Origin of the sequence: Mycobacterium sp. GA-1841 (assembly GCF_001954135.1) — a bacterium.
Taxonomy (GTDB): Bacteria; Actinomycetota; Actinomycetes; order Mycobacteriales; family Mycobacteriaceae; genus Mycobacterium.
The window spans coordinates 1-53,478 of sequence record NZ_MBEQ01000061.1 but is presented as its reverse complement, the minus strand read 5'-3'; the positions used below and the strand labels follow the sequence as shown (position 1 = coordinate 53,478).

At 66.7% G+C, this 53,478-nt stretch carries 57 protein-coding genes; 26 read left to right on the top strand and 31 right to left on the bottom strand.

Annotated elements, in window-relative coordinates; all coding sequences use genetic code 11:
* The first annotated feature begins 217 nt into the window (after positions 1 to 217).
* On the top strand, positions 218 to 1,297 hold the full coding sequence (locus tag A5740_RS14210; RefSeq protein WP_076194999.1) for a PucR family transcriptional regulator ligand-binding domain-containing protein: 1,080 nt from the start codon (positions 218 to 220) through the stop codon (positions 1,295 to 1,297).
* A gap of 25 nt (positions 1,298 to 1,322) precedes the next feature.
* On the opposite strand, the gene A5740_RS14205 is transcribed toward A5740_RS14210, so the two are convergent.
* Positions 1,323 to 2,279 (bottom strand): TauD/TfdA family dioxygenase, encoded by a 957-nt coding sequence (locus A5740_RS14205; protein WP_076194998.1) that lies wholly within the window; start codon positions 2,277 to 2,279, stop codon positions 1,323 to 1,325.
* A gap of 89 nt (positions 2,280 to 2,368) precedes the next feature.
* Between A5740_RS14205 and A5740_RS14200 the strand changes: the two genes are divergently transcribed.
* From A5740_RS14200 to A5740_RS14190, 3 genes are all read left to right on the top strand, one after another.
* On the top strand, positions 2,369 to 3,112 hold the full coding sequence (locus A5740_RS14200) for an IclR family transcriptional regulator (protein WP_076194996.1): 744 nt from the start codon (positions 2,369 to 2,371) through the stop codon (positions 3,110 to 3,112).
* A gap of 69 nt (positions 3,113 to 3,181) precedes the next feature.
* Entirely contained in the window at positions 3,182 to 3,514 is a 333-nt protein-coding gene (locus A5740_RS14195; protein WP_175616249.1) for a hypothetical protein, read from the top strand.
* On the top strand, positions 3,462 to 4,259 hold the full coding sequence (locus A5740_RS14190) for a hypothetical protein (RefSeq protein ID WP_076194994.1): 798 nt from the start codon (positions 3,462 to 3,464) through the stop codon (positions 4,257 to 4,259). The genes A5740_RS14195 and A5740_RS14190 overlap by 53 nt, the downstream gene beginning before the upstream one ends.
* 11 nt (positions 4,260 to 4,270) lie before the next feature.
* Here A5740_RS14190 and A5740_RS14185 read toward each other — a convergent pair whose 3' ends face one another.
* Entirely contained in the window at positions 4,271 to 4,543 is a 273-nt protein-coding gene (locus A5740_RS14185; RefSeq protein ID WP_076194992.1) for a hypothetical protein, read from the bottom strand.
* A gap of 247 nt (positions 4,544 to 4,790) precedes the next feature.
* On the opposite strand from A5740_RS14185, the gene A5740_RS14180 reads away from it, so the two are divergent.
* The gene (locus tag A5740_RS14180; RefSeq protein ID WP_076195015.1) at positions 4,791 to 5,705 is read left to right on the top strand and encodes an MBL fold metallo-hydrolase; all 915 of its coding nucleotides are present in this window, start codon (positions 4,791 to 4,793) and stop codon (positions 5,703 to 5,705) included.
* A gap of 71 nt (positions 5,706 to 5,776) precedes the next feature.
* On the top strand, positions 5,777 to 6,154 hold the full coding sequence (locus tag A5740_RS14175; RefSeq protein WP_076194990.1) for a DUF488 domain-containing protein: 378 nt from the start codon (positions 5,777 to 5,779) through the stop codon (positions 6,152 to 6,154).
* Between the two features lie 9 nt (positions 6,155 to 6,163).
* Here the strand turns inward: A5740_RS14175 and A5740_RS14170 are convergent, their stop codons facing one another.
* Together A5740_RS14170 and A5740_RS14165 are read right to left on the bottom strand one after the other, a co-directional pair.
* Entirely contained in the window at positions 6,164 to 7,402 is a 1,239-nt protein-coding gene (locus A5740_RS14170; protein ID WP_371454755.1) for a S1C family serine protease, read from the bottom strand.
* A gap of 366 nt (positions 7,403 to 7,768) precedes the next feature.
* Positions 7,769 to 8,179 (bottom strand): transglycosylase family protein, encoded by a 411-nt coding sequence (locus tag A5740_RS14165; protein ID WP_076194988.1) that lies wholly within the window; start codon positions 8,177 to 8,179, stop codon positions 7,769 to 7,771.
* 486 nt (positions 8,180 to 8,665) lie between these two features.
* Here A5740_RS14165 and A5740_RS14160 point away from each other — a divergent pair, with 486 nt between their 5' ends.
* Positions 8,666 to 9,682, top strand: a complete 1,017-nt coding sequence (locus tag A5740_RS14160; RefSeq protein WP_076194986.1) for a TIGR03617 family F420-dependent LLM class oxidoreductase — start codon at positions 8,666 to 8,668, stop codon at positions 9,680 to 9,682.
* Between the two features lie 45 nt (positions 9,683 to 9,727).
* Here the strand turns inward: A5740_RS14160 and katG are convergent, their stop codons facing one another.
* Positions 9,728 to 11,995, bottom strand: coding sequence for a catalase/peroxidase HPI (gene katG / locus A5740_RS14155; protein ID WP_076194984.1), 2,268 nt, complete (start codon positions 11,993 to 11,995; stop codon positions 9,728 to 9,730).
* A 10-nt stretch (positions 11,996 to 12,005) separates the two neighbouring features.
* Positions 12,006 to 12,461, bottom strand: a complete 456-nt coding sequence (locus tag A5740_RS14150; RefSeq protein WP_076194983.1) for a Fur family transcriptional regulator — start codon at positions 12,459 to 12,461, stop codon at positions 12,006 to 12,008.
* A gap of 65 nt (positions 12,462 to 12,526) precedes the next feature.
* Here A5740_RS14150 and A5740_RS14145 point away from each other — a divergent pair, with 65 nt between their 5' ends.
* Entirely contained in the window at positions 12,527 to 13,174 is a 648-nt protein-coding gene (locus A5740_RS14145; protein WP_371454753.1) for an FKBP-type peptidyl-prolyl cis-trans isomerase, read from the top strand.
* Between the two features lie 35 nt (positions 13,175 to 13,209).
* Positions 13,210 to 13,818: a bifunctional 2-polyprenyl-6-hydroxyphenol methylase/3-demethylubiquinol 3-O-methyltransferase UbiG gene (locus A5740_RS14140; protein WP_076194981.1), complete on the top strand. Its 609-nt coding sequence runs from the start codon at positions 13,210 to 13,212 to the stop codon at positions 13,816 to 13,818.
* On the opposite strand, the gene A5740_RS14135 is transcribed toward A5740_RS14140, so the two are convergent.
* Positions 13,769 to 14,590: a thioesterase family protein gene (locus tag A5740_RS14135; protein ID WP_139335125.1), complete on the bottom strand. Its 822-nt coding sequence runs from the start codon at positions 14,588 to 14,590 to the stop codon at positions 13,769 to 13,771. The genes A5740_RS14140 and A5740_RS14135 overlap by 50 nt on opposite strands.
* Positions 14,591 to 14,704: 114 nt before the next feature.
* On the opposite strand from A5740_RS14135, the gene A5740_RS14130 reads away from it, so the two are divergent.
* Positions 14,705 to 16,066, top strand: coding sequence for a TIGR01777 family oxidoreductase (locus A5740_RS14130; protein WP_076194979.1), 1,362 nt, complete (start codon positions 14,705 to 14,707; stop codon positions 16,064 to 16,066).
* Here A5740_RS14130 and A5740_RS28740 read toward each other — a convergent pair.
* Both A5740_RS28740 and A5740_RS14120 read right to left on the bottom strand, forming a co-directional pair.
* On the bottom strand, positions 16,056 to 16,574 hold the full coding sequence (locus A5740_RS28740; protein ID WP_076194977.1) for a hypothetical protein: 519 nt from the start codon (positions 16,572 to 16,574) through the stop codon (positions 16,056 to 16,058). The genes A5740_RS14130 and A5740_RS28740 overlap by 11 nt on opposite strands.
* A 120-nt stretch (positions 16,575 to 16,694) precedes the next feature.
* Positions 16,695 to 18,041 (bottom strand): NAD(P)/FAD-dependent oxidoreductase, encoded by a 1,347-nt coding sequence (locus A5740_RS14120; RefSeq protein WP_139335124.1) that lies wholly within the window; start codon positions 18,039 to 18,041, stop codon positions 16,695 to 16,697.
* A 212-nt stretch (positions 18,042 to 18,253) separates the two neighbouring features.
* Here A5740_RS14120 and A5740_RS14115 point away from each other — a divergent pair, with 212 nt between their 5' ends.
* Entirely contained in the window at positions 18,254 to 18,490 is a 237-nt protein-coding gene (locus tag A5740_RS14115) for a hypothetical protein (RefSeq protein ID WP_076194974.1), read from the top strand.
* A gap of 39 nt (positions 18,491 to 18,529) precedes the next feature.
* On the opposite strand, the gene A5740_RS14110 is transcribed toward A5740_RS14115, so the two are convergent.
* The 7 genes from A5740_RS14110 to A5740_RS14080 all read right to left on the bottom strand — a co-directional run bounded on the left by A5740_RS14110 (position 18,530) and on the right by A5740_RS14080 (position 25,815).
* Positions 18,530 to 20,098 (bottom strand): threonine/serine exporter family protein, encoded by a 1,569-nt coding sequence (locus A5740_RS14110; RefSeq protein ID WP_083654112.1) that lies wholly within the window; start codon positions 20,096 to 20,098, stop codon positions 18,530 to 18,532.
* 73 nt (positions 20,099 to 20,171) lie between these two features.
* Complete coding sequence (locus tag A5740_RS14105) at positions 20,172 to 20,840, bottom strand: class I SAM-dependent methyltransferase family protein (protein WP_254849188.1); 669 nt, start codon at positions 20,838 to 20,840, stop codon at positions 20,172 to 20,174.
* 200 nt (positions 20,841 to 21,040) lie between these two features.
* On the bottom strand, positions 21,041 to 21,976 hold the full coding sequence (locus A5740_RS14100; protein WP_076194971.1) for a PHB depolymerase family esterase: 936 nt from the start codon (positions 21,974 to 21,976) through the stop codon (positions 21,041 to 21,043).
* 114 nt (positions 21,977 to 22,090) lie between these two features.
* Entirely contained in the window at positions 22,091 to 23,104 is a 1,014-nt protein-coding gene (locus A5740_RS14095) for an alcohol dehydrogenase catalytic domain-containing protein (RefSeq protein ID WP_076194969.1), read from the bottom strand.
* Positions 23,105 to 23,158: 54 nt separating this feature from the next.
* Positions 23,159 to 25,033, bottom strand: a complete 1,875-nt coding sequence (locus tag A5740_RS14090; protein WP_076194968.1) for a fatty acyl-AMP ligase — start codon at positions 25,031 to 25,033, stop codon at positions 23,159 to 23,161.
* A gap of 9 nt (positions 25,034 to 25,042) precedes the next feature.
* Positions 25,043 to 25,486 (bottom strand): SRPBCC domain-containing protein, encoded by a 444-nt coding sequence (locus A5740_RS14085; RefSeq protein ID WP_076194966.1) that lies wholly within the window; start codon positions 25,484 to 25,486, stop codon positions 25,043 to 25,045.
* Complete coding sequence (locus A5740_RS14080; protein ID WP_076194964.1) at positions 25,483 to 25,815, bottom strand: helix-turn-helix transcriptional regulator; 333 nt, start codon at positions 25,813 to 25,815, stop codon at positions 25,483 to 25,485. The genes A5740_RS14085 and A5740_RS14080 overlap by 4 nt, the downstream gene beginning before the upstream one ends.
* An 84-nt stretch (positions 25,816 to 25,899) precedes the next feature.
* Here A5740_RS14080 and A5740_RS14075 point away from each other — a divergent pair, with 84 nt between their 5' ends.
* Positions 25,900 to 26,670 carry a DUF899 domain-containing protein gene (locus A5740_RS14075; RefSeq protein ID WP_076194963.1) on the top strand — a complete coding sequence of 257 codons (771 nt, stop codon included), beginning with the start codon at positions 25,900 to 25,902 and terminating at the stop codon, positions 26,668 to 26,670.
* Positions 26,671 to 26,716: 46 nt separating this feature from the next.
* Positions 26,717 to 28,264 (top strand): class I adenylate-forming enzyme family protein, encoded by a 1,548-nt coding sequence (locus A5740_RS14070; RefSeq protein WP_083654111.1) that lies wholly within the window; start codon positions 26,717 to 26,719, stop codon positions 28,262 to 28,264.
* A 10-nt stretch (positions 28,265 to 28,274) separates the two neighbouring features.
* Here A5740_RS14070 and A5740_RS14065 read toward each other — a convergent pair whose 3' ends face one another.
* Entirely contained in the window at positions 28,275 to 28,652 is a 378-nt protein-coding gene (locus A5740_RS14065) for an NYN domain-containing protein (RefSeq protein WP_076195005.1), read from the bottom strand.
* A gap of 81 nt (positions 28,653 to 28,733) precedes the next feature.
* Here A5740_RS14065 and A5740_RS14060 point away from each other — a divergent pair, with 81 nt between their 5' ends.
* The gene (locus tag A5740_RS14060) at positions 28,734 to 29,456 is read left to right on the top strand and encodes a CPBP family intramembrane glutamic endopeptidase (protein WP_076194960.1); all 723 of its coding nucleotides are present in this window, start codon (positions 28,734 to 28,736) and stop codon (positions 29,454 to 29,456) included.
* A gap of 11 nt (positions 29,457 to 29,467) precedes the next feature.
* Here A5740_RS14060 and A5740_RS14055 read toward each other — a convergent pair whose 3' ends face one another.
* On the bottom strand, positions 29,468 to 30,250 hold the full coding sequence (locus A5740_RS14055; RefSeq protein ID WP_076194959.1) for a hypothetical protein: 783 nt from the start codon (positions 30,248 to 30,250) through the stop codon (positions 29,468 to 29,470).
* A 67-nt stretch (positions 30,251 to 30,317) separates the two neighbouring features.
* Positions 30,318 to 30,929, bottom strand: coding sequence for an NlpC/P60 family peptidoglycan-binding protein RipD (ripD, locus tag A5740_RS14050; RefSeq protein WP_076194957.1), 612 nt, complete (start codon positions 30,927 to 30,929; stop codon positions 30,318 to 30,320).
* 181 nt (positions 30,930 to 31,110) lie between these two features.
* On the opposite strand from ripD, the gene tenA reads away from it, so the two are divergent.
* Positions 31,111 to 31,794 (top strand): thiaminase II, encoded by a 684-nt coding sequence (tenA, locus tag A5740_RS14045; RefSeq protein ID WP_076194956.1) that lies wholly within the window; start codon positions 31,111 to 31,113, stop codon positions 31,792 to 31,794.
* Between the two features lie 60 nt (positions 31,795 to 31,854).
* On the opposite strand, the gene tpx is transcribed toward tenA, so the two are convergent.
* Entirely contained in the window at positions 31,855 to 32,349 is a 495-nt protein-coding gene (tpx, locus tag A5740_RS14040; protein WP_076194954.1) for a thiol peroxidase, read from the bottom strand.
* 61 nt (positions 32,350 to 32,410) lie between these two features.
* Between tpx and A5740_RS14035 the strand changes: the two genes are divergently transcribed.
* Complete coding sequence (locus tag A5740_RS14035; RefSeq protein WP_076195003.1) at positions 32,411 to 33,304, top strand: aminoglycoside phosphotransferase family protein; 894 nt, start codon at positions 32,411 to 32,413, stop codon at positions 33,302 to 33,304.
* A gap of 13 nt (positions 33,305 to 33,317) precedes the next feature.
* Here the strand turns inward: A5740_RS14035 and A5740_RS14030 are convergent, their stop codons facing one another.
* Positions 33,318 to 34,283: an o-succinylbenzoate synthase gene (locus A5740_RS14030; protein ID WP_076194953.1), complete on the bottom strand. Its 966-nt coding sequence runs from the start codon at positions 34,281 to 34,283 to the stop codon at positions 33,318 to 33,320.
* Positions 34,284 to 34,418: 135 nt separating this feature from the next.
* On the opposite strand from A5740_RS14030, the gene A5740_RS14025 reads away from it, so the two are divergent.
* Both A5740_RS14025 and A5740_RS14020 read left to right on the top strand, forming a co-directional pair.
* Positions 34,419 to 34,670 (top strand): hypothetical protein, encoded by a 252-nt coding sequence (locus tag A5740_RS14025; protein ID WP_076194951.1) that lies wholly within the window; start codon positions 34,419 to 34,421, stop codon positions 34,668 to 34,670.
* 18 nt (positions 34,671 to 34,688) lie between these two features.
* Positions 34,689 to 35,351, top strand: a complete 663-nt coding sequence (locus A5740_RS14020; RefSeq protein WP_076194949.1) for an MOSC domain-containing protein — start codon at positions 34,689 to 34,691, stop codon at positions 35,349 to 35,351.
* 3 nt (positions 35,352 to 35,354) lie between these two features.
* Here the strand turns inward: A5740_RS14020 and A5740_RS14015 are convergent, their stop codons facing one another.
* A complete protein-coding gene (locus A5740_RS14015) occupies positions 35,355 to 36,008 on the bottom strand; it encodes an HD domain-containing protein (RefSeq protein WP_076195002.1) in 654 nt (217 codons plus the stop codon).
* 81 nt (positions 36,009 to 36,089) lie between these two features.
* Between A5740_RS14015 and A5740_RS14010 the strand changes: the two genes are divergently transcribed.
* Positions 36,090 to 37,061 (top strand): GlxA family transcriptional regulator, encoded by a 972-nt coding sequence (locus A5740_RS14010; protein ID WP_076194948.1) that lies wholly within the window; start codon positions 36,090 to 36,092, stop codon positions 37,059 to 37,061.
* Positions 37,062 to 37,071: 10 nt separating this feature from the next.
* Here A5740_RS14010 and A5740_RS14005 read toward each other — a convergent pair whose 3' ends face one another.
* The 3 genes from A5740_RS14005 to A5740_RS13995 all read right to left on the bottom strand — a co-directional run bounded on the left by A5740_RS14005 (position 37,072) and on the right by A5740_RS13995 (position 39,998).
* Positions 37,072 to 37,761 carry a GDSL lipase gene (locus tag A5740_RS14005; RefSeq protein ID WP_076194946.1) on the bottom strand — a complete coding sequence of 230 codons (690 nt, stop codon included), beginning with the start codon at positions 37,759 to 37,761 and terminating at the stop codon, positions 37,072 to 37,074.
* A gap of 155 nt (positions 37,762 to 37,916) precedes the next feature.
* Entirely contained in the window at positions 37,917 to 39,131 is a 1,215-nt protein-coding gene (locus A5740_RS14000; RefSeq protein WP_076194945.1) for an acyltransferase, read from the bottom strand.
* A gap of 267 nt (positions 39,132 to 39,398) precedes the next feature.
* Positions 39,399 to 39,998, bottom strand: coding sequence for a hypothetical protein (locus A5740_RS13995; protein ID WP_371454754.1), 600 nt, complete (start codon positions 39,996 to 39,998; stop codon positions 39,399 to 39,401).
* A gap of 83 nt (positions 39,999 to 40,081) precedes the next feature.
* Here A5740_RS13995 and A5740_RS13990 point away from each other — a divergent pair, with 83 nt between their 5' ends.
* From A5740_RS13990 to A5740_RS13970, 5 genes are all read left to right on the top strand, one after another.
* Positions 40,082 to 41,242, top strand: coding sequence for an alkaline phosphatase family protein (locus A5740_RS13990; RefSeq protein WP_076194942.1), 1,161 nt, complete (start codon positions 40,082 to 40,084; stop codon positions 41,240 to 41,242).
* A 46-nt stretch (positions 41,243 to 41,288) separates the two neighbouring features.
* Positions 41,289 to 41,639: a DUF732 domain-containing protein gene (locus A5740_RS13985; protein ID WP_076194941.1), complete on the top strand. Its 351-nt coding sequence runs from the start codon at positions 41,289 to 41,291 to the stop codon at positions 41,637 to 41,639.
* Positions 41,640 to 41,677: 38 nt separating this feature from the next.
* Entirely contained in the window at positions 41,678 to 42,145 is a 468-nt protein-coding gene (locus A5740_RS13980; RefSeq protein ID WP_076194939.1) for a DUF5078 domain-containing protein, read from the top strand.
* Between the two features lie 415 nt (positions 42,146 to 42,560).
* Complete coding sequence (locus A5740_RS13975; protein WP_076194937.1) at positions 42,561 to 43,034, top strand: MmpS family protein; 474 nt, start codon at positions 42,561 to 42,563, stop codon at positions 43,032 to 43,034.
* Positions 43,031 to 45,928, top strand: coding sequence for an RND family transporter (locus tag A5740_RS13970; RefSeq protein WP_076194936.1), 2,898 nt, complete (start codon positions 43,031 to 43,033; stop codon positions 45,926 to 45,928). Before A5740_RS13975 ends, A5740_RS13970 begins: the two co-directional genes overlap by 4 nt.
* Here the strand turns inward: A5740_RS13970 and A5740_RS13965 are convergent.
* Positions 45,925 to 46,695, bottom strand: coding sequence for a metalloregulator ArsR/SmtB family transcription factor (locus A5740_RS13965; RefSeq protein ID WP_076195001.1), 771 nt, complete (start codon positions 46,693 to 46,695; stop codon positions 45,925 to 45,927). The genes A5740_RS13970 and A5740_RS13965 overlap by 4 nt on opposite strands.
* Before the next feature lie 550 nt (positions 46,696 to 47,245).
* Here A5740_RS13965 and A5740_RS13960 point away from each other — a divergent pair.
* Positions 47,246 to 47,860: a glycoside hydrolase gene (locus A5740_RS13960; protein ID WP_076194934.1), complete on the top strand. Its 615-nt coding sequence runs from the start codon at positions 47,246 to 47,248 to the stop codon at positions 47,858 to 47,860.
* Positions 47,861 to 47,913: 53 nt separating this feature from the next.
* Positions 47,914 to 48,663 carry a peroxide stress protein YaaA gene (yaaA, locus tag A5740_RS13955; RefSeq protein ID WP_076194933.1) on the top strand — a complete coding sequence of 250 codons (750 nt, stop codon included), beginning with the start codon at positions 47,914 to 47,916 and terminating at the stop codon, positions 48,661 to 48,663.
* A gap of 7 nt (positions 48,664 to 48,670) precedes the next feature.
* On the opposite strand, the gene A5740_RS13950 is transcribed toward yaaA, so the two are convergent.
* The 5 genes from A5740_RS13950 to A5740_RS13930 are packed head-to-tail and all read right to left on the bottom strand — an operon-like array spanning position 48,671 to position 53,227.
* Positions 48,671 to 49,588, bottom strand: coding sequence for a TauD/TfdA family dioxygenase (locus tag A5740_RS13950; protein WP_076194931.1), 918 nt, complete (start codon positions 49,586 to 49,588; stop codon positions 48,671 to 48,673).
* A gap of 29 nt (positions 49,589 to 49,617) precedes the next feature.
* Positions 49,618 to 50,688 carry a PhnD/SsuA/transferrin family substrate-binding protein gene (locus tag A5740_RS13945; RefSeq protein ID WP_076194930.1) on the bottom strand — a complete coding sequence of 357 codons (1,071 nt, stop codon included), beginning with the start codon at positions 50,686 to 50,688 and terminating at the stop codon, positions 49,618 to 49,620.
* A 5-nt stretch (positions 50,689 to 50,693) separates the two neighbouring features.
* Entirely contained in the window at positions 50,694 to 51,437 is a 744-nt protein-coding gene (locus A5740_RS13940; RefSeq protein ID WP_076194928.1) for an ABC transporter ATP-binding protein, read from the bottom strand.
* Positions 51,424 to 52,287, bottom strand: a complete 864-nt coding sequence (locus A5740_RS13935) for an ABC transporter permease (RefSeq protein ID WP_076194927.1) — start codon at positions 52,285 to 52,287, stop codon at positions 51,424 to 51,426. Before A5740_RS13935 ends, A5740_RS13940 begins: the two co-directional genes overlap by 14 nt.
* A 1-nt stretch (position 52,288) precedes the next feature.
* The gene (locus A5740_RS13930; protein ID WP_217696697.1) at positions 52,289 to 53,227 is read right to left on the bottom strand and encodes a TauD/TfdA family dioxygenase; all 939 of its coding nucleotides are present in this window, start codon (positions 53,225 to 53,227) and stop codon (positions 52,289 to 52,291) included.
* Between the last annotated feature and the right edge of the window lie 251 nt (positions 53,228 to 53,478).

The following is a 53,478-nucleotide window of genomic DNA, read 5'->3' as shown; positions in this document are numbered from 1 at the left end:
CGTCCCCCCCCCCCCCTCCGCCCCCGGGGCCGTCCGGGTGCTTTTGCGGGGCGCCGGCGCGGCCGGCCCCCCCCCCCCGCCCCACCCCCCCGCCCCTCTCCGCGCCGCAGGAGCACCCGTCGACCACTGGTACCGTCATTCGCCGGGGGGCGGTGTGCCGCCGAGGTCTCGCCGACAGGAGCAACGGATAAGCGGGTAGATCAGGAGAAGGCGCGACATGTCCGAGGAATCGCCGCTGAGTGTGGCGGCAGCCTTGACCGTGGCGCCGTTGGACCGGGGATCGGTGATTGCCGGTCATCGCGGTTTGACCCGTGAAGTTGCCTGGGTGGACATCATCCATGCCCCCGCCGAGTCGTTCATCCGCACCGGAGACCTGGTGTTGTGTACCGGCGCCGACATCCGTCAGCCCGGCAACCGGGAATTCCTCACCTACCTGGTGTCCTCCCCGGCCGCCGGACTCGTCTTGAGCCCTCCCCCTGAAGTCAGTGTCCGCGAACTCCTGAAATCGCTGGTGCCGTTGGCCGATCGCCACGAGTTCCCGGTGGTGCTGCTGCCCTGGGAGATCGCCTTCGCCGATGTGCAGAAGAATCTGCTCCCGCTGGTGAGCCCGTCGATCCCGGGGGCACGGGTGGAGATGGCCATCGCGCGCCGCCAACACGACCACGACGCCTGGGGCGCGCTCGCGGGCGCCTTCACCGAAGCCCTGCACGACCTGGCGCTGGCCGCCGATCTCACGGTGAGTTCATCGGTCACCGACGACCTGGTGATGAGCCACTTCACGCCGGCCCCGCCGGCAGCCACCGTCTCCGTCTTGGTCGCCTCGGCTCAGCGGCTCAGTGCCCTGCCCGAGGATCTCGTCAGTTGGGCGTTGCTCCCACCGGTCCGCGACCAATCCGTCCCCATGACGGCAGCGGTACCGCCCACGCTGCCCGAACGGCCCGCCGGTTCACGGCAATTCGCCGAGGTCCTGCGGCAGCACCCACAGTCCATGGCGACGATCCTGCAGACCCTGCAGCCGCTACTGGACTACGACCGCACTCGCCGGGGTCAACTCGTTCACACCTTGGAGATCCTTCTGAACGAGGCCACCAACACCAGCGCAGCGGCCCGAGCGCTGTATTTGAACCGGCACTCCCTGATCTATCGGATCAAGCTCATCGAGGAGCTCACCGGCCTCTCCCTCAAGGACCCCGCGGACCGCTTCCAGCTGGAGGTCAGCGTTCGTGTCCACCAGCTCAACGAGGCGCGTACCGACAGCCATCGCGCCGGGCCGGAAACAACGGCCTGCTCATCCTGACATCGAGATCGCCGAAGGCCCTGGCTCAGACCGTCATCTCCAGGATCTTGTCGCCTTCGACGTTGCCCTCGAAGTACCCCAGACCGTAGTCGCCCTCGATCGTGGTGCGGTGCATGATGCGGGGTTCGTCCGGGTGGTGGCCGCTGACGGCGTGCAGCATCCGCAGGTTGTCCCAGATCACCATGTCGGTGGGGCGCCACTTGTGGAAGTAGGGCGTGATGCCGGCCAGCATCTCCTTGCACACCGCCTCGAGGAGTTCGTCACCGTCCGGCGACTCATCGCCTTCGATACCCTCCGCCATCCACGGTGAGATGTGGAGAACCTTCTCGCCGGTGGGGCGGGTCCACACCGCCGGATGAACGGCACGGGGCAGCTTCTTGCCGTAATCGATCGTCTTCTGCAGGGCCGCGTGCGGCTGGATCTCACGGAAGCCGTCGGCCAGGCCGAAGCGCATCTCGGCAAAGCGCAGGTTCAGGGTGTAGATGATGTTGCGATCCTCGATCTGCCGGCGCAGCTCCGGCGACAAGATCCGGTAAAGGTCGATGCCGTCGGCGAATCCGGTCTCGCCGCCCTCGCTGACACCGGTCACACAACGCAGCACGCCGGCAAGATTCAACTCGTTGTTGTAGCAGTGGTCGAAGTGCCAGGGCAGCCACGACGTCACCTCCTTGCCGTCGACCTCGACGATGTTGCCCTCACGCGGCGCCTGGCCGATCTCGATGACGCCCGGATGCAACGCTCCCCCGGCCCGCGGCACGGTCGGCACGGGATGGTCCTTCAGCGGGCCGAACACCTTGCTGATCTCGACCTGCAGCCGCCCATCGGGCTCGACCTCTTCGAACAGGATCATCCCGCGTTCCTGGAAAACCCGTCGGAGACGATCACGGACCTGCTGATCCGCCAACGTCGTCAGGCTGACACCGACGATTCGGGCGCCGAACGCGAGGTCATCCCGGAGAGGCCGAACGTGGATGGTTGACATGGCTTGGCTTCCTCCCGAATCGATGACGGCCGACCACGTATCAATATTTGATATAGTGGGTCACTATTCAACATTAGTGAGGTTCACGGATGGCAGTCAAGGGCAGTTCCACCGCCGCGCGCGTGCTCACGGTGTTCGAGGCCGTCGCCGCCAACCAGCCGGTCGGCGTCGCCGCGCTGTCTCGACTGCTGGGTATCGACAAGAGCGCCGTACAGCGTGCCCTCGTGACGCTCTCGGATCAGGGTTGGATCCAAGCGCGCGAGGAGCAGCTGACCCGGTGGGAAACCACGCCGCGCATCCTGAGCATCGCCCACAGCTCACGCGCCAAATCGGACCTGCGACACCGCATCCAGGCGGCACTCGAGCAACTCGCGGCACAGACCGGCGAAACCGCGATGTTCAACGAACCGGACGGTGCACAACTGGTGGTGTCACAAGTGGCGGAGAGCCGTCAGGCGCTGCGCATGGTGCCGCGCATCGGCGCCATGGTGCCGGCACGCGAAAGCGCCACGGGCCGTGTGCTTTTGCCGTTCCTGAGCCAGGATCGACAGATCGAACTGCTCGGCGAACCGCCCGATGCGGAGTTTCGGGCTCAACTCGACACCTACCGGGCCCGCGGTTACGCCGCCAGCAGCGAGGTGAACGCGCCGTCCATGACGATCGCAGCGCCGGTATTCGAGGTCGACGGACGCCCCATCGGCGCCGTGGCGATCAGCGGGCCGGCCGAGCGCATGCCACCCGAGGGCCACCCCCGATTGGCGGACTTGGTATGCCAGACCGCGAAACTGCTGTCGCGTCGCGCGCCGGATCAGGACGACCTGCCCTCACAATGATTGGCATTACCCCATTTGGGTATTACCCAAATGGTTCGTGGTGAGTAGTATTGCCTCAGGAGGTAGATGATGAGCAGCCCGCAGCGCGCCAGGCATTTCGTCACAGAGGTCGAGGTCGACCCGCGGCGTCGCGTTTCGCTGGGTAAGGCCGGCAAGCCCGGTCACCGTCGCTACCGGGTGGAGGAAGACGACATGGGGGTCCTCACACTGACACCCGTGGTCAGCGTGCCGGTCACGATGATCGCCGACCGCTTGCGCAAGGCGGTCGCCCTCGCCGACGCCGGTGACCTGCGCCCCCGTCCGGAGCGTTCCCGGCCCCAGCCGGAGGACGCCGCGCCGGTGAAGGACCGTGCACCTGCAGCCCGGCGGTCTCGCACCGCAACCGCACGCCGTCGTGCCTGACGGCGACGGGCCGCTGACTTCCGAACACCCGTTTCCGGGGCCGTCGACGCCGCTGTCTCGCGCCGGCCGCAGCTATACGCGCAGCGCAGTCGGCTTCATCGACACTCTCGGCGCCAAGACCTTCGCCCGCAGCGAGGCGTTTCTGAACGCGCTGGCCTACATGGTCGACCTGCAGCAGAAGGTTGCCCAGGCGCAACCCGGCGGAGCCGTGCGTACGGTGTACTTCTCCGACAACATCGGCGCGTCGATCCCGCTGGCGAATCTCGACGCCACCCGCGCGAAACGGGCCGTGTGTCAGCTGCTGCGCCTGCTGGCCGGCATTCAGCTGTACTACCTGCGCGACTTCGGGATCCTGTGTCGCGGCGGGGTGGTCGTCGGTGACTGCTTCCACAGCCAGAACATGATCTTCGGTCCCGCACTCGTCGAGGCGTACCTGTTGGAAGGCAGGGCGGTGAGCCCGCGGATTGCGGTTTCGGACGAGATCGCCATGCTCGCCGGTGATGACGTGGTGGCGTTGCTTCCACCGGAACCGCTCGTCGACGGCGGACGGACGGTCGGCACCGCCCGTTCAATCGACTTTCTGCGCGCCGAGCGCCCGACCCCGCCGGGAGACACAGAGTATTTGGCACGGTTGCGTGCCGTCGTCGCGGCCAAGTTGGACCAGTCCGACGCGACGGCACGCGCGAAGTGGGATTGGACCGCGCACCAACTCGCCACGCTCGAGGACGCACGCTCGGCACCCTGAGTGGAACCGCGTCAGTCGTCGAACACGAAATCGAGCACGATCGCACCCCGGTCGGCGTCCAGCGACCAGTAAATCCACAGGCTCGGCGACCCGGTTTCGATCAAGGTGCGACGGATCGCGCGGTCCACACCGGGCAACGCCACCGGCTCCCCGTCCGCCCACGCCTCGTCGGACTGGAACTCGATCTCGTCGAGGATCTCCCTGGCTCGCAACACCATGCCCATCCGGTGGTGCGGCTCGAACAACGCATCCCAGGACTCCTCAGCGAGTTCCGTCCACCACACGCCGGAATGCTACCGCGCCCATCCGACATCACCCCGCAAGCTCCGACCAGGCAGCGACAATCGCCGTCGCCTCTGGGCGCGATCTGCACGCCAAAACTACTTGGCCACAACGGTTTAGACGAGCTGGCACCGCGCGGGCGCGCAGGCTGTGTTTGCGCTGGATAGTTCCGGCAATGCCACGGCGTTCAACGAGACGACAGTGCATTTGCACCATGTCTTCGGTACAGCCACTCAGGAGGAAAACAGCATGAGCGTGGACAGCATTTCGCACCTCGGTAGCCAGGGCATCGACGAGTTGGTTCCGTCACGGTACGCGGTGCAGGTCGGCAACATCGAGGTGCTGGTGATCAGCGATGGCGTACTGCCGATTACGGCGTCGACGTTGGCCACCAACGTCGACTCCGAGGACCTGGCGGGTTGGCTCGGTGACAATTTCCTACCGCCGGACGTCGTCGACTGGCCTTTGAACGTGGTCGTGGTGCGCAGCGGCGACCGCACCATCCTGGTCGACGCCGGACTTGGCCTGGAGTTCCCGGATTTTCCGCGGGCCGGACAGACCGCCATGCGCCTGGATGCCGCCGGTGTCGATCTCGGATCAGTGACCGACGTGGTGCTCACCCACCTGCACATGGACCACGTCGGCGGACTGCTCACCGATGGGGTGAAGGACCGGCTGCGGCCCGACCTGCGGGTGCACGTGGCCGCAGCGGAGGCCGAGTTCTGGGAAGCACCCGACTTTTCGCACACCACGATGCCGCAACCGATACCGGACGTGCTGCGGACCGTGGCCTCGCGCTTCTTGGACGAATATCGCGGCCAGCTGCGGCCTTTCGAGACCGATCACGAGGTGGCGCCGGGCGTCCTCGTGACGCGCACCGGTGGTCACACCCCGGGGCACAGTGTCGTCCGACTGGCCTCCGGCGATGATCGCCTGACCTTCGCCGGCGATGCCGTCTTCGCACCGGGTTTCGACAATCCGGAGTGGCACAACGGCTTCGAACACGACCCCGAGGAAGCGGCCCGGGTGCGCAAGGGTCTGTTGCGGGAGTTGGCCGCCACCGGCGAGTCGCTGGTCGCCACACACCTACCGTTCCCGTCCGTCTGCCGGGTCGCGGTCGCCGGTGATGCCTTCCGGTGCGTGCCGGCCGTCTGGGATTACTGACCTCGCGGGCACCTCGACGCCAGGTCCACTGGTGGACCTGGCGTTGAGGTACAAACGATGAGGAGGCGACGATGGCTGACTCACCGCATCAGGTCCGGGTACGCCGGGTCTACGAAGAACCGAGCCCGGACGACGGCGCGCGGATCCTGGTCGACAGACTGTGGCCGAGAGGCATGAGCAAGGACCGCGCGGCTCTCGACGAATGGTGCAAGCACGTCGCGCCGTCCACCGAACTGCGTAAGTGGTACGGCCACGACCCGGCGCGCTTCACCGAGTTCAGCCGTCGGTACCAGGCCGAGCTCGCCGAATCCGAACGTGCCGCCGGGCTCGACCATCTGCGGGATCTGGCAAAGAACGGCGCGGTGACGTTGCTGACGGCGACCAAGGATCCGCAGATCAGTGAAGCCGCCGTGCTCGCCGATCTGATCTCGGGTACCGCCGCAGACTAGCTCCCTGCCTCAGGCCTGCGCCTGCCCCAAGGTGACGTCCACAGAGCGCGAGGCGCCAGAGGGATCTTCGTAGGTCAGCGTGACGGTGTCGCCCGGCGCCTTGGCGTGCACGGCCGCGACCAACGCGTCCGGACCGTCGATGACCTGACTGTCAACCTTGGTGATCACCGAACCCCGGGGCAGACCGGCCTGCGCCGCCGGGCTGCCCTCGACGACTCCGGCCACTGCCGCGCCATGCGTGTCGGCATCGGCGAGCTGCACGCCGAGCGAGGCGTGTTGCACTGTGCCGGTCGAAACCAATTCGTCGGCAATACGTTTGGCCTGATCCACCGGAATCGCGAACCCCAGGCCGATCGATCCGGCCGGACCGGACTGCGCGCCTTGACCACCGCCCAGGGAGGCGATCGCCGAGTTCACCCCGATGAGGTCGCCGTTCATGTCCACCAGCGCACCACCGGAGTTGCCCGGGTTGATCGCCGCATCAGTCTGAATGGCACTCATCACCGATGGCTGACCGGTCTGCCCGTCACCGGTGACCACCGGGCGGTTCAGGGCGCTGATGATTCCGGTGGTCACCGTGCCCTGCAGGCCGAGCGGTGAGCCGATTGCCACGACGTTCTGCCCCACCTTCAGATCCTTCGACGAACCGATGCTGATGGGGGTGAGCCCAGAGATGTTCTGCGCCTTCACCACCGCGATGTCGTCGGCCGGGTCGGTGCCGATCACGGTGAACGGGACCGTGCGACCATCCGATGTGGTCACCGTAGCCGCCATGGCACCGCCGGCGCGTCCGGACGGATTGGCCGACGGACCATCGGGGGCGAACGGATTGTCTCCGGGGAACAGTCCGCGCGGCAGGCCGGGGAACTGACGATCGGGTGAGGCCTCGGCGGCCAGCGGCTCCCGAGCACCGGAACCTTGCGCGGCTGAGGCAACCACGTGGTTGTTGGTCAGGATCAAGCCATCCTCGCTCAGGACGATGCCGGAGCCTTCCTCACGTCCGCTCCCTGTCTCGATCTGCAGTTTGACCACACTGGGCAGCACCTTGGCCGAGACCTGCTCGACCGTGCCGGTGGGAGCAGCGGTTTTCGGCTGGACGGGAGCGGCGCCGATTGCCGGCGACGGCTTGGCGGCGTGGTCGGCGGCCGGCGCCTGCGCCACCGGCGTGGCCTGCCCAGCGTGGTCCATCACGGCGACTGCGGCCACCGCACCGGTGGCCATGGCCACGGCCGCGGTGCCGGCCACCAGTACGCCGGCCCGCGACTTCTTCTTGGGTTGCGGAGGCTCCGGCACCGGCGGCGCGTCGAATTTCTGGGTGAACTCGGGATGCACCCCGTATTCAGGAGAAGGCTGCTGATACCCGGCACGGCTCCACGGACTCGGAATCCGTTGACCCGTCGTGTGATTCGTCTCATACTCAGAGTTGCTACGCCGCGACGGCTGCGCCGACCAATGATCCATCAAGAATGCTTCTTCCCTTGCGACACCGACATATTGCGCCATGCCGGCGCCTACGTAGATGTTGCAGTGGCCTACTGAGGGTTTGCTGAGAATGAGTTCGGCACTGCCCAAGACTTTTTCGCGCCGAGGGAAAATGAGGGCGCGAACGCGCGTTCAGCCCAATGGGTTGAGCACCAGCGTGCACAGCCGAGGGAGATTGCCCAACGGAATCCAGGCCACCAACTGGCGACAGGTCCCGGTGGCCATACCGATCGGCCCGCCACACACCGGCCACGCCCCGAGGCCTTGCGTCCGCATCACGTTGCGCGCCACCCGAATCTGCTCCTCGCGCGAGGCGGCGGCGGGCGAACCCGTTCCGCCGTGCGAGGCCCACGTGGCCGGGGTGAACTGCAGTCCGCCATAAAACCCGTTGCCGGTGTCGGCAGACCAGTTCCCGCCCGATTCACATTGGGCCATCGCATCCCAGTTCGGCTCTGCGCCGGCGGTCGGGACGGTCATCACCGTCTGCGCCAGGGCCATCACACCGACGAAGGCGACCACCGTGGCGATCTTGCGGGTACGCATGTCGCTTCCTTCCTGGCGTTGTACGCCGAAGCGCACGCCGGTAAAGGCAAGAGATGGTTGCTCCACCCCAACGTGGTACGGAGCTTACCCATGAGGTGAAAGTAAAAAACACGTGCTAGAGAGTCTTATTATCTTCTCTGAGTTTATTTAATAGTTATGAGCCCAGTGTGGCCGGTGATTCTTCGACTCTGCCTCTTCGAGTTCATCAAACCGCAGGTCAGTGGCGCGAGAGCGAACACTGGCGGTATCCGACATCCGACTGTGAAATTTGAGGTAAAAGGAATTGAGGTGCCCAAGTGAGACGAGAGAAAATAATTGGGTCTGTGACTGATGTGCCAATTGGGATAGATGTGGCCACTGTTGCAGAACGTTGCTCACGGTTTCACTCCGCAAGCCGGCAAAGGATTTGGCGGAATTGCCGAGGCGCCCGTGAGAAACGATTTACTTCCAACGTATTGCGGGTGCTCGGCACGTACGCTCCCCCACGTGTACGTCGACGTGATGACCGTTCCGCAACCGTTGGGCCGAATCGGTGAACTCGCCCGCCGCACCCAGTCCGTCGGATTCGCCGGTCTGTTGCTCACCGAGACCGGTCGCACGGCATATCTCAACGCCGCGGTCGCTTCTCAAGCCGCGCCCGGCCTGAGCCTGTCGACCGGTGTCGCCGTTGCCTTTCCGCGCAGCCCGTTCATCACCGCGGCCTCGGCGTGGGAGCTCCAGGAAGCCACCGGCGGCAGATTCCGACTGGGCATCGGCACCCAGGTCCGCACCCACGTCGTCCGCCGTTACGGGATGCCGTTCGAACACCCGGGCCCGCGCCTGCGCGACTATGTATCGGCGGTGAAGGCATGTTTCGCCGCCTTCCGGACCGGAAAGCTGGACCACCACGGCGAGTTCTACGACCTCGACTTCATCACTCCCCAGTGGAGTCCCGGCCCGATCGACGCGGCCGACCCGAAAGTCGATGTCGCCGCGGTGAACCCGTGGATGCTGCGGATGGCCGGCGAGGTTGCCGACGGTGTGCACATCCATCCGATCGGAGAACCCGGCTACATCGCCCGCCATGTGCTGCCCAACCTGGCGGCGGGCGCGGCGAAGGCCGGCCGCACAGCCGCCGAGATCGACAAGATCGTGCCGGTCATGACGATCGTCGGTGACAGCGATGCAGAACGGGCCCACGAGCGCGAGTTGGTCCGGGCCAGCATGAGCTTCTATGGCAGCACGCCGAACTATGCGTTCATCTGGGACGAGGCCGGCTTCGAGGGCACCACCGCACGGCTACGGGAGAAGCAGAAGGCCGGGGATGTCGCCGGCATGGCCGCCCAGATCACCGACGACCACATCGCCGCGTTCGCCACGGAATCCACCTGGGACGGTTTGGCAGAGGCGTTGTCCGCCAAATACCAGGGCATCGCGACGCGCATCGTGCTCTACAACGCCCTGGCCGCGCCCGATCGTCTCGAACGCTATGGCGAAATTGCGCGGCAACTGTCGGTGACGTGATCGGCTGTCGCGCCGGCCGATCACGTCACCGAAAAGTCGGTCCGCTCAGGCGAGGTCGAATCGGTCGTTGTTCATCACCTTGACCCACGCCGCGACGAAGTCCTCGACGAACTTGCCCTTGTGGTCGTCTTGCGCATAGACCTCGGCAACGTTGCGCAACACCGAATTCGAGCCGAACACCAGATCGTTGGCCGTGGCCGTCCATTTGATCTCGCCGGTGGCCCGGTCCTTGACCTCGTAGACGTTCTCGGTGTTCTCCGAGGGTTTCCACTCGTTGCGCATGTCGACCAGGTTGACGAAGAAATCGTTGGACAACACACCCGGGTTGTCGGTGAACACACCGTGCTTGCTGCCACCGTGGTTGACCGCCAGCGCGCGCAAACCGCCGACCAGCACCGCCATCTCGGGAGCGGTCAGGTTCAGGAAATACGCCTTGTCGATCAACAGTTGTTCGAGCGGCGCCTTCTCCCCCGGGCGGAAGAAGTTGCGGAAGCCGTCGGCGCGGGTCTCGAGCACCGCGAACGACTCCACGTCGGTGTTCTCCTGCGTGGCGTCGGTGCGCCCCGGGGCGAAGTGGACGTTGATCTCGTAACCGCCGTCTTTCGCTGCCTTTTCGATCGCCGCGGACCCGGCCAGCACGATCAGGTCGGCCAGTGACACCTTCTTACCGCCGGCCGCCGAGCCATTGAAGTCCTGCTGGATCTGTTCGAGCACCGGCAGCACCTTGTCCAACTCCGAGGGCTCGTTGGCCTCCCAGTTGCGTTGCGGCTCCAGCCGGATCCGCGCCCCGTTCGCGCCGCCACGCTTGTCGGTACCGCGGAAGCTCGACGCCGCCGACCATGCCGTCTTCACCAACTGCTGTACCGACAGGCCGGATCCGAGCACCTTGTCCTTCAACCCGGCGATGTCCTGCTCGTCGATCAACGGGTGATCGACAGCCGGCACCGGATCTTGCCACAGCTGCGGCTCGGGGATCCACGGACCGAGATACCGGCTGACCGGCCCCATGTCGCGGTGCATCAACTTGTACCAGGCCTTGGCGAACGCCTCGTCCATCTCTTCGGGGTGCTCGAGCCATCGCCGGGTGATCTCGCCGTAGATCGGATCGACCCGCAGCGACACATCGGTCACCAGCATCGTCGGCTTGCGCTTCTTGTTCGGATCGAAGGGATCCGGGATGATCTCCGGCGAGGCCTTGGCCTCGAATTGCCAGGCCCCACCGGGGCTTTGGGTCAGCTCCCACTCGTGGCCGTAGAGCGTCTCCAGAAAGCTGTTGTCCCACTTGGTCGGTGTGGGCGTCCAGACGACCTCCAGACCGCTGGTGATGGTGTCGCCGGCCTTGCCGGAGGCGAAGGCGCACTTCCAGCCCAGACCCTGCTCCTCGATCGGGGCGCCCTCGGGCTCCGGGCCGACCAGGTCACCGTCACCGGCACCGTGGGTCTTGCCCAGCGTGTGGCCGCCAACTATCAGCGCCGCGGTTTCCTCGTCGTTCATCGCCATCCGGGCGAAGGTTTCGCGGATGTCGTGAGCCGCGGCGACCGGGTCCGGCTTACCTTCGGGGCCTTCGGGATTGACGTAGATGAGCCCCATCGTCGTCGCGCCGAACGGCTGTGCCAGCTGTCGGTCGCTCTCATTGGTGCCGCCGTAGCGCTGATCGGTGCCCAGCCACGTGTCCTCCTGGCCCCACAGCATTTCCTCGGGCTCCCAGATGTCCTCGCGGCCGAATGCGAAGCCGAACGTCGTGAACCCGGCCCCCTCCAGCGCGGCGTTGCCCGCGAACGCGATCAGATCGGCCCAGGAGATCTTGTCGCCGTACTTCTGCTTGATCGGCCACAACAGGCGCCGGCCCTTGTCCAGATTCGCGTTGTCCGGCCAGCTGTTGAGCGGAGCGAAGCGTTGACTTCCCTCCCCGGCACCGCCACGACCGTCGAAAATGCGGTAGGTCCCGGCGGCATGCCAGCTCATCCGGATGAACAGACCGGCGTAACTGCCGTAATCGGCCGGCCACCAGTCCTGTGAGGTGTTGATCAGCTCGATCACGTCACGTTTGAACGCCTCGACGTCGAGCTTCGCGAATTCCTCGGCGTAGTTGAAGGATTCGCCGAGCGGGTTGCCTTTGTCGTTCTGCCGGTGCAGCACCGACACGTCGACCTGCTCGGGCCACCAGTCCCGGTTGGTCAGTGGCGCATGGACCTTCGGCTTCGGCGAGTCGATGACGGGATTCTCGGACTCACTGTGGCTGTGGGTTTCGGCGTCGGAGCGGGGTGGACGGGCATCGGAGGTATCGGCAGGCTCAGGGGTATCAGCAGGCATTGCATTCCTTTCATCTAGCACTGGCGGGGCTGCCATCAGGATCTTTAGAACGCGAACAATCGGGACACAGGCCCCAATAGATGACCTCGGCCTCGTCGATCGCAAAACCGTTGTCGTCTGATGCGGTCAGACATGGAGCGTCGCCGACCGCGCAGTCCACGTCGGCGATGACGCCGCAGCCCCGACACACGACGTGGTGGTGGTTGTCGCCGACGCGCGTCTCGTAACGGGCCAGCGAACCGCTCGGCTGTATCCGGCGCACCAAACCGGCCGCGGTCAACGCATTCAGCGCGTCGTACACGGTCTGATGGGAAACGTCGGGAAGGCGCGTCCGGGTGGCGCGGATGATCTGTTCGGTTTCGGCATGGGGATACTCACCCACCGCATCGAGTACCGCCAGCCGGGGGCGGGTTACGCGTAGCCCGGCCGAGCGCAACATGTCTGCGAACTCGAGGCCATCAGCCATCACTTCGAGTGTGGCGACTAGTTTGGATGGAATCAAGGTTCTGGCCGAATCAGGGCAGATGTAGCGTGGCGACCGTGAATTCCTCTCGCCTGTCTTCTTCCCTCGCGCTCGCTGCGTGTGCCGCCTCGCTGTCCCTCACGCTCGCCGCGTGCGGGTCGGACTCCGACACTTCCTCGAGCGCGTCGCCGACCAGCTCGACGTCGGTCGGAGACGTACTCACGCCGTCCATCGCCGAGACCGCGACCGAAGCCAGCACCTGCCCGACCGCGGCCCCGCAGAATGCGGGTGCACCCGAGTGGACAGTGTCCGGCGCCACCGGCAGCGTCGCTGTCACCGGCTCGACCGACAGCGCGGCACCTGTGGTCAACGTCGACGGACCGTTCAGCGTGGCCGAGACCCAGGTGCACACCCTCAAAGCCGGCGACGGGCCCGTGGTCTCACCGACGGCCAACGTCTCGGTCTGCTACATGGGTGTCAACGGGAGGGACGGTTCGGTCTTCGACAGCAGCTACGAGCGAGGCGAGCCGGTCGACTTCCCGCTCACCGGTGTGGTGCCCGGCTTCCAGAAGGCCATCTCGGGGCAGAAGGTCGGCTCCACGGTGGCCGTCGCCATGACCTCCGCGGACGGCTACCCCGAGGGCCAGCCCGCTGCGGGTATCCAGCCCGGAGATTCGTTGATCTTCGCGATCAAGATCCTCGACGCCAGGGGCTGAGCATCAGCACTCTCGCCACTTGAGACAATGCTCATATGGTCGAGCGGAGTATCTGGATGCAGAAGGTCGCGGCCGATCCCGGGCACTCGCACTGGTACGTCGAGCGCTTCCGCTCGATGGCGCGCGCCGGGGAGGACCTGGCCGGCGAGGCTCGTCTCGTGGATGCGATGGCCGCACGTGGCGCCCACATCCTCGACGCCGGCTGCGGCCCGGGCCGGGTGGGCGGTCATCTGGCCGGGGCCGGGCATCGGGTGGTCGGTGTCGATGTCGATCCGGTGCTGATCGAGGCAGCTGAGCAGGACCACCCGGGACCACGCTGGCTCGTCGGCGACCTCGCCGAACTCGACCTGCCCGCCCGCGGCATCGCCGATCCGTTCGACATCATCGTGTCGGCCGGCAACGTGATGACCTTCGTCGCCCCGAGCACGCGGGTTCAGGTGCTGTCCCGGCTGCGCGCCCATCTGGCGGACGACGGTCGTGCGGTGATCGGATTCGGCGCCGGCCGCGAATACGAGTTCACGCAGTTTTTCGAAGACGCGGCAGCAGCCGGGCTCACCCCCGATCTGCTGTTGTCGACCTGGGACCTGCGGCCCTTCACCGCGAGTTCGGACTTTCTCGTCGCGGTGCTTGTCCATTCGGACTGAAGTTGAAATTGGCGACGGCAGTGGACAACCCGGTGCCGATCGGGCCGATCGCGTCGTACAGGCGCGCACTTCCGGTGGCCACGCCGTCGGCACTGGTGTGCGTCACCGCGGCCATCCCGATGTACGGACCGACGGGCAGCCTGCTGAGTGCCAAGGTGTAGTCGGCGTTGATGAACGCCAGCCCGGCCGAACTGAAGTTGGTCATCGAGCTGGTGACGTCGACCGCGAGAGCGGCTCTGACAAAGGGCGTGAGCTTTTCGCCGGCGACGAGCTCGCGGACCTCACGCAACCACGCGTAACGAGGACCGGCTTGCTGCCACGGGAACCCCTCGCCGGACCACTCCGGATCGGGGCCGTATGCCCTGATGAACATCGGCACCGAGTCGTCGAACTGCGCCGGCTCCTCGGGCAGCGCCGGCAATTCGAGCGGAGTGCTCCAGAACTCGCCGTCAGGTTGTGTGCCGCGGCGGAGGTACAGCGCAGACCCGCGGGCCACCAGCTCGCCGTCCTGCGTCATCACCGCATCCACGGACTGCATGCGCGAACCCGTTCGCACCACCGAAGCGCTGACGCGAACCGGCGCGCTGGCGACCCGGCGCAGAATTTCCACCGTGAACCGCGCCGGGTGCAGGTCGCGGTCGATGACGAGCTGTTCGACGGCACGCGCCAGCAGGCCGCCCACCACCTGGCCCCCGAGAGTCGGCCCCCATCCGCCATGGGCGATCTCGTTCGGGGCGAACCCGTCGGCACCGCTGACAAAAAAGGGCGTCATCGCCGTGCGCTCCACAGGTTCACCTTCCACCGGCATCTCAAGCACCTACGGACTCTATTACAGAAAGTCCTACAGTAGGGACGACGTCAGCTTTGCCGGCGTAGCGTCGGAGCGATGGGATTGGTGTACTCCAGCGTCATCGACGCGCCCCGCGACGAAGTCTTTGCCTGGCATGCCCGGCCCGGCGCATTCACCAGGCTGTCGCCGCCGTGGCAACCGCTGCACCTCGAATCCGAGGCTGCCTCACTGCGCGATGGTCGCGCCGAACTCGCGCTGCCCGGCGGGCTGCGGTGGGTGGCCGCGCACCAGGCCGACGCCTACGACCCACCCCGACGCTTCGTCGACACGATCGACCGTGGCGGGCTCGCATCGCTTCCCGCCGCACTGACGGTGCGTTGGAAGCACATTCACGAATTCGACACCATCGACGACAACCGCACCAGGATGACCGACCGGGTCGAGACCCCGGTGCCCGCCCGGTTCCTTCGACCGATGTTCGTCTACCGCCACCGGCAACTGGCCGACGACCTGGCCGCCCATCACCGGGCCCGGGCCCATGGAACGGCGCCGTTGACCGTGGCGGTCACCGGATCGTCCGGACTGGTCGGTACCGCCCTGACCGCATTCCTGCGCACCGGCGGCCACCGCATCATCCGGCTGGTACGCCGTTCAGCCACGAAACCCGATGAGCGGCAATGGAATCCCGGCGATCCACACCCCGACCTGCTCGCCGGGGTCGATGCGGTCATCCACCTGGCGGGTGCGTCGATCGCGGGGCGCTTCACCGAAGGACACCGCCGCGCGATCCGCGACAGCCGCATCGACCCGACCCGGCGACTGGCCGAACTGATCGCGAAGACCCATACCGGTCCTCGAGTCCTGGTCAGCGCCTCGGCTGTCGGCTTCTACGGCCATGACCGTGGCGATGAGGTGCTCACCGAGACCGCGGAACGGGGCGAGGGATTTCTGGCCGACGTCGTCGCCGACTGGGAAGGCAGCCTGGCACCAGCCGAGCAGAGCGGGGTGCGGGTGGTCCGGATCCGCACCGGAATCGTGCAGTCACCTCAGGGCGGAACGCTACGGCTGCTACGTCCGCTCTTTGCCGCGGGACTCGGCGGACGCATCGGTGACGGTCGACAGTGGTTGCCGTGGATCGGCATCGACGACCTGGTCGACATCTATCACCGGGGCCTGTGGGACGGCGCATTGTCGGGTCCGGTCAACGCGGTGGCACCCCATCCGGTGCGCAACGCCGAATACACCGCCGTGCTCGGCCGCGTGCTGCACCGTCCGACGGTTCTGCCCGTCCCGGTGTTGGGGCCGCGGCTGCTGTTGGGCGAGCAGGGCGCTCGGGAACTGGCCTGCGCCAGCCAGCGTGCGATGCCGGCACGATTGCACACCGACGGCCACCCTTTCCGTCACCCCGAGCTGGCACAGGCCCTGGGCCACGTCTTGGGACACCCCGCTACGGCGTAGGAGCCGCCGGTGGTGCCGGTGGCTGCTGCCCCGGCGAGTTGTATTCGTACCCGGGCGGTGGCGGCCCGTTCAACGAGTAGTAACCGGGCGGAAGCGGCGGGCCGGCGGGCTGCGAGCCGGGCGGCGGTTCGGTCATCGGAGTCTCCGAGCCCGGGGCGTTGATCGATACATAGCCAGGCGGCAGCGGCGGCGGCGGGCCGGCGCCGGGCGGTGGAGCGACACCCTCGGGTGCTCCCCCGCCGCCTTGGAATCCGTACGGATCATGGGCCTGGTGCCATAGATCACGCAAGGTGCCGATCGGGCCGGAACCGTATTGGCCGGAACCGTATTGCGGGTTGGCGATCTCAGGGACCTGCGGCGGGCCCGCCGCGGCCGGTGGTGGCGGCGCGGCCGGTGCCGGATCCGCCGGCGCGGGTGCCGGCTCGGGCGCGGGTGGATCCGCTGCGGCCGGGGCCGCCGTGGCCAGCGCAGCCGCGGCGAGGGTCAACCCTGCGATGGCGCGCTTCATCCCATTGACCGAGCGGGTGGCGCGGTGCGCGTCAGTGGTCAATCCGGCGGTCCTCTCTGTCACGCCCGCCGACACGTCTGCTGGGAGAACCGGGCGGTCCGTGCATCGTCGCACACCGCGCTACCGCTCGCCCTCCACGTGCGCCTGCGGCGGCGGCGTCGGCGCATCCCACACCGTCCAGGTGTAGTGCTGCTCGGGCGCCCCGTCGGAGCCGAGCATGAACGCCCGGTGCCCACGGTTGGCCCGCGCGATCGTCACCAGCCAGGTGCTCACGGTGCTGATCCGATTCCGGACTCCGGCCAGGAACGCGATGTGGATGAGGCCCCAAGCCAGCCAGCCGAAAAAACCGGCGATCTTGATCGGGCCGGCCTGCAGAAGAGCTTGTCCGCGAGCGATGTACGCCGCCGAGCCGAGATCGCGGTAGCGGAACGGCCGCCGGGGCTTCCCGGCAAGCTCACGGCGGATGCACGATGCCACGTGGAGTCCGCCTTGCATCGCATTCTCGGCCACCCCCGGCAGGTGGTCGCGACCGGCAAGATCACCGATCACAAAGATCTCGGGATGGCCGGATACGGAGAGATCAGGACCCACCGCGATTCGCCCGCCGCGGTCGGACTCGACCCCCAGCACCTTTGCGATGTGGCGGGCGAACGGGACGGCCTCGACACCGGCCGTCCACAGCACGGTCCGCGCCGCGTACTGCTCATCCGGACCGCCGCCTTTCGGACTGGCGGTCACCCCGGCCTGATCGACGTCGGTGACATGCACGCCCAGGTGCAACTCGACGCCCAGATCCTGCAGCGACCGCGTCGCCTTCTCCGCCAGCTCCGGAGCGAAGGACTTCAGCACCCGCTCACCGCCGTCGAACAGCAGCACCCGGGCTTCCTCGGGTTCGATGCTGTGGAACTCGTTGGCCAAGGTGCGCGTGGCCATCTCGCGGATCTGCCCGGCCAGCTCGACACCCGTCGGCCCGCCCCCGGCGACGGCGAAGGTGAGCCAGCCGTCGCGCTCCGGGCCCGGAGGCAGCGTCTCGGCGATCTCGAAGGCGGTGAAGATCCGCTGACGGATGTGAAGCGCATCGTCGAGGGTCTTCATCCCCGGCGCCCACTGCGCGAAATGCTCGTTGCCGAAATAGGACTGCTGCATTCCCGCGGCCACGACGAGCACGTCATAGTCGATGGTGAACGTCGACTCGTCCGGCCGGCGGGCGACCACCTGCCGGCTCTCGGGATCGACGTCGACGGCTTCACCGAGCAGGGTGGTGACATTGCGGTGACGCTCGAATTCCTCACGCAACGGGCGGCTGATCTGTCCGAGGCTCAGCGTCCCGGTGGCGCATTGGTAGAGCAGCGGTTGGAACAGATGTCCGGCCGAACGGTCGAGCAGGGTGACGTCGACGTCGACGCCGCCCAACCGACGGGCACAGAACAGACCGCCGAATCCCCCACCGATGATCAACACCTTCATTCGACTGTTGCCCACACCTAGGAGGTTAACCATCCGTCCCGGAATTGAATCTGCGCAAAAGCGGCGCAGTTTCGGATCTGGCGGCGGACCCCGCCGAACGGGTCCATCATGGCTCGTATGGCAGTCATCACGCCGGGGGTGCCGACCCAATCGATTCGATTGGCTAAGCTTCTGGTGTCGAAGTTCGATCTCAAGCACCGAGGTGGGCATCCATGTTCCTGAGCAAGGCAACCCTGACGAGCATCGCGGCCATCGGCGTGGTCGGGGCCGCCATCGGCCTCGGCACGGCCACCGCGAGTGCCGAGCCGGATCCGAGCCTCCCGCCGCCGCCCAACGCGCCGAAGAAGCCGGCCGAGACGTGGCAGGGTCACCCGATGGTCTGGTGGAACCTGCCTGCGGGCGGCCACTGGGGCGTGTGGATCAACGGCGACTTCCTGCCCTTCACCTGATCGGCGACCTGGTCCCTGCTCTCGAGCCGTGAGTCGGCGTCAGGGACCGGGCGCATCGTCGCCGTCGGTCTCGCTGTCCGGTTCCTGGGCGGGTGCGGCTTCCAGCGGGACACTCTCGGCGCGCTGCACACCGACCGCAGTGGTGTTCTCCGCGGGTTGGAGCCGGACCACCCGCCCGACGGCGCGACGCACCCCGGGCGGTCCCTCGATCCGGAAGAAATCACCGATCCGCCCGGCGCCGTACCGCAACGGTGAGCCGAGCAGCTCGCCCATCACCACGCCGCTGCCCAGCGCCAACGCGGTGGCCGCCGCGGTCAACAGGTAGGCCAGGCCCTGACCGAACTTCTCGTCGACGGCGAAGGCGAACACCGCCCAGAACACCGGGAGGCCGGGCAGCATCGGCATGATGCCCGCGGTTGCGGTCACCAGCGCCGGGGACTGCCGGCGAATCGAGATCAACGTGGCGATGAAGCCGACACCGATCGCGGCCACGCCGGTGGCCGCCCACTGCCCGAACCCGGCGGTGCCGAGGCCGATCAACGTCAGCTCGGCCAGCCCGGCGGCCAACCCCGCGGTGAGAAGCGAGCGCAGTGGCGCATAGCTGGCCAGTGTCAGACAGATCCCGGCCAGCGCGGCGCCGACGACAGCCAGCACGATGTGCAACGGATCGCTCGGGATGATGAAGGTGCCGGGCGCGTTGACGTGCAGTTCGATCCCGACTCCGAGCAGCGTGGCAGCCTGCAGCGCCCCGACGATCCCGACCACGATCCCCGCGGTGAGGAACACTGCGTCACCGAGCCGGGCGACCGCGGTGACCATGTAACCGGTCAACGCGTCCTGCACCGCACCGACCAGGGTCATTCCAGACAGCAACACCACGATGCCCGTGGCGACCAGCGCACTGAGACCCTGACCGGTGTACCGGTAGGCACCCAACGCCACCAGCGTCGCGATGGCCGCGCCGACGGCGTGCTGGAAGAAGAACGGAGTGCCGATCCGGTTCAGCAGCCGGCCGACCCGATCGATCGCGGCGGCGGTGACACTGGCCAACAGACAGGTCAACCAGTTGCCGCCCATGAGCATCGCGATGCCGAGGGCGAATCCCGCCCATCCGGCTGTGGCCAGCCAGCGCGGGAAAGGATGCGGGCTCTCGGTGAGCTCGTCCATCGCCTCGTGCGCCTCGTCGACGGCGATACCGCCGGAGGTGATGCGCCGCACGAGGCGGTCGAGTTCGGCGAGCCTCGTGTAATCGGTGGACCTGGTCCGGACCGAGCGCATGATCGTGACGGGAGGACTGTCGGCGGTCGGTAGCGCCGACACGATGATCGTGGCGACGGTGATGTCGACGACGCAGTCGGTGAGCCGATAGGCCTGCGCCACGTCCTGGGCGGTGGCCACCACGTCGGCGGTACCCGAGCCCGACGACAACATCACTTCGGCAAGCCGGATGGTCAGATCGAGCACCTTGCGGGTGTGGACGTCGCCCATACCGGCCGATGTCCGGCTGCGCCGACCGGCGACCGGTGCGGGGTCACGACGCCCACGCAGGGCCATGCGCAGCCCTCCGCGCAAGCGGGCCCTGCCGCCGTTCAACCCTTCCTCAGTCATCTTTGAGCAGACTACTGATGAACCGGCGGGTGCCGGTGGAGGCTCGGCTCTCCGTGCCCGAGGGTGCCGACCGTCAGGTCGCGGGACTGTGCTGCGCGTCAGCGGCGCGGATCACATCCGAGCCCACGAAGGTGAAGAGCCGGGCGCCGGCGGTCAAGGGTTGCGGCGCTCCGGTGAACCGGTGGGCTCCGACGCCATAGCTCACATCCGGCGGCGAGACCCAGACCAGGTCGAAACCGCGCTCGTCAAACCAGTTGAGGATCAACGGGACCCGATCGGGTACGGTGCGACCCCTGGTCCACAACACGGTGCCGCCCGTCTTCGTCAACTGCGGCACGAAGCCGATCGTCCGCTCGATGTCGTCGTCGGTGATGTTGCCGAAGATGCCGCACGCCACCACGATGTCGGCGGGCACCAGATCCTGGTAGTGGTCGACGAGCGACGCGTCGCCGGTGACCACCTCGACACCGGTGAGCCCGTAGGTGCTCACCGTCTCGGAGGCGACCGCCGCGTTGCGCGGGTCCAGTTCGACCAGCCGCGCGTGGACGTCTGCCCGTCGCGGGTGGTCGATCAGCACCTCGAGTAGATCCCGGCCCTGCCCAGCGCACAGGCTGACCACCTGCAGCGGGCCGGCCGGAGCCTCGTCCAGGGCTTGCCGGATCAGGGTCTGCACGGCCCGGAGCCGGTGCGCCAGAGCCGAATCCGGCCGGTCGTAGTCCTCATGCCAGCTGTGCCAATCCACGGTCGGAACCCTAACGCCGCAAAACCTTTCGTTCCGCGACTCACCGACCATGCCGGCGGCGGTGACTTGACGAGCAGCGGATGCGGGTGACCCTGAATCAGGCTGTCCAACAACGGCATTCATCGATAGTTGAAGGGAGCTCGCGGGCAGCGGCGGGATTAACCGCGGCCTGAGCAATATTGGCCCGTTCTGGGCAGCGACTACCGTCCGTGCGAGGCGAAGAACTGAGCGGAGGCATCCGAGGCGTCGAAAGCCCGGCTGGCCGCGCCGACGGCCTGCACCGGCAGGATCTCGGGGACACCGGGCCAGGTGTGCCCGCCGCCGTCGACGCGCATGAACACCACCGACGTTCCCGCAGCGCAGCCATGCGAGGCGATGCGGTGCGTCTCGGTGCCGTCGCCGGTGCCGGGCAGCACGTCATCCGAGGGTGCCGGGCAACCGTCTATCTGTCGCCACCGGTCCACCAACGCCGGCCCGGACAACACCGTGCTCGCGCCACCGCGGCCGGTCATCGGTCCCCCGTTGAACGGCACGACCGGATCGGCGGTGCCGTAGGTGGCGAGTACCGACACCGGCCGGGAGGGCTGACAACCCACATTGGTTCCGAGCGTGCCGGCGACCGGCGCGATCGCGGAGAACAGGTCCGCGCGGTCGCAGCCCAACCGGTTGGCCATGAACCCGCCCGCCGACAGACCCGTGGCGTACACCCGGCCTCGCGGGATGCCGTTCTCGGCCACGATCCGGTCGACCAATGTCGCGATGAAACCGACATCGTCGACCCCCTGCCGGTCCGGCACGGAGGCGCCGCGGCCGTCGGCCCAGCTGTAGTCGATGCCGTCGGGGTATACGACCGCGAACCCATGGGCGTCGGCCACCGCGTCGTAATGCGTCAACGCGGCTTGATCGGCTCCCGTCGCGCCGGCGGCGTGGAGGTTGACGACGAGTCCCGAGGGCGCTCCCCCGCCCGCCGGCAGATGAAGCCGATACGTGCGCATCATGCCGCCGAAGTCGATCTGTGCGGCGGGCAGCGGAGCCGCTGCGGCCGATGTGATCCCGACGGCGCACCACGCCGGCACGAGGAGGGCAGCCGATACCGCCGCGTGGCCGAGCATCGTCGCCATCCGATTCCACACCATCGCGGCCCCCCACCAATTCGTCCACCAGCAAACGAGATTCCGACGCTACCCGCTTGCTGTGAACGACGGGGCCAGAAAACCGGATTAGCCGTGCCGGCGGATCACCTGGTCAGGTCACATGGTCAAGACCATGCGGTACCGCGCCCGCCCCTGCTCCATCGCGGCGTAGGCAGCCGCGGCGTCGTCGAGTGGTCGTTCCTCGATCCGGGCCCGCACCCCGGAGAGCACCGCGAAATGCATGGTCTCCTCGACGTCACGCGCGGTCCCGGACGGGTGGCCCGAGATGCTCAGCGCGGGCTGGATCAGTTGCACCGGGCTGATCGGCAACGGATCGGCCGACACCCCGATCGCCACCAACTCGCCGCGTGGCGCGAGCCCGCCGATCGTGTCGGCCATCGCCCGTGAATTGCCCACGGTGGCCAGAACCACTGCGGCACCGCCCAAGTCACGCAACGCCGCGCTGACGTCACCGCCGGTCGAGTCGACGTAATGCCGTGCCCCCAGCGACCGGGCATCGGCCTCCTTGTCCGGGCCCCGGGCAATGGCGACGGTCTCGAAGCCCATCGCGTTGGCGAACTGCACCCCGAGGTGGCCCAAGCCGCCCACCCCGAGGACAGCGACCAGATCACCTGCCACCGCACGGGTATGGCGTAGCGCGTTATAGGTCGTCACCCCGGCACACCCCATGGGAGCAGCCTCGACGAACGACAGTTCGTCCGGGATCCGAGCGAGGGCATTGGCCGGCACCGTCACCGACTCTGCATAGCCGCCGGGGTAATGCAGGCTCGGTATCTGTCCCCGCTCACAGTGGATGAACAGACCCTTGCGACACGGGATACAGACGCCGCAGTGCCCGCCGAACCAGCCGACCGCGACGCGATCACCGATCGCGAAATCATGGACTCCGGCCCCGACTTCGGCAATGGTGCCGGCGATCTCATGCCCCGGGGTCAGCGGCCAACTGATGCCGGGAAATCCGCCGTTGACGATCGCCTGGTCGGTGCCGCAGACGCCGCAGGCCGCCACCGCCACCCGGACCTGTCCGGCCTCCGGTGCGACGCTCTCGGCAGCGACGAGTTCCAGCGCACCGCCCGCTGACTGCACATGAACAGCTCGATGGGTAGACATGGAGCAATCTTGGCCGCCCGCGTGTCATTTGGCCAGGGTCAGATATCCGGGCACTCAACGTGCGCCCAGGGTGCCCTCGAGATATCCAGTGCGGCAGGCCACCCGGGCCAGTTTGCCGCTCGTGGTCCGCGGGATCGCCCCTGCCGGCAGGAATTGCAGATCCGCCACCGACACCCCATGGCGTTGCGCCACCGCCGCGCAGATGGCGTCACTCGCCTCTTGCGGATCGGCGCGGTGTGAGCGGGCAGCGCGTTCGGCGATGACCACCAACCGGTCGCCGGGGGTGTCGTCGGTCTCGGAATCGTCGCGGTCTGCCGGCACCGTGAACGCGGTCACGTAACCGTGCCGCACCAGTGGCGAGGCGTCGGCGACGGTGGCCTCGATGTCGTGCGGATAGTGACTGCGACCACCGAGGCGTACCAGATCGGCCATCCGCCCGGTCACGTAGAACTGGCCATCGAAGTAGACACCGAGATCACCGGTCCGTAGCCACCCAGCGTCCTCGGGGACACCATCGGCATGGCTGCCGGAGGCGAGCCGCCGATGCAGCGCCACCCCGAAGGTCTCCCGGGTCTCGTCGGGACGACCCCAGTAACCGCGGCCGATGTTGTTGCCGTGCAACCAGATCTCGCCGACCTCACCGTCGGGCACTTCCACGGCCGGGCCGTCGGCGGTGGCCGGATCGACGATCACCGCCCACAGACTGCGGGCCGGCTGCCCGCACGACACGTGTGGGACGGCACCTTCGGCGTGCGCACTGACGCGAACAGCCCGCCCGAAGGCGAGTTGCTCGCGATCGAAGTACACCACCGAGGCCTGCTGGGCCGGGGCGATCGTCGAGATGAGCAGCGTGGCCTCGGCGATGCCGTACGACGGCTTGAACGCGGTCGGCGGAAGCCCGTGCGGCGCGAAGACCTCGTTGAAAGCCGTTATCACGTCGGGGTTTACCGGCTCGGAACCGATGATCAGCACGACGTTGCTCAGGTCGATGTCGTCATCCGGCGCGGGCACGGCGCGCTGGGCGGTCCATTCGTAGGCGAAGTTGGGTGCAGCGGTGATGACCCGTCCGTCCCGCGATGCCTCCGACAGCGCCCGGATCCACCGCTGTGGCCTGCGGATGAAGGCGGTCGGCGACATCAGCGTCGAGTGCCCGCCGTACACCGCGGGAAATCCGATCATGGACAGCCCCATGTCGTGGTAGAGCGGTAACCAACTGAGGCCGTGGGTGTTTCGGTTCAGCAGGTCGATCGACAGGATCATCTGCAGCAGGTTGGTGCCGACGGCGCGATGGGTGATCTCCACCCCGACCGGCGGGCGGGTCGCACCGGAGGTGTACTGCAGGTGCGAGATGTCGTCGGGATCGACCGGGATGGGAGTGAAGCCCTCGCCTGCCGAATCGGGGATCTCGTCGATGATCAGCACTTGTGGACGCACGGCATCCGGCAACTTCTCCAGGAACGCGCGTACCGCGGCGTCGGCGGCAGCCGTGGTGAGCACCGTGGTGGGACGGGAATCCAACAGCGCGGTTTCCAGCCGTTCGGCGTGACCTTGCAGCTCCGGGGCGAACAGCGGCACCGCGATGTTTCCGGCTTTGATCGCGGCGAAAAAACCCACGACATAGTCAAGACCTTGCGGTGCAAGGACGGCCACCCGGTCGTTGCGTGCCGCCACCTGCTGCAGCTGCGCCGCGACCGCCCTGAGCCTGACTCCCAGTTGCGTCCAGGTCAGCTCGAGCGCCTGTTCCTCTGATTGGCTGTGATCGAGGTATCGGTAGGCGACGAGATCACCGACATGAGCGATATTGCGGTCGATCAGCGAGATCAGAGTGGTCCCGGGCGGCAACACGATGCCGCCGTTTTCATCGAGACAGTCCTCGATGCGTAGAAGTCCTTCCGGGGCCTCATATTGAACCTGGGAGCCGCTGTCCATGACCGCAGTCTAGGTCGCGATATCGGCGAGGAAGGATCCCAACTGCTCGAAGGTGAGAACCCACCCGGAGTGGAAATTTTCGAATTCCTCTGGCGGCAAAAGGGAGTGCTCGATCGACATCATCGTCTGCCCCTCTCCGACCGGTTCGAACTCGACACTGACGATGCTGACCACGCTCGGATCGGCCCAGTCCGAATTGCTCCAGGTGAAGCGAAGCACCCGGGGTCGTTCGATCGTCAGGAATCGGCCGGTGATCAACACGGACGTGCCGGAATCGTCGACGTCGAATCGCACGATCCCACCGACGCGAGGCTCGACGAGGACCTCGACACATCGCACCGGGCGGGGACACATCCATTCCCGCAGCGACTCCGGATCGAGCCACTGGTCGAACACCACATCGGGCACTGCCGGCAACAACCGTCGTACCCGGACCGTTGCCGCCTCGGTCATCGAGTGTCCCCCTGACGCCGCAGCCTCTCGGCGAGCGCGTCTGCGCGCCGTGCCCAGAAATCGGTCTGCTCGCCGATCCACTGCTGGGCCATCGTCAAACCGTCCGGTTCGAGGGACACCCAGTGCTCGCGTCCACGGACCTCGCGATGCACCAGACCGGCGGCCTCCAGCACCCCGATGTGGCGCGAGACGCCGGCGAATGTCATCGGCAGCGGAGCGGCCAGGTCGCTGATGCGGGCATCGCCGTGGCGCAACGCCTCCAGCAAGCGGCGGCGGGTCGGATCGGCCAGCGCGGAGTACGCGCGGTCCAGAACCTGATCTTCAACCACCTTGTTGACTATAGCGACGCCGCGTGCTGTGCTGGATGAAGTTATTCAACCGATATGTTGAACATTGGAATCGCGGGAGCCGTTGTGAAGAACCCACCGATCGTGCCGGCGACGACATGGGACGCCGCACTCGAGGAAATGCTGGTCAAGGAAAAAGAATTCACTCGCGCCCGGGACGCGCTCGCCGCGCTACGTCGCCGCATGCCATGGACCCCGGTCGACAAGACCTACACGTTCGACGGCCCCGACGGCCCGGCCACGCTTCTCGACCTGTTCGCCGGGCGTCGTCAGTTGATCGTGTACCGCGCCTTCCTCGATCCCGGCGTCGACGACTGGCCCGAACATGGTTGCGTCGGCTGCTCGTTGATGGCCGACCACATCGGCAACCTCGCCCATCTCCACGCCCGCGACACCACACTCGTCTACGCCTCCCGCGGGTCGCAGGCCGACATCGCCCGCATCAAGGCGCGGATGGGGTGGAGCCATCCCTGGTACACGATCGTGCCCGGCCCCGCCGGCGCGTTCGACGTGGACTTCGGCGTCGACGAATGGCATGGCACCAATGCGTTCATCCGCGACGGCGATCAAATCTTCCGCACCTACTTCATCAACAACCGCGGTGACGAAACGTTCGTCAACACCTGGGCTTTCCTCGACATGACCGCGCTCGGCCGCCAGGAGGACTGGGAGGATTCCCCGGCGGGCTATCCGCAGACCAAGCCATACGAATGGTGGTCCTGGCACGACACGTACGCCGAGCATGAGCCGTCCCGGTGGTTCGGCGACCCCGACCCGACCGCCCCGCACGATCCACGCCCGCCACGCGACGAGAGCGCAGGCTGCTGCGGTCACTGAACCCACCCCGGGCAGATGCCCGGTGCCCGTTGGAGAAGATGGGCGGGTGACGCAATCCCCGTTGACCATCCCCGCTCTGCTGCGACGCGCCGCTGCCGAGTTCCCGGAGCGCACCTATCTGGTCACCCCGGGCGAACGGCTCACCTACATCGAAGCCGAACAACGGTCGGCCGATCTGGCCCGGTGGCTACTGCGCGAAGGAGTCGGCAAGGGCACCCGGGTGGGATTGTTCTTTCCCAACGGCGGTGAATGGGTGACCTGGTGGCTTGCCGTGTCCCGCATCGGCGCGGTAGCGGTACCGCTGAGCACGATGTACGCCCCGGCCGAGATCGCAAAAGTGTTGCGGCTGGCCGACGTCGGACTTCTCATCGCCCCGAGCACGGTACTCGACATCGACGTCGCCGAGCGGCTGGAGGCAGCACTGCCCGACTTGATCGGCCACGACGGCGACCGGCTGGCCATCAGCGCCGCACCCTACCTGCGGCGCATCGCGGTCTTCGGCGACATCGACCGGCCCTGGGCTTCCAGGGCCCACCACGACGCGGACGACGGGGTACCGACTGCGGTACTGGCCGCGGCCGAAGCCGAGGTCTCCCCCGCCGACCTGGCGATCATGGTGCACACCTCCGGATCCACCGCCGACCCCAAAGGGGTACTGCACACCCACGGCACCCTCGTGCGACAGACCTCGACGTGGCCGAGCGCCATCCGCGCGATCACCAGGACCGAAGGCCGGTCCCGCATCCTGTGCGCCATGCCGTTCTTCTGGATCGGCGGACTGCTCGCCGTCACCGGGGCGCTGCACGAGCCGGTCACCCTGGCGGTCATGCCGAAGCTCGACCCGGCGACCGCACTGGATCTGGTTGAGCGCGAACACCTCACCGGAATCGTGGGCTGGCCGGCGTTCACCCAGCGGCTGCGCGAACACCCGTCGTTCGCCGACCGAGACCTGAGCAGCGCGCCGATGCTGCGCGACGGCCCACTCGACATCGCGATGACCGACGTTCCCGACGGATTCCCGGTGCACCGCACCATGTCCGAAACCGCAGGCGGGTTCGTCTTCACCGACATCGCGATCGTCGACGAGCAGGGAAACCCGGTCCGACCCGGAGACACCGGCGAACTCCTGGTCCGTGGTATCGGGGTGATGGCCGGATACAACAAGCGGGAACGCGGCGAGACCTTCGACGCCGACGGCTGGTACCACACCGGTGACAAGGTCTACCGGCGCGAGGGCGACCCTCGGTTGTTCTACGTCGGACGCACCACCGATCTGATCAAGGCCGCCGGCGCCAATGTCTCGCCACTGGAGGTCGAGGCCGTCATCGCCGAAGCCGCCGATGTGTCGCACTGTGTGGTCATCGGCATCGACGATCCACAGCGCGGAGAACAGGTATGTGCCATCGTGGTGCCGGCCGCGCCGATCGACGTGACGACACTGGCCTCCCACGCCCGCGAACACCTGTCGGCCTACAAGGTGCCGACCCGCTGGATACTGACCACGAGTGACCGGATCCCCACGCTGCCCAGCGGAAAGTTCGACCGAAAAACCCTGCGGCAGCTGGTGGTCGACGGGAACTTGGATACGGACTGAGCATTCCGGCTCATCGGCGTGGATCGATCAGCTCGCGGAACCGGGCGGACGGTTCGACGGCCGCGCCCGCATCACGGACCTGCTCGGCCAACGCGCTGTCGGACGTCACGACCACGACCTCTTCGGGTCGACGATCCGCCCGGACCAACCGCGCGATCTCGGCGTCGGCGGAGTTCGGCGCGGCCCGCGGCGCATGCCCCACCTCGATGACCGTGGACTCGATCGGTGGTGTGACCGGAGCTTCGAACACCACCATCACCCGACGTCCGCCATCGTCGGCCCAGTGCTCCAGATCAGCCACCAACTTGTCCATCGCACGTCGGCGGTCCTTCCACCAACCGTCCGGCCGTGACCCGATCACGTTCATGCCGTCCACAATCCAACGCATGCCGCCGACGGTACGGAAACCGCCGACCACATCTCGGCGATACATGATGGAGCGCCGCCGGGAGCAGTAGCCTGTGGCCGCATGGCTGCTGTTCAGGAGGCGTCGACCGTACCGACCGGACCGATCCACCGCTGGGGCCTGGGCGCATTCGTCGTCGTCGAGGCCGTCTATCTGCTCACGTCGGCAGCCTTCGGGCTGCTCTCGCCTGCCGGTCCCCCGCCGGCCTGGTTGATCACGCTGGCCATCGGGACGCCGACACTACTCGCGGCCGCATCGGCCGTCGCGATTGCGACATGGCGAGGCAACGGTCCCCGAATCGACTTCCGATGGCATTGGTCCTGGCGGGCGGTCGGCCTCGGAGTGGCCTTCGGTATCGGAGGGCTCTTCGTCACGCTGCCCGCCGCGCTGCTCTACCAGTCGATCGTGGGACCGGACGCCACCTCCGCGGTGGGCGGGATCTTCGAGGGTGTGCGTGCGACCTGGCCGGTGGCGGTGACCGTGCTGTTGCTGGTCGCGGTCATCGCCCCGATCTGTGAAGAGGTGGTGTACCGCGGCCTGCTGTGGGGCGCGTTGGAGCAACGTTGGGGACGCATCACCGCCCTGACGGTGTCCACCGTGGTGTTCGCCGTGGCCCATCTGGAACTCGAGCGAGCTCCCTTGCTGTTGGTGGTGGCCATTCCGATTGCGTTGGCGCGCCTGTATTCCGGCAATTTGTGGGGCGGCATCCTGGCCCACCAGGTGACCAACCTGCTACCGGGCACCGTGATGATGTTCGGATTGCTGGGTATGACGCCGGCGGCCTGACGCGGCGGCCGTCAACGCTTGCGGTCACGCACCTTGTACGTGGAAGGCCATGACATCCGGGATTCGTCGCCCACCAAGGGAGTTCCCGATCCACCGACCCGCACGTCGTAGGCTTCCTGCCCGGCCCCCACCTCACGGTTGGCGTGCTCTTGGGCCAGAAAATAGAGCTGGTCGATCTCGGCCTCGGAGAATGCCACGAACGTCGTCTTGCGCACGATGTCGTTCATCCCCGCCGTCATCCGGTCGGGCAGGATGCGCGAGGCCAGCACCGCCAACCCCAGCAGGATGAACGGGATGACCCAATAGCAGATGAACGACAACGGCGTCTCGGTGTCGAGGATGCTGGCGTCACCTTGCACGATCGGCGGGATCACCGACGAGATCGTCATGCCCGCGAAAGCGCCGACCCAGATCCAGGTCAGAATCTTGATGATCCGTTGGAACACATCGCTTTCCACCACCCCGGGCGGCTGGCCGGCGGCGGCGAACTCGAGCACGAACGGCTTGCCGATCAGAAGACCGATCAACGCGACCAGGAAGATCCCCGCGTTGCTCAGCGGCTGCATCCAACGTTCCATGACGTCCTGACTGAGCACCAGGGTCAGCACGGTCAACACGACGAAGGTGGCGAGCGCGCCGACTTCCAGGGTGCGCCCCGGTGCCCCCGACATCCGGTTGATCACGAACGTCGCGACGGCCGCCGCCAGCGCCACCAGCACTGCGATCAGGAACGGCACGTTGCCGACGAGTACCCAATAGATGATCCACGGCGCGAAGCCAAACAGAATGCCCACGACGGCATAGTCTAGGGGCTTACCGTTGCATATACGGCAGGACCTGCGGCGGTGCCGCCGACGCGTCTCAGGCGATGATGCGGACCAGGTACGGCGTCATACCCTCGGCCCGCACCGGTGTGACCGCGACGGCGGGCTCGGTGCCCTGGATCATCTGGTTGTTGCCGAGGTAGAGCGCCACACTCTGGGTGCCCTCCGGTCCGTAGAAGATCAGATCGCCGGGCAGGGCCTGGGACGGCAGCACCTTCTGGCCGACCTTGTACTGCTCACCAGAGGAACGCGGCATCTTGACGCCCGCGCCGGCGAAGGCGTAAACGATCAGCCCGGACGCGTCGAAACCGACCACGTCGGACGAAGGGTCCGGAACAACGCCGAAGGCCGGGGTGGTCAATGTCGGCGCGGGCACCGCCGGGGTAGACAGCCCGGGCGTCAATCCGCCCGCGGTGGGCGGCGGGGTCAGGCCCGGGGCGGGAACGGTGCGAGCGATGCCACGGGTCGGCCCGTTGACGTCGCCGCCGCCGTAGCTGAAGGGCACTCCCCGCTGGGACAGCGCGCGGGCGACCACGAGGTCGACAAAGCGCTGGTTGCCGGCCGGGCGTTCGATCGGTGCGGCAGCGGCGAGTCCGGGAGTCGCTACCAGAAATGCCAGACCCAACAGCAGGGCAAAGTAACGTCTCATCGAACATCAACTCTCTCGACCACAGCGAAGGTGACCTCGAACTGCTGGTCGTCGTCAGTCGAGTCAACCATTTGTACCGCCAACGCCGCGTTTCGCCCAATTCAGCTGGGGCGCAAGGCTAATCAGATGCAGTACCGTGACCTGACGGTTATCCCGGCTCCCGACCTGTCACCATATCGACATGCATACCGATGCGAATCCGCGATCCTTCTCGGCACGGCTGTGGCACTCGATCGAGCCGACCTTCGCCGCAACCCTGGCGCACCCTTTTCTGACCGGGCTCACCGACGGCAGCCTCGACGACACGGCATTCACGCACTATGTCGCACAAGACGTGCACTATCTCCGTGACTACGCCCGTGCCCTGGCGATCGTCGGCGCCAAGGCGCCCACTCTGGCCGATACCGCGATGTTCTCCCGGCATGCGGCCGAAATCTTCGACGTGGAGCTGGGATTGCACAATGAACTGCTGCCCGCCCTGGGGCTCGATCTCACGGAGTTGAACTCGACCCCGGTGGCACCGGCCACCCAGGCCTACACGAGTTATCTGTTGGCCACGGCGTACGGCGGGAGCTTTGCCGAAGGGCTGGCGGCGGTGCTGCCCTGCTATTGGATCTACGCCCGCGTCGGGGCCGAGCTCCTGCAAACTGGTTCGCCTGACCGGCGTTACCAGCGCTGGATCGACAGCTATGGCGGCGAGGAATTTGCCGCGACCGTCGCCGAGGTGCTGACCGTGACGGATCGGATCGGCCCCGCGCTCGGCCCGGCGCAAGAGGCTGCCGCCCAAGCGCACTTCGTGGTCACGGCGAAATACGAATGGATGTTCTTCGATGCGGCGTATCGCCGCGAGCAGTGGCCGATCTGAGCGTCGACCGGGTTTTCGTTCCTCACCGGCGCAGCTGCGCCGGTGAGGTAACGAACGGCGTTACTTGAGCGCGGCCAGGGCGGCGTCGTAGTCGGGCTCCTGAGCGATCTCGGGCACCAGCTCGGAGTAGGCCACGTTGCCGTCGGCACCGATCACCACGACGGCGCGGCCCAACAGGCCGGCCATCGGGCCGTCGGCCAGGGTGATGCCGTAGTCCTCACCGAAGCTGTCCCGGAAGGCCGAGGCCGACGTGACATTCTCGATGCCCTCGGCGCCGCAGAACCGCTTCTGGGCGAACGGCAGGTCCTTCGACACGCACAGCACCGTGGCACCGGCCTCGGCAGCGCGCTCGTTGAAGGTGCGCACGCTGGCGGCGCACACCGGCGTGTCGACCGACGGGAAGATGTTCAGCAGCAACGCCTTGCCCTGGAACTGGTCGCTGGTGACGGCGCCGAGGTCGGTGCCGGTGAGCGAGAAGCTGGGGGCCGGGCCGCCGACTGCGGGCAGTTCGCCGACGGTGTTGATGGAATTTCCGCGCAAGGTTATCTGTGCCATAGCGCACAGTCTGTCAAAACCGGGTGCCCGGCGGGCCGCCCGGGGTGCGACCATGGGCGCGATGATCGATCTGCCCGAGGCCGTGCGCGCCATGGGTACGCGGGGACCGCGGTGGCAGTCATGGGTCGACGGCCTGCCCCGGATGCTGCAGGCGCAATTCGACGAGTGGAAACTGCATGCCGACGGGTCGCCGTACCACGGTCACTGTTCGATCGTGTTGCCGGTGCGGACCGACGACGGCGTCGCGGCGGTTCTCAAGGCCGGCTTCCCCGATGACGAGTCCGCCCACGAACATCTGGCGCTGCGGCGGTGGGCCGGAGCCGGTGCGGCCCGGCTGCTGCGTGCCGACCCGCACCGTCGCACGCTGCTGCTCGAACGGCTGCAGCAGCGAAACCTCAACGAGCTCTGGGATATCGAGGCCTGCGAGGTGGTGGCCGAACTCTACGGCCGGATTCACGTGCCACCGCTCCCTCAACTGCGTTCGGCCGCCGAGAGCACCGCACGCTGGTCCGCCGACCTGGCCCGGCTGCCGCGCAACGCCCCGCTGCCGCGCCGACTCGTCGAGCAGGCTATCTCGCTGGGCACCGATCTGACTGCCGACCGCACAGTTCCCGACACCGTCATCCACTGCGACCTGCACTACACCAACGTGCTCGCCGGCGACCGCGAGCCGTGGCTGGTGATCGACCCGAAGCCGATGAACGGAGACCCGCACTACGACGTCGCACCGATGCTGTGGAACCGGTGGGACGAGCTGGCCGGGTATGTTCGCGACGGGGTCCGTCGGCGGCTTGCGGCCCTGGTCGACGCCGCAAACCTGGATCCCGACCGGGCCAGGGACTGGGTGATCGTACGGATGATGCACAACGCGATGTGGGAGTTGACCGAACAAGCCCGCCCCGACCCGGACTGGCTGACCATCTGTGTGGCCCTCGCCAAGGCGGTGCAGGACTGAACCGCTGCGTCGGTCACGATGCGGTGATGGCAGCCCGAAGACGTTCGCGCCACCACTGCAGACGAACGGGGTCGGTGACCGCGTAGCGCTCCAACTGCTCGCGTTGCGGAGCCGGCGGCATCGGCGCGACCGGTAGGTAGCCATCCACCGCTGCCAGCGACCGCGATTCGGCGACCAGATCGCCGGCGAGCAGCTCCCGGGTTCCCAGCTCGCAGGCGAACGGCAACTGCGGTAACGCGCCGGCCAGCGCGAGCCCGGCAGCCAGGCCGATCGTGGTCTCCAAGCTCGATCGGACCACGCACGGCAGCCCGCACGACTCGGCGACCCGCAACGCACGCCGGGCCCCGCCCAGCGGCCCGGCAGCGAGCACCGCGACATCGGCTGCCGCTTCCAGGCGCAGATGCACCGCGTCGTCGGCACCGGTGACCGACTCGTCGACCGCGATGGGCACGTCGACCCGGCGTCTGACGGCGGCCAGCTCGTCGATCGTCGGGCAGGGCTGCACCACGAACTCCAGTCCACCGGCCGCTCGATCGAGGGCGGCGATGGCCGCCACCGCGGTATCCGGATTCCACCGGCCCTTGGCGTGGCAACGCACGGCGCCTGCCGGTCCAAGCCCGTCTCGCACCGCCTGTACCCGTTCGATGTCCTCGGCCAGCGGCCCCGCCCCCACCTCGACGGCGGCGGCACGGCTTTTCGAGGTGGCCGCGATCTGATGGGCCTGCGCCGCATCGACCGTCGGGATGGTGACCGCGATCGGCACCCGCCCGCGCACCGGATCCGGCCAACCGACCGTGCCCGGTTCGGTCGCGGCCGTCAGCCAACGCACCAGCGAGCGGTCGTGCGGCAACGGGCTGAATTCTCCCCAACCCTGCGGACCTTCCAGCAGCATTCCCTCACGCACGGTGAGTCCGTCCACCGGCGCGACGGTGGGGATCGCGAAAACGGGCGCGCGGTCGAAATCGATCAGGGTCTGCACAAGCACGTGACGCTAGCCCAGCGAGCGGGCCGGCGGCGGAGGACGGGCGCAAGTGGCCAACCGGCGACGCCGCCCCGACCGCGGGGCTTAAACTCCGCCCGTAGGTCGGACTGCCGGTTCATGAGGAGTCAAGCGATGACGAGCCCAGTGTGGCGTGGGGTACTCACGGTGATGTCGGTTGCGTTGCTGTCGGCCGGGTCGATGGCGGCGGCCACCATCGCGACGCCGGCCGCGAGCTCGGCATGCCCACCGGGAGAAACCGGTGTCACCAACGGTTGCTCCCCGTTCTGTGTGCCGGGCCGGCAACTCGACACCGCGACCGGGCTGTGCCTGCCGGTGCCGCCACCGGCCCCGGCCCCGAATGGCGTTGCGACACCGTCCTTCTAGACCGTTACGCTGTGGATCATGGCGCAGGTACTGACGGTCAACGTGGCCCATCCACGACCCAACACCGCCGAGGGACGTGCCGTCACCGGAATCGACAAGCGCCCGGTCGACGGCGCGGTCGCCGTTCGTGCCCCTGGTCCGATGCACAGCGGGCTCGGTAGCGGACTGATCGGTGACATCATCGGCGACCAGCAGTTCCACGGCGGTGACGACCAGGCGGTGTATGCCTATGCGCGTGAAGACCTCGACGCCTGGCAGACCGAACTGGACCGCGACATCGCCAACGGCGTCTTCGGAGAGAACCTGACCACCGCGGGCATCGACGTCACCAACGCCCGCATCGGCGAACGGTGGCTGGTCGGGTCCGACGGCCTCGAACTCGAGGTGTCGCGTCCGCGGATACCGTGCCGGACGTTCGCGAACTGGCTGCAGATCAACGGATGGGTGAAAACCTTTACCAGGGCGGCGATTCCGGGTGCCTATTTCCGTCTGTTGACGCCCGGTTCGGTAACCGGCGGCGACGAGATCACCGTGACGCACCGGCCCGACCACGACATCACCATCGGCCTCGTGTTCCGCGCCCTCACCCTCGAACCGCAGCTTCTGCCGGACATCCTGGGTGCCGAGGCACTGGCCCTACCGATACGGCAACTCGCCGAACGCCGCATCGGCGCCGGCTGACCGTCATTCCGGCCAACTGTTGTTGCGGATGATCTCGACGAAGTCGTCGCGCACGAACGTGTCGTCGAAGTGCGCGAGCACATCAGCGTTGACCGTGCCGAAAGTGGATGCCGGACGCTGCCGCACACCGTCGGTGAAGGCATGCAGGATCCGGTTTTTGAAATCCGGCCGCGGATGAACCGCGGTGACGGCCTCCAGGTGCTGCGGCATCAGGTCGTCGCGGCCGATCCCCAGCACATCCGTCTCGACCCCCGCAGTCACAAGGGCGATCTCGGGGTCGAGAAACTGCGGGATGCCCGGGGTGGTGTGGAGGGCGATACCGAGCCACACCTTCCGGGCGGCGGCCTCGTCGACGCCGTGCTGCACCAGGAAATCCCGGGCCGCATTGGCACCGTCGACCTCGAACCGCAACTGTGAGGCCGTCCGGTAGGACTCGGTCAGACCGATGTCGTGGAACATCGCGCCCACGTACAGCAACTCGAGATCCGGTCGCAGGCCGCGGCGCAGGCCCTGCAGTGCACCGAAGTAGAACACCCGGCGTGAGTGATGGAACAGAAGGTCGTCCTCGACGTCACGGACGTACTCGGTGACGTCACGCACCAATGGGGTGTCGGGCAACTCGATCCCAGCGATTGTGTTGGTCGATGAAGTGGTCATGAAACCAGTCTCGGACGCGGCCGACCGGCAGACCCATGGCCGATGCGCCATGTTTCCCACAAGAAGCGACACAATGAACGCATGGCACATGCCGGGCAGCCGCGCGAGATCGCGATCGTGGTCTTCGACGGGATGAAACTGCTGGACGCCGCCGGCCCCGCCGAGGTGTTCGCCGAAGCCAACCGGTTCGGTGCGGACTACCGCCTGCGGATCGCCTCGGTCGACGGGGCCGACGTCACCACGTCGATCGGCACGACGTTCGCGGTGACCGACCGGATCGACCAGATCGATGCCGTGGACACCGTATTGGTCTCGGGCGGAGACGATCTCGTGGGCCGGCCGATCGACCCCGCACTGGTCTCGTCCCTGCGGGACGTGCCGGCCCGAACCCGGCGGCTGGCCTCGATCTGCACCGGATCGTTCATCCTGGCCGAGGCGGGACTGCTCGACGGACGCCGGGCCACCACGCACTGGCGTCACGCCCGCCTGCTGGCGCGCGCATATCCCACGATCTCGGTCGAACCCGACGCGATCTTCGTGCGGGACGAAAACGTCTACACCTCGGCCGGGGTGTCGGCGGGCATCGACCTGGCGCTGGCCCTGGTGGAGTCGGATCACGGGGCCGATCTGGTCCGCGACGTCGCACGGTCACTGGTGGTCTACCTGAAACGCGCCGGCGGCCAGTCCCAGTTCTCCACGCTCGTCGAATCGGACGCTCCGGCCCAGTCGACGCTTCGGCACGTGACCGACGCGATCGCCGCTGATCCCACCGCCGACCACAGCGTGAAATCCCTTGCCGCACTGGCATCGTTGAGCACCCGCCAGTTGACCCGGCTGTTCCAGGCCGAACTCGGCACCACGCCGGCGCGCTACGTCGAGATGGTGCGCATCGACGTGGCCCGGGCGGCCCTGGATGCCGGACGACAGGTCGGAGACACGGCCCGGCTGGCCGGGTTCGGCAGCGCCGAGACCCTCCGCCGGGTGTTCATCAACCAGCTGGGGGTGTCGCCGAAGGCCTACCGGGACCGATTCCGCACCACGTCGGCAGGATGAGCGGCCGGGCTCAGACCCAGCGCGGCAGCTCTTTGCCGATCAACGGCGCGATCTTGTCGGCCATGTACGCGTGGCCGGCATCGGTCGGGTGGATACCGTCAGCCCCGATCAACTCCGGATGATCGAAGAACCACCGATCAGCGATCGGGTCGACGAAGGTCGCCCCGACCTGCTCAGCTTCGTCCCGCAGGATGTCGCGTACTGCCAACAGGTTCGGCGGCACATCGGCATTCACCCAGGGTGGCCCGATCACCAGCATCCGCGCGGCGGGCGCGGTCTGACGCGCCAACGTCAGCGCGTCGTGGCTCAACCGGGTGACCGCACCCAGATCCGCGCGGTCGTCGTTACGGGACCCGAAGAAGACGATCAACGCGTCGTCGGGCTGGACGGCGCGCGGAGTCAGGTCCGCGAAGATACTGCCGCGGTTGCCGCGCGCGACGTAACCGGCTCCCCCTTCGGCCACCACGTCGGCGTCGACCTGCACCCCGCGTTGCGCCAACTTCTGCCAGGCCAGCGGCGCCCAGTTCTTCGGCCCCATACCGCCCTCGGCGGGCATGCCGGTGGTGTACGAGTCACCGATGACCGCGATGTGGCTGATCTGCGGATCCAGCCCCGAGGTGACATAGCGCTGCGGCGGAACCTGCGCGAACAGCCCGACCACAAGGCCGAGTGAGACGATGAATGTGGTCAGACGACTCACTGCAACCTCCACTGCCGGCGAGACGCATTCATCCCGTACCGCGATACGCCGAACAGCCTATGGGGTGAACCGGAGCGGTAGATAGGCGGTCGGTGACACACCGATAACAAGGGCATAACAACCTGTCGCGCAGCGGGTTTGGATAGTTACAGCACTCAGCCCGCGCGGGCCGGGACCTCGGTGGCGGCGTCCTCGGGCTCGCTACCGACCCGGTGCAGCCTCGTGCCGGACGAATCGACGGGCCGAATGTCGACCATTCGGCGCATCCACCGTCGCGCCGGTTCCTCCACGACGTGATAGAGCACGACCGCCCCGACCACTGAAATGGCGAGCAAACCGACCAGAGTTGCTTTGCCCGAGAGGGTCGGCGTCAGCGTCAGGTCGAACTGCCTGGTCGTCCAGATCCACGCGGTGTGGACCAACTCGTGAACCATGTACAGGCCGAACGAGATCTGACCGCCGTAGACCAGTAAACGGGTCGACAACAGCGCCGGCAGACTTCCGATGCCGACCGCCAGTGCCACCACCTGCGGGACGAACAGGATGTCGACGATCCCGCCGGCATCACCGATGGTGTTCATCGGGTGCGCGTCGAAGAAGTACAGCCCGCCGACGATGGCGCCGCCCAACACGATCGACAGGTAGCCCGCGCGCCGCCGGGCGCGATCGCTCAGATGCAGTTTGCGCACCGCCGCACACGCCAAGGCACCCGCGGTGAACTGCATGACGATTCGCGGCAACCAGCTCCACGGGGTGTAGAAGTGGCCGGTGGCCATCAACAGCACCACCGGCGGCACCGAGGCGGCGATGGCGAGCAAGACCAGACTTCGGGCGCGGGTGGCGCGTGCGATCCGGAAGACCACCAGGATCAGTGCGCCGAACAGCAGGTAGGCCAACCACTCGGCACTGATCGACCACGCCGGGCCGTCCCAGCTGCTGCCGTCGAAGTACGGCTGGAACCACAGTTGGACCAGGAACAGCTGACGCACGTAGCTCACGGCGTTGTAGCCGCTGGTGTCCTCGGGCGGGATGTGTCCGACGTTGAGCGTGAAGATCAGCCACAGCGCCGCCAGATGCAGCGTCACGAGGTACACCGGCCATACCCGCGACAACCGCAGCCACAGGAAATGCAGGGTGGCCCGGGTGTCCCAGCTCGGGCCCATCCGATCGATGTAGTTCCAGGTCAGCACGAATCCGCTGAGGATGAAGAACAGGTCGACGCCCTGGGCGCCACAATCGAGCACCGGGGCGAGCGCCTTCGTGACATCGGGTGCGACCTGGTAGAGCAGTGGACGGAAGTGGAACAACACCACCCACACCGCGGCGACGATGCGCAGTCCCGTCAGGGCCTTGATCTCAGCGCCGCGCACAACACCTTTTCCGTATCACTCAAGATCACGTATCAGTCAAGATCGCTCAAGCTAGATTCGTCACCGCTGTACACGGCAACCGGCAGCTTTCGCAGACTAGCAGCGTGGGCGGGTGCGGTGTGCTGTGCACATGCTGCGCAACGGCCGCGAGCGAACTGACGATGCCTCGGACCATCTTGTGCAGCAGCACAATTGCCGAGGACACGAACCCGATGGCCGATGTCGAGGTCTGCGCCGCCCGGGCGTGTCCACCGGCCGGCTCGGGAATCAGGGCGTGGGTACCTGCGACCCGTCGTAATTGCGGGCGTTGTTGTTCAGGGTGTTGAGCCAGGCCCGGAGTTTGGCCTGCGCGATCAATGCCGGGATGTCACCGGTGGGCGCTGCGTCGGGCGCGGCGTCGGTGAGCTGCCACGGTTGGCAACCGCTCGTCTTGAAGGCCTTGTCGGTGGCCTCGATCGTGATCACCTGAGGCTTCTTGCTGAAGGCGTTGTCGATGATGTCTCCGCCGTGCAGATCCGCCATCCGCTTCCAGTAGCACGTGCCGCCCTCCACCGGCCCGGCCGAGGCGTAGTTGCCCGGTTGGATGTCGGTACCGACGATGAACAGGCCGTCGTGGTCGATGCTCGCCGGGGAACCGCCCGGTGCCGCCGCAGCGGGAGCCGCCGGGCCGGCCGGCGCCGCAGCGTCAGGTGCCGGAGCGGCGGGGGCTGCCACGGCCGGACCCGGCGCCGGACCGGGAGCCGGACCCGTCGGCGTGGGCCCGGGAGCCGGAGCGGGCGCCGGTGTCCCCGGATCGGCACTGGCGACGCCGGTGAAGGCCCCACCTGCGCCCACCACCAGAGCGGTAGCAAGGATCACGGCTTTCATCGACTTCATGGAAACCGAGGGTACCGGGTTGGATGAAGTGGCCGAGGCCACTTGCCGCGGGCGAACTGTGACACGCTCACGGTGTGGAAGCCCCACATCCGGACCCCACAGCGCGGCATCTCGCCGATGTCGTGCCCTCGGTGCTCGCCGCGATGGGCGTGGCCGGGTTCGACGCGAGGATCAGCTGGCCCGGTCCGGTACGCGGAGCGTGCGTGCTGTTGATCGACGGCCTGGGCGCCGAGTTGCTGGCCGCCCACGCCGCGGACGCCCCGGTTTTGACCGGTATGGCCGAATCGACGAGCCACCAGACGTTGAGCGTCGGGTTCCCGTCCACGACCGCAGCCGGTCTGGCCGCGATCGGCACCGGCCGCCGCACCGGTGAGCACGGTTTTGTCGGCTACACCTTCCGGGTTCCCGAGGCAGCCCCGGACGTCGATGTGATCAATGCGCTGCGCTGGCGTCCGCAGCCATGGGGACCGGACCTGCGCGACCGCGTGGTGCCCGAACACGTCCAACCCCTGCCCACCACGTTCGAACGAGCCGAGGCCGCGGGGGTGGCAGTATCGGTCGTCTCCGGTGCGGTGCACGCCGGTTCCGGCCTGTCCCGGGCGGTGTTGCGCGGGGGACGCTACGTCGGGGTGCACGCCCTCGGTGATCTCACCGCCGGTGTGATGACGGCCGTGGCCGGTGGTGGCTTCTGTTACGGCTACCACGCCGACCTCGATCAGATGGGTCACCTCTACGGCCCGGGCTCGACGCCATGGCGCATGCAGCTACGGCAGGTCGACCGTCTGGTGGAGTCGGTGTTGGCGGCGCTGCCCTCCGAATGTCTGCTCACCGTCGTGGCCGACCACGGGATGGTCGCCGTCGATCAAACCGCCGCGATCGACGTCGACGAGTCGGAACCGCTGCGCGCCGGGGTGGCGGCGGTAGGTGGAGAGGCCCGCGCCCGCCACGTCTACACCGTCCCCGGCGCGGCCGATGACGTCCTGGCGACCTGGCGCACCACCCTGTCGGATTCCGCCTGGGTGATGGCGCGGGACGAAGCCATCGCCGCGGGCTGGTTCGGTCCGAGAGTGCGTGATGACGTCCGGTCTCGCATCGGAGACGTCGTAGCCGCCGCCCGTGACCGCGCCGCGCTGCTGCGACGAAACGCCGAACCTCTGGAGTCCGCATTGGTCGGCCACCATGGTTCGCTGACCAGCGCCGAGCAGAACGTTCCGCTCGTGTGGGCGATCAGATGAGGAACTGCATGCCAAGATCAGGCTTAGATGGGCTAAGATTCACCGCATGAAGCTTGCAGGCCTGGCAGCACTTGGTGCCGCGGCGGCTATCGCCTTCGCCGCTCCCGCACATGCCGATCCGTCTTTCGATCGGGATCCCGACACCAACTTCGCCCACGAGTTGCACACCTTCGGGATCTACGGACAGAAGGACTACAACGCCTGGATCGCCAAGATCATGTGCAAGCGGCTGCACAACGGCGTCGACCACAATGCTCAGGACTCGGTCAAGTTCGTGGGCAAGCAGTTGGCGCGGGACAGCTCGCCGGCCCAGGCGTGGCAGTTCCTCGGTACCGCCATCAACTACTACTGCCCCGATCAGCGCTTTATCTACGAACAGGCCGCCAAGCCGTCGTAGTCTGATTCCCGAGGCCGATCCCAGATTTTTGGAGCGACATGTTGAACCACAAGAGTGTCAAAAACCTGATCCGCACCGGCGTGGCCGCATGCGCGGTCGTCGGCAGCGTGGCGACCGGCGCGGGCATCGCCTCGGCCGATGCCACTGACGACTACCCGATCCCGAACCGGATCCTGCGCACCCCATGCACGGCCGAGCAGATCATGGCCGCGGCCCGCGATGTCGAGCCGGTGTACTACGAGCGGTACATGATCGACTACAACAACAAGCCTGCCGCCGACCAGCAGGGCGCGCGGGACCGGATCCACTGGTTCTTCTCCATGGATTACGCCGGCCGCCGGCAGTATTCCGAGAACACCGCCACCAATGCGTTCTTCGAGAACATGGCGTGGCGCTGGCCCAACTGGGCCAAGTTGTTCTTCAACAACAAGGGCGTCGCGGCCAACACCACCGACGTCTGCATGAACTACCCGCCCGACGACATGTCCGTGTGGGACTGGCACTAGTTCACCAGGTTCAACGAGGATGGGGCTTCGTCGCCGGTAACCCGGCGGTGGAGCCCTTCCTCATTCGTTAGCTCCATCACAATCGGTGGCGAAGTAAGCGATCAGCCGCGCGACAGGCAACGTGACGTGGCCGCGTGACCTCGTTGTGTGCTCTGCGCGGCAAAGCCGGTCGGCCGGCCGCGGCCGCGTCCGGCCAGTGATGCGTCACGGTGGTGTCACCGTTTTGTGACTCATTTAAATAAGCTAATATCTCGCTAAGTTTTAGTTAGCCATTCGGCTAGACGGCGTGACGTTTCGAGGTGAACATGGCATACGGGCACTCTTCCTTCGGCCGCCATGCCTCCGATCTGTCGACCTCGTCCGGCCTGCTCGTTGCCCACCTCGCCCACAACCGACGGACCGGTGCCATTCCACGATGACCAACGCGACGAAAAGCTCTCGGCGGAAACAATTTTCGCCGACCAGCCTGGCCAAGAAATTCTGGATCCCGTTGATCATCGCCGCGGTGGTCGTGGTAGGCGGCTTCACGGTGATGCGGGTGCGCACGTTCTTCGGCGCCGGCGACGGCTCCGGCATCTCCAGCGCCAAGGTCGATGACACCAAGCCGTTCGACCCCAAGGTCGTGGTCTACGAGATCTACGGCGAACCCGGCGCGTACGCCGACGTCAACTACCTCGACCTCGACGCCCAGCCGCAGCGCATCGACGGGGTCACCCTGCCGTGGACGCTGCGCCTGGAATCCACCGCACCGTCGGTCTTCCCCAACATCGTCGCCCAGGGCAACGGCGACACGATCAGCTGCCGCATCACCGTCGATGACGAGGTCAAAGACGAGAGAACTTCCAACGGCGTGAACGCCCAGACCTTCTGCTTGGTGAAATCTGCATGAGCAATTACGACACCCCGACGGACTCGATCCCGGTCACCGGGCCGCAGCCCGCTCGGCACGGTGGCATCGCCAAGTGGATCCGGCGACTGTCGGTGCCGCTGATCATCGGCTGGATCGCGCTGATCGCCGTCCTCAACGTCATCGTCCCCCAGCTCGAAGAAGTCGGGAAGATGCGTTCGGTGTCGATGAGCCCCGACGAGGCGCCGTCGATGATCGCGATGAAGCGCGTCGGCGAGGTGTTCCAGGAATTCAAGTCCAACAGCTCGGTGATGGTCGTCCTCGAGGGCGAGCAACCGTTGGACATCAAGGCCCACGATTACTACGACGAGATCGTCGACAAGCTCGAAGCGGACAAGAAGCACGTCGAGCACGTCCAGGATTTCTGGGGCGACCCGCTGACCGCCTCGGGCGCGCAGAGCTCCGACGGCAAGGCCTCTTACGTGCAGGTCTACACCGCCGGTAACCAGGGCGAGGCGCTGGCCAACGAATCCGTCGAAGCCGTCCAGCAGATCGTGGAGAGCGTCACGCCGCCGCCGGGGGTCAAGGCGTACGTCACCGGCCCGGCCGCGTTGGCTGCCGACCAACACATCGCCGGTGACCGCAGCGTGCAGATCATCGAGGCGCTGACCTTCACGGTCATCATCATCATGCTGTTGTTGGTCTACCGCTCGATCATCACGGTGATCCTCACCTTGGTCATGGTGGTGCTGTCGCTCTCGGCGGCCCGCGGTGTGATCGCGTTCCTGGGCTACTACAACATCATCGGGCTCTCCACCTTCGCCACGAACCTGTTGGTGACCCTGGCCATCGCCGCGTCGACCGATTACGCGATCTTCCTGATCGGGCGATATCAAGAGGCGCGGGGAGCCGGTGAAGACCGGGAACAGTCCTACTACACGATGTTCCACGGCACCGCGCACGTGGTGCTGGGCTCGGGCCTGACCATCGCCGGCGCCACCTTGTGCCTGCACTTCACCCGGTTGCCGTACTTCCAGTCCCTCGGCATCCCGCTGGCCATCGGCATGGTCACGGCCGTGATCGCGGCCCTGACGCTGGGCCCGGCCATCATCACGGTGGCCAGCAGATTCGGCAAGACCCTGGAACCCAAGCGGGCCATGCGGGTCCGCGGTTGGCGCAAAATCGGTGCGGCCGTGGTGCGTTGGCCTGGGCCGATCCTGATCACCACCATCGCGCTCTCACTGGTCGGTCTGCTGACCCTGCCCGGGTACCAGACCAACTACAACGACCGGAAGTACCTGCCGGCCGATCTTCCGGCCAACACCGGCTACGCCGCATCCGACCGCCACTTCTCCCAGGCCCGGATGAACCCCGAGTTGCTGCTCATCGAGAGTGACCACGATCTGCGCAACTCCGCGGACTTCCTGGTTGTCGACCGCATCGCGAAGCGAATCTTCGAGGTCCCCGGCATCTCACGGGTCCAGGCCATCACCCGCCCGCAGGGAACGACGATCGAGCACACCTCGATCCCGTTCCAGATCAGCATGCAGGGCACCACGCAGATGATGAACATGAAATACATGCAGGACCGCATGAAGGACATGTTGGTCATGGCCGACCAGATGCAGACCACTGTCGACACCATGCAGCAGATGCTCGTGCTCGTGGGACAGATGTCCGACACCACCCACAGCATGGTCGGCAAGATGCACAGCATGACCGATGACGTGGCCGAGATGCGGGACCACATCGCGGATTTCGACGATTTCTTCCGGCCGATCCGCAACTATCTGTACTGGGAACCGCACTGCTTCGACATCCCGATGTGCTGGTCGATCCGGTCGATCTTCGACACCCTCGACGGCATCGACACCATGACCGATGACATTCAGAAAATGATGCCGGACATGGACCGTCTCGACGAGCTCATGCCGCAGATGCTCACCATCATGCCGCCGATGATCACGACCATGAAGAACATGAAGAACATGATGCTGACCATGCAGGCCACCATGGGCGGTCTGCAAGATCAGATGGAAGCGATGATGGAGAACCAGACGGCCATGGGCCAGGCGTTCGACGCTTCCAAGAACGACGACTCGTTCTATCTGCCACCGGAGACCTTCGAGAACCCGGACTTCAAGCGCGGTATGAAGATGTTCCTGTCCCCCGACGGACATGCGGTGCGGTTCATCATCAGCCATGAAGGCGATCCGATGAGTCCCGAGGGCATCTCACACATCGACGCGATCAAGAACGCCGCCAAGGAAGCCATCAAGGGCACGCCACTGGAGGGCTCCAAGATCTACCTCGGCGGCACCGCGGCCACGTTCAAGGACATGCAGGAAGGCGCCAACTACGACCTGCTGATCGCCGGAATCGCCGCGCTGTGCCTGATTTTCATCATCATGCTGATCCTCACCCGCAGCGTGGTGGCAGCCGCGGTCATCGTCGGCACCGTCGTGCTGTCACTCGGTGCGTCATTCGGTCTGTCGGTGCTCATCTGGCAGCACCTGATCGGGCTGGAACTGCACTGGATGGTGATCGCGATGGCGGTCATCGTGTTGTTGGCCGTGGGTGCGGACTACAACCTGTTGCTGGTCTCCCGGTTCAAAGAGGAGATACACGCAGGTCTGAATACCGGCATCATCCGCGCCATGGGTGGCACCGGATCCGTGGTCACCTCAGCAGGTCTGGTGTTCGCGTTCACCATGATGTCGATGGCCGTCAGCGAACTGGCCGTGATCGGCCAGGTGGGCACCACGATCGGCCTCGGTCTGCTGTTCGACACCCTGGTGATCCGGTCGTTCATGACCCCGTCCATCGCGGCACTGCTGGGCAAGTGGTTCTGGTGGCCGCAGCAGGTGCGACAGCGTCCGCTGCCGGCACCGTGGCCCACCCCCGTGCAGCGCGACCCTCAGGACTCTCTGGTCTAGACGGCCTGTTCGAGACCGGATTTGAGGTTGGCTAGTTTGAACGGCCAACTGCGCGAAACCATCTCTCGGACAATGCTGTTCGGATCGAAACCGTCGTGGATCACGGTGAGCTTCACCTGATCCCCGACGGTTTCGATGTCGAAGGACACCTTTGACCGAGACTCGGCGGCGGCCAGGGAGATCGCTTCCTCACTCACATCCGCGGCGTGGTGCAAGGCGGGTGTGAAAGTCGGGTAGGTGAATGCCAACCGCTGATACGGATCCGATTCCACGATCACCTGCTCGGAATCGTCGATGCGAAGCCCGTCCTCGACCCAGATGTATGACGAACCGCGCTGCCACTCCGACTCGATGGCGTGTCCCAGGTAGCCGCGGGAGTATGCCGGACTGGTGATCCCCTGCCACAGCCGTTCCGGAGTGGTCCGGATGTAGGTGGTGTATTCGAAGCCGGCAGCCGCGACGGAGGTCTCCAATACCGTCGTCAGATCCGTGAGGGTGTGCACCCTGGCGGCGTCGTAGCGGTCGATCCAGCGATCCGCGATGGCGTTGATCGGTTCGGCATTGAGGTAGTGCAGCTTTTCCCGGCCCTGACGAACGGTCGTGACGAGATGCGCCGCCTCGAGCACCGCCAGATGCTTGCTGACCGACTGGCGGGCCATCGCCAGACCACTGCACAACTCACGCAGGCTCTGGCCGTCGCGGTCATTGAGGCTGTCGAGAAGCAGCCGTCGACTCGGATCTGCCAGGGCCTTGAAGACCGTGTCCATCATCTCTCCACACACCAAACGCAACCGACCGGATGCCACTCGTGATTATGCAGCCGCACAGCTGCATGTCAACGTCGGTGACGCCCGCCACACGTCGTCATGCGTCCGGTCTTCGGGATACCACCATCCTGATCCAGCCACCGCCCGAAGCTGCCACGACGTTGCCGAAACCGCCGCGCCCCGACTCGAGCGCACAATCGACACACCACCGCGCCGCAGGGACACCACAACCGCATGCCGGACAACGAACGCAACCCAGCACCAGGATGAAAGCCCTTGACAATCAACAGTATTCATCTACGAGAAGGATGAGTGAGGGCCGATGACCACACCTACGATGGACGCATAAGCTCACTGCCGCACCACTATTGGACGATCGCCAGACCGCATGCCGACCGTCGGTCACACACTGCTTTCTGGCAACCGAATTGCATGCGCGGACAGCCGCACTCAATCTGCCGATGCGTGAAGCACTCCATATCAACTACCGGTTGTAACCGGAATCACATATTTTGCCGGGGTAAAAACGGCTCTGCTAGCGTCCGGCCGCATGTTTGCTATCGCCACGCTTATGGCGCTTGTCCAGCAGGTATCGGGCACGCCGTACATCTCCGGTGGAGACTCCCCGGCGGGCACCGACTGCTCGGGCCTGGCTTCCTGGGTCAGCAACGCGGCCACCGGTCGACCGGTCTACGGAGACCGGTTCAACACCGGAAACCAGGAGCGCGCGCTCCTGGCCCGCGGGTTCAAGTACGGTACCCAGCCCGGCGCCCTCGTAATCGGCTGGAACAACGGCCACACTGCCGTGACCCTGCCCGACGGCACGCCGGTGTCCTCGGGTGAAGGCGGGCATGGGGTGCGGATCGGCGGCGGTGGCGCATACCAACGCCAGTTCAGCCACCACATGTACCTGCCCGTGCCGGAAGAAGCACCCGAGCCTCCGGCTCCGCTCGACCCGTTTGCACCTCCGCCGCCGCCCGTCGACGCACCCGCCCCGGTCGAGCTGATGGCCGCCCCGGCACCCATCGACCCGTTCGCACCCCCGCCACCGGCCGACCCCATGGCCCCGGTCGACCCCATGGCCGCGCCGGCACCGATCGTGCTGGACGTCCCGCCGCCGCCGGCTCCCCCGGCGCCCGAGGATCCGGCTCCGGTCGCCATCTGAGATCACACCTGTCGGTCGTCGGTGCGTCACACCCGGTCGGATAACGTCGGCGTGTGATCGTGCTCCTCCCTCCGTCGGAGACCAAGCGCACCGGCGGGGACGGACCGCCGATCCAGCTGGACCGCCTGAGCTCACCGGAACTCACGCCGCTTCGCCGGTCATTGATCGACGAACTGGTCGCGCTCGCCGCGGACCCGCCGGCCTGCCGCACGGCGTTGGGTATCTCGGCCGCTCAGGATGCGGAGATCGAGCGAAACGCCGCGCTTCGCCGAGCACCCACGATGCCCGCCATCGAGCGGTATACCGGCGTGCTGTACGACGCGCTGGACGTCGGCTCGTTGCGCGGCCAGGCCGCCGCTCGCGCCCGCACCCGGCTGGCCGTCGGATCGGCGTTGTTCGGCCTATTGCGGGCCGACGATCTGGTGCCCGCCTACCGGCTGTCGGCATCATCGAAGCTGCCCGGCCAACCAGGCCTCGCCAAACGCTGGCGGCCGGTACTGGAGCCGGTGCTGGCCGAGCTTTCCACCCGCGAGTTGCTCGTCGATCTGCGGTCCGGCTCCTACGCCGGGCTGGGCCGTGTCCCCGGAGCGGTCCGCGCGCAAGTGCTCGCCGAGCATCCCGACGGTCACCTCACCGTGGTCAGCCACTTCAACAAGGCCCACAAAGGTCACCTGGCCCGAGCCTTGGTCAGCTCACGCGCCGAGCCGGACAGCGCAGCCGCAGTCGCCACCGTCGCCCGTCGGGCGGGCATGAACGTCGAACGTGACGGCGACGAACTGACGATTGTGGTGCCGGCAGGTTGAGGCCGCGCTAGATGGCTTCGAAAGGCTCACCGTCCAAAGCTGTCGAGGGGCGGCCATCGGGGCCGTTCGGCACGTCACCGACCAACGTCACCCGGTACAACCGGCGGTCGTGTTCACCGGTGAGATCCGACGGGGCGAGATGGACGGTCGAGCGGTTGTCCCAGAACGCGATGCTGCCCGGTTCCCACTTGAACCGCACGGTGTACTCGGGGCGCACCAGTTCGTCGTAGAACAACCCGAGCAGGCGCCGGCTCTCGTGCGGTGACACGTCGACGATGTGACTGGTGAACCCAGGGTTGACGTAGAGCGCCTTCTCGCCCGTCTCGGGATGCACCCGAACCACCGGGTGCTCGGTGAGCAGCGGCCGCCGACTCACCCGACGTCGATAGTCGTCGGTGGCCGTGGCACCCTCGGGTGGCGCGAACCGGTGCACCGCCCGCAGGCCGTCGGCCAGCTTCTGCAACGGCGCGGACAATCCGTCATAGGCCGCGACCGTGTTGGACCACTGGGTGTCGCCGCCGTAGGGCGGGATCACCTCGGCCCGAAGGATCGATGCGGCAGGCGGATTCACGGCCGCGGTCACATCGGCATGCCAGTTGGCCTTGTCGAAGCCGCGGCTGCTGCCGTAGCGGGCCTTGAACCGGTCGGCGAAGATCGGATAGATCGTCGGATAGTCCGGGTCCGGGATCGAATCGAACAATGGATGCGCCGGCGTCGGAGCGCCGAAGGCCCGGGCCAGCCGCAGGTGGTCATCATGACCGATGAACTGGTCGCGGAAGAACACCACTTTCCACTTGAGCAGCGCAGCACGGATTTCGGCCACATGGTCGTCGAATAACGGTGCGGTGAGGTCGATTCCGTCGATTTCGGCACCGGTCCAGCCGGACTGCGGCCGGACGGTGAGAGCGGATGCCACTTGCGTCATCTGTGTTCCCCTGAGTGTGTTCGGATTCGTTACGAATTGAGCGATTTCGGTGTGACGCCGTCGAGTTCGTTTTGTGCGGTGACGATGTCGTTGTAGCGGCCGTCCACATACGCCGCGACATCGACGTGGGACTTGATCGTCCCGGTGTCGCGCAGACCGTCGGCGACGGTTTGGAACAAGGCCGTGGAATCCGCGTCGATCGGGTAGTACGACGCGATCCCGTCCTCTTCGTAGAGTTTCTTGCCCTGCTCGAACGTGATTCCCTGCACCTTGACGTAGTACTGGTCGATCCACTGATCGGCGTGGGTGTCCTTCCAGTTGTTGGCCGCGACCGCCCGCCCGACGTAGTCGCCGATCGCCGCCACCTTGGCCGGGTCGTCGAGCACATCGCGGCGCACAATCAGCGTCTGGATGCCGGTGTTGATGCCCTTGCCGTCACCCAGGATCGGCGGCTCCCCCAGTTGGTAGTACTGATTGCCGAGCACGATGGCGGCGTCGACCGCGCCGGCGGCGAACGTCGGAACCACCTCTGCCCCGGCCAGTTCTACCGGCTGCACATCGGTCTTCAGATCTAGTCCGTGGCGCTTGAGCAACGCTGCGGTGATCATGTGGCGGCCGGAACCCGGCGGGTACGCCACTCGTTTACCGCGAAGATCCTCGATCGTGTCCACACCGCTGTCGGGGCGGGCCACCAGGTAATAACCGCCACTGGTACCGGGATTGGCCTGCAGCCCGATGGTCACCAGATCGGTGACCCCGCTGTCGACCGCGATCGGCACCGGCGCCTCACCGATCGATCCGACGTCGGCCGCCCCGGAGCGCAGCGCCTCGATGACCGCAGCGCCGCCACTGAAGTCGGCGAAATCGACCTCATAGGGCGTTCCCTGCCCGGCATTGGCGAGATTCCACGGCAGTGACTGCGTCCCGTTCTGCTCGGCGACGATGAGCTTGGTACCCGGCGGCACCTCGGAGTCGGTCGCGATCTTCACCGTGTCGATGGCGTCCCCGCCCTCGTCGTCGGAGAGCCCGCAGGCACTGAGCAACAACGGAATCAACAGCAGCGCGGCCGTTCCGCGCCATGCTCGACCACCAGATGGCATCTGACCTATTCCTTGTCTTCGGATACACCGAGTTCGGAGAGCAATCGCTTTCGCAGCGTGGCGAATTCATGGGTGTCGCGGGCACGCGGCTTCGGGACCGTGACCTCGACATCGAGTGATATGACTCCATCGGTCAGCACGATCACGCGGTCGGCGAGAGCGATTGCCTCGTCGACATCGTGAGTGACCAGCAGGACGGCGGGGGTGTGCCTGCGGTACAGGTCCATCAACAACCCGTGCATCTTGATCCGGGTCAACGCATCGAGTGCGCCGAATGGTTCGTCGAGCAGCAGCAGTTGAGGCTCCCGCACCAGGGCGCGGGCCAGCGCCACCCGCTGCGCCTCCCCACCGGACAGCGTGCGCGGCCACACCTTCGCCTTGTCGGCCAGGTTCACCTCGCCGAGGGCGGCCAAGGCCTGCTGTCGCACAGCGCCGTTGGCGGGCAGCCCGACCGTCACGTTCGCCAGCACCCGCTGCCACGGCAGCAACCGCGGGTCTTGGAACACGATCGCCCGTCGCTCGGGCACCCGCAAGTAGCCCTCCACGTCACTGTCGAGGGCGCCCAGGGCCCGCAGGAAGGTGCTCTTGCCCGAACCGCTGCGGCCCAGCAACGCGACGAATTCGCCGGCCCGGATCTCCAGGTTCAGCCCGTCGAGAATCACGTGGTCCCCGAACCGTTTCCGAATGTCGCGGGCGATCACCACCGATGACACGCCGACGGCACTGGCCACCGCCTCACTCACCGTCATAGGCGCGTCTCCAGCTGAGCAACCGGCCTTCGAGGAAGCGGACCACCAGGATCGAGATCAAGCCCAGGATCGCGTAGACCGCGATCAACACGAACACGACGTCGATCTGGAAGTACTCGCGCGCATCGGTCATCATCCGACCCAGGCCCTTCTTGGCGTTGATCGTCTCGGCAAAGATCAACGACAACCACGAAGCGGTCAGCGCCAGGCGCAGACCGACGAGAAACCCGGGCAGCGAACCGGGAATGATGACGCGGTAGATCATCTCGGCGCGGCCGGCGCCGAAGGAGCGCGCCGCCTCCACGAGGGCGGCGTCGACACTGCGGATCGCGCTGAACGTGTTGATGTAGATCGCGACCGCGACCGCCAGGGTGATCAGCAGGACCTTCGGGACCTCGCTGATACCGAACCAGACGATCAGCAGCGGCACCAGTGCGAAGTTCGGAACCGCCCGCAGCACCTCCATATTGGCGTCGACGAAGTTTTCTCCGATCCGCGACAGTCCCGAGATCAGGGCCAGGCCCAGCCCGAGCGCGATGCCGAAAACCAGTCCGTATCCGACCCGCAACAGACTGGCCGTCAGGTGCTCGGAGAACGTTCCGTCCGCGATCAGGGCCCATGCGGCCGCGAGCACCCGCGTCGGCGGCGGCACCGTGCGCTCGTCGAAGATGCCGACAGTCGAGAGCAGTTGCCACAGCCCGACCAGCAGGAGCGGGCCCAGCAGACGTTGGACCGACCGCGGCACCGGCGGCTTGCGTTGTGCCCGGCGAACCGCGGCCCGCGGATCGACCAGTCCGGCTACGCCGACGCCATCCGTGGCGCGAGCCGGCCGCGACAACACCGTGGCCATCTCAGGCGGCTCCGAAGTAATCGCCCGAAATCGACTCCGAGGCAACACCGTCGGGCCCGACGGGAATGTCACCGACCAACGTGATCCGGTGCAGCACGCGGTCACCTTCGACATGCTCGAAGTCGCGTGGGGCCAGGTGCAGGGCGGCCCGGTTGTCCCAGAACGCCACACTGCCGGGCTCCCACTTGAACCGCACCGAGTACTCCGGGCGCGCGATCTCCTCGAACAGCAGATCCAGCAGGTGCCGGCTTTCCCGCGGCGAGAGATTGACGATCTCGCGCGTGAAGGACGGATTGACGTAGAGAACCTTCTCCCCGGTCTCCGGATGCACGCGGACGACCGGGTGGATGGTGGCCAGCGGATTGCTGCGGACCAGATCGCCGATCTTCTCGGCGCTGCGTTCGGCCGATGTCGTCGTGCCGAAGCGGTGCTCGGCACGCAACTCGTCGAGCAGTGTCCGCACCGACGGGGAAAGCCCCGCGTATACCGCTGCCACATTGGTGAACTGGGTGTCGCCACCGTAGTCGGGTACGCGTTCGGCGCGAAGGATGGAATGCGACGGCGGGTTGATCAGCGGTGTGACGTCGGCGTGCCAGCCGGGTCCGTTGGGGCTTTGCCGCTTGCGGTACTTTGTGCCGTACCGGTGATCGTAGGCCGCCGGCGAGACCGTATGGATCTGCGGGAATCCGGCTGGGGCAGAATCGCCCTCGTACGGATGCCCCGGCGTCACCTCACCGAACTGTGCGCCGAACGCGATCTGGGACGCATGGTCGAGTTGCTGTCCCCGGAAGAAGACCACCTTCCACTGGTGTAGTGCCGCCCGGATCGCTGCGGTCTGGTCGGGCGTCAACGGCGTCGACAGATCGATTCCCTCGATCAGTGCGCCGGTGAAGCCCGACAACGGCGTCACCTCGACCCGGGTGGAAACAGAAGAAGGCATGGCCACGCTCCCCTCGAAAGCGGCTGCTACAACGACTGTTCGACGCTAACCAGGTTCCCGGTGAGGCTTACGGGTTTGAATCGGCGTGACCGGAAGGGCGCTGACAGTCTCGGCCAATTCCCGGGTGTCACCCCCGGCGCCGGGCATCGTCGTGCACAATATGACCTCGCGTCAGTGCCCGTCGTCTGTGCCGGCCCGCCCACCACGCGCCCTTCCGGTCACGCCGATTCAAACCCGTAAGCCTCACCGGG

Excerpts from the sequence above, each read along its gene's own strand:
- A5740_RS14020 (WP_076194949.1), top strand. The coding sequence starts at position 34,689 with ATGGCGCAGGTACTGACGGTCAACGTGGCCCATCCACGACCCAACACC.
- A5740_RS13975 (WP_076194937.1), top strand. The coding sequence starts at position 42,561 with ATGACCAACGCGACGAAAAGCTCTCGGCGGAAACAATTTTCGCCGACC.
- A5740_RS13980 (WP_076194939.1), top strand. The coding sequence starts at position 41,678 with ATGTTGAACCACAAGAGTGTCAAAAACCTGATCCGCACCGGCGTGGCC.
- A5740_RS13935 (WP_076194927.1), bottom strand. The coding sequence starts at position 52,287 with ATGGCCACGGTGTTGTCGCGGCCGGCTCGCGCCACGGATGGCGTCGGC.
- A5740_RS14195 (WP_175616249.1), top strand. The coding sequence starts at position 3,182 with ATGAGCAGCCCGCAGCGCGCCAGGCATTTCGTCACAGAGGTCGAGGTC.
- katG (WP_076194984.1), bottom strand. The coding sequence starts at position 11,995 with ATGCCTGCTGATACCCCTGAGCCTGCCGATACCTCCGATGCCCGTCCA.
- A5740_RS14090 (WP_076194968.1), bottom strand. The coding sequence starts at position 25,033 with ATGGACAGCGGCTCCCAGGTTCAATATGAGGCCCCGGAAGGACTTCTA.
- A5740_RS14060 (WP_076194960.1), top strand. The coding sequence starts at position 28,734 with ATGGCTGCTGTTCAGGAGGCGTCGACCGTACCGACCGGACCGATCCAC.
- A5740_RS13960 (WP_076194934.1), top strand. The coding sequence starts at position 47,246 with ATGTTTGCTATCGCCACGCTTATGGCGCTTGTCCAGCAGGTATCGGGC.
- A5740_RS14140 (WP_076194981.1), top strand. The coding sequence starts at position 13,210 with ATGGTCGAGCGGAGTATCTGGATGCAGAAGGTCGCGGCCGATCCCGGG.
- tenA (WP_076194956.1), top strand. The coding sequence starts at position 31,111 with ATGCATACCGATGCGAATCCGCGATCCTTCTCGGCACGGCTGTGGCAC.
- A5740_RS28740 (WP_076194977.1), bottom strand. The coding sequence starts at position 16,574 with ATGAAGCGCGCCATCGCAGGGTTGACCCTCGCCGCGGCTGCGCTGGCC.
- A5740_RS14120 (WP_139335124.1), bottom strand. The coding sequence starts at position 18,041 with ATGAAGGTGTTGATCATCGGTGGGGGATTCGGCGGTCTGTTCTGTGCC.
- A5740_RS14115 (WP_076194974.1), top strand. The coding sequence starts at position 18,254 with ATGTTCCTGAGCAAGGCAACCCTGACGAGCATCGCGGCCATCGGCGTG.
- A5740_RS14015 (WP_076195002.1), bottom strand. The coding sequence starts at position 36,008 with ATGACCACTTCATCGACCAACACAATCGCTGGGATCGAGTTGCCCGAC.
- A5740_RS13950 (WP_076194931.1), bottom strand. The coding sequence starts at position 49,588 with ATGACGCAAGTGGCATCCGCTCTCACCGTCCGGCCGCAGTCCGGCTGG.
- tpx (WP_076194954.1), bottom strand. The coding sequence starts at position 32,349 with ATGGCACAGATAACCTTGCGCGGAAATTCCATCAACACCGTCGGCGAA.
- A5740_RS14205 (WP_076194998.1), bottom strand. The coding sequence starts at position 2,279 with ATGTCAACCATCCACGTTCGGCCTCTCCGGGATGACCTCGCGTTCGGC.
- A5740_RS14150 (WP_076194983.1), bottom strand. The coding sequence starts at position 12,461 with ATGGCTGATGGCCTCGAGTTCGCAGACATGTTGCGCTCGGCCGGGCTA.
- A5740_RS14095 (WP_076194969.1), bottom strand. The coding sequence starts at position 23,104 with ATGTCTACCCATCGAGCTGTTCATGTGCAGTCAGCGGGCGGTGCGCTG.
- A5740_RS13965 (WP_076195001.1), bottom strand. The coding sequence starts at position 46,695 with ATGGACACGGTCTTCAAGGCCCTGGCAGATCCGAGTCGACGGCTGCTT.
- A5740_RS14010 (WP_076194948.1), top strand. The coding sequence starts at position 36,090 with ATGGCACATGCCGGGCAGCCGCGCGAGATCGCGATCGTGGTCTTCGAC.
- A5740_RS14100 (WP_076194971.1), bottom strand. The coding sequence starts at position 21,976 with ATGGTGTGGAATCGGATGGCGACGATGCTCGGCCACGCGGCGGTATCG.
- A5740_RS13945 (WP_076194930.1), bottom strand. The coding sequence starts at position 50,688 with ATGCCATCTGGTGGTCGAGCATGGCGCGGAACGGCCGCGCTGCTGTTG.
- A5740_RS14025 (WP_076194951.1), top strand. The coding sequence starts at position 34,419 with ATGACGAGCCCAGTGTGGCGTGGGGTACTCACGGTGATGTCGGTTGCG.
- A5740_RS14135 (WP_139335125.1), bottom strand. The coding sequence starts at position 14,590 with ATGACGCCCTTTTTTGTCAGCGGTGCCGACGGGTTCGCCCCGAACGAG.
- A5740_RS14085 (WP_076194966.1), bottom strand. The coding sequence starts at position 25,486 with ATGACCGAGGCGGCAACGGTCCGGGTACGACGGTTGTTGCCGGCAGTG.
- A5740_RS14180 (WP_076195015.1), top strand. The coding sequence starts at position 4,791 with ATGAGCGTGGACAGCATTTCGCACCTCGGTAGCCAGGGCATCGACGAG.
- A5740_RS13970 (WP_076194936.1), top strand. The coding sequence starts at position 43,031 with ATGAGCAATTACGACACCCCGACGGACTCGATCCCGGTCACCGGGCCG.
- A5740_RS13930 (WP_217696697.1), bottom strand. The coding sequence starts at position 53,227 with ATGCCTTCTTCTGTTTCCACCCGGGTCGAGGTGACGCCGTTGTCGGGC.
- A5740_RS14175 (WP_076194990.1), top strand. The coding sequence starts at position 5,777 with ATGGCTGACTCACCGCATCAGGTCCGGGTACGCCGGGTCTACGAAGAA.
- A5740_RS14065 (WP_076195005.1), bottom strand. The coding sequence starts at position 28,652 with ATGCGTTGGATTGTGGACGGCATGAACGTGATCGGGTCACGGCCGGAC.
- A5740_RS14165 (WP_076194988.1), bottom strand. The coding sequence starts at position 8,179 with ATGCGTACCCGCAAGATCGCCACGGTGGTCGCCTTCGTCGGTGTGATG.
- A5740_RS14130 (WP_076194979.1), top strand. The coding sequence starts at position 14,705 with ATGGGATTGGTGTACTCCAGCGTCATCGACGCGCCCCGCGACGAAGTC.
- A5740_RS13940 (WP_076194928.1), bottom strand. The coding sequence starts at position 51,437 with ATGACGGTGAGTGAGGCGGTGGCCAGTGCCGTCGGCGTGTCATCGGTG.
- A5740_RS13995 (WP_371454754.1), bottom strand. The coding sequence starts at position 39,998 with ATGAAAGCCGTGATCCTTGCTACCGCTCTGGTGGTGGGCGCAGGTGGG.
- A5740_RS14200 (WP_076194996.1), top strand. The coding sequence starts at position 2,369 with ATGGCAGTCAAGGGCAGTTCCACCGCCGCGCGCGTGCTCACGGTGTTC.
- A5740_RS13985 (WP_076194941.1), top strand. The coding sequence starts at position 41,289 with ATGAAGCTTGCAGGCCTGGCAGCACTTGGTGCCGCGGCGGCTATCGCC.
- A5740_RS14110 (WP_083654112.1), bottom strand. The coding sequence starts at position 20,098 with ATGACTGAGGAAGGGTTGAACGGCGGCAGGGCCCGCTTGCGCGGAGGG.
- A5740_RS14210 (WP_076194999.1), top strand. The coding sequence starts at position 218 with ATGTCCGAGGAATCGCCGCTGAGTGTGGCGGCAGCCTTGACCGTGGCG.
- A5740_RS14035 (WP_076195003.1), top strand. The coding sequence starts at position 32,411 with ATGATCGATCTGCCCGAGGCCGTGCGCGCCATGGGTACGCGGGGACCG.
- ripD (WP_076194957.1), bottom strand. The coding sequence starts at position 30,929 with ATGAGACGTTACTTTGCCCTGCTGTTGGGTCTGGCATTTCTGGTAGCG.